Raw genomic sequence first — 42,659 nt, forward strand, 5'->3', positions numbered from 1 at the left:
GGAACGAATCTTCATTTCACGGCCTCCTGAACGCTGTCGTTGCCTTCGCCGTCGAGCCAGTCGATTCTCTTCATCTTGCGTATCAGGACGAATTCATCGCGGTTGGAGCCAACGGTTCCGTAGTAGTTGAAGCTGTAAGAGAGCTGCGCGTAGCCGCCGATCATGTGGGTCGGCTTGGGGCAGACCCGGGTCACGGAGTTGTGCATGCCGCCGCGGGTCTTGGTGACCTCGGAGCCCGGCACGTTCACGTTGCGCTCCTGGGCGTGGTACATCATGACCATGCCATCCTTGACCCGCTGACTGACGATGGCGCGAGCAGTGATGGCGCCGTTGGCGTTGTACAGCTCGATCCAGTCGTTGTCCTCGATGCCGATATCCTGGGCATCGTTCTCCGACATCCACACCACCGGGCCACCGCGGTTCAGCGTCAGCATCAGCAGGTTGTCGCTGTAGGTGGAGTGGATACCCCACTTCTGGTGCGGCGTGATCCAGTTCAGCGCCTTGGTCGGATAGCCGTTATCCTCGGGCAGGTCGAACCCGGTGATCGTCTTGGTGTTGATCGGCGGACGGTAGACCAGCAGGCTCTCGCCGAAAGCGCGCATCCAGGGGTGGTCCTGATAGAACTGCTGGCGGCCGCTCACGGTGCGCCACGGAATCATCTCGTGGACGTTGGTGTAGCCGGCGTTGTAGGAGACGTGCTCGTCCTCCAGGCCGGACCAGGTCGGGCTCGAGATGATCTTGCGCGGCTGGGCGACCACGTCGCGGAAGCGGATCTTCTCCTCCTCCTTGGGCCGTGCCAGGTGGGTGTGGTCGCGCCCGGTGATCTTGGACAGCGCATCCCAGGCCTTCACTGCCACGTGGCCGTTGGTCTCCGGCGCCAGGGTCAGGATCATCTCGGCGGCATCAATGGCCGTCTCGATCAACGGACGCCCCTTGTGCGGGCCGTCGAGCTTGCGATGATTGAGCTTGCCCAGCAGCTCGACCTCGGTGTCGGTATTCCAGGCGATACCCTTGCCGCCGTTGCCGATGCTCTCCAGCAGCGGCCCCACGGAGGTGAAGCGCTCGTAGGTCTCGGGGTAGTTGCGCTTGACCTCGATGAGCGCCGGCATGGTCTTGCCGGGGATCATCTCGCACTCGCCCTTCTTCCAGTCCTTGACCTCGACCTGGGCCAGCTCGGCGGGTGAGTCGTGCTGGTGAGGCAGGGTGACCAGGTCGGTCTCCTCGCCCAGGTGCCCCACGCAGACCTTGGAGAAGGCCTTGGCGATGCCCTTGTAGATGTCCCAGTCGCTGCGGGATTCCCACGCCGGGTCGGTGGCCGCGGTCAGCGGGTGGATGAACGGGTGCATGTCCGAGGTGTTGAGGTCGTCCTTCTCGTACCAGGTCGCCGTGGGCAGCACGATATCCGAGTAGAGGCAGGTGGAGGACATGCGGAAGTCCAGCGTGACCACCAGGTCGAGCTTGCCTTCCGGCGCCTCGTCGTGCCACTTCACTTCCTGGGGCTTCTGGCCGCCGAAGTCACCCAGGTCCTTGCCCTGGATGCCATGGCGGGTACCCAGCAGGTACTTGAGCATGTACTCGTGGCCCTTGCCCGAGCTGCCCAGCAGGTTGGAGCGCCAGATGAACATGTTGCGCGGGAAGTTCTGGGCGTTGTCCGGATCCTCCGCAGCAAACGCCAGATCACCGCTCTTGAGCTGCTGGACGGCGTAATCCTTGGTGGACATGCCGGCAGCCTCGGCGGCCTTGGCCAGGCGCAGCGGGTTGGTGCCGAGCTGCGGCGCGGAAGGCAGCCAGCCCATGCGCTCGGAGCGCACGTTGAAGTCGATCAGGCTGCCGGGGTAGTCCTCGGCCTTGGCCAGCGGCGACAGGATCTCCTTGATCTCGAGCTTCTCGTAGCGCCACTGGGAGGAGTGGTTGTAGAAGAAGGAGGTGGAGTTCATGTGGCGCGGCGGACGCTGCCAGTCGAGGCCGAAGGCCAGCGGTGTCCAGCCGGTCTGCGGACGCAGCTTCTCCTGGCCGACATAGTGGGCCCAGCCGCCACCGCTCTGGCCGATACAGCCGCACATGACCAGCATGTTGATCAGGCCACGGTAGTTCATGTCCATGTGGTACCAGTGGTTCATCGCGGCACCCACGATGATCATGGAACGACCCTGGGTCTTGTTGGCGTTGTCGGCGAACTCGCGGGCGATGCGGGCGACCTGCTCGGCGGGCACGCCGGTGATTTTCTCCTGCCAGGCCGGCGTGTAGGGGCGGACCTGGTCGTAGGAAGTGGCGCCGTCGTCCTCGCCCTCCTTGCCGAAGCCGCGGTCGATGCCGTAGTTGGCGCACATCAGGTCGAATACGGTGACGGCCAGCATGTCGGTGCCGTCGGCCTTCTTCATGCGCTTGGCGGGCAGGCTGTGGAACAGCAGGTCGTCGGCTGCACCGACACCTTGGCCTTTCACATGGTTGAAGTGCTCATGTTCGATGCCGCCGAAATAGGGGAAGGCGACTCGGGCCACTTCGTCATGGTTCTCTGCCAGGGTCAGCAGCGGCTTGATCTCGGCGCCCTCGGCATCCAGGGGCTCCAGGTTCCACTTGCCCACCTCATCGCCGGTCTCGCCCCAGCGGAAACCGATGGAGCCGCGCGGCACGACTAGCTGATCGCGGGTCTCGTCCCAGGCGACGGTCTTCCACTCCGGATTGTTGCCCTGGCCCAGGCTCGCCTCGAAGTCGCTGGCGCGCAGCTGTCGGCCCGGTGCATAGCTGCCGTCCTCACGCGCTTCCAGTTCCACCAGGAAGGGCATGTCGGAGTAGCGGCGCACGTACTCGGTGAAGTAGGCGCTGGGATTGTCGAGGTGGAACTCCTTGAGGATCACGTGGCCCATGGCCATGCCCAGGGCGGCATCGGTACCCTGCTTGACCGACAGCCACTCGTCGGTGAGCTTGGAGACCTCGGCGTAGTCCGGGGTGATGGAGACGGTCTTGGTGCCCTTGTAGCGCACTTCGGTGAAGAAGTGGGCATCCGGGGTACGGGTCTGGGGCACGTTGGAGCCCCAGGCGATGATGTAGCCGGAGTTGTACCAGTCGGCCGATTCCGGCACGTCGGTCTGCTCGCCCCAGGTCTGGGGGCTGGCCGGCGGCAGGTCGCAGTACCAGTCGTAGAAGCTCATGCAGACGCCGCCGATCAGCGACAGGTAGCGGCTGCCCGCGGCGTAGCTGACCATGGACATGGCAGGGATCGGCGAGAAGCCGATGATGCGGTCCGGGCCGTACTGCTTGGCGGTGTAGACGTTGGAGGCGGCGATCAGCTCGTTGAGCTCGTCCCAGTTGGCGCGCACGAAGCCACCCATGCCGCGGGCACGCTTGTACTGCTTGGTCTTGGCCGGATCCTCGACGATGGCGGCCCAGGCGTCGACCGGGTCCTTCTTCTCCTTGAGCGCCTCGCGCCACAGCTTGAGCAGCGGCTTGCGGACCAGCGGGTACTTGAGGCGGTTGGCGCTGTACATGTACCAGGAGTAGCTGGCGCCCCGCGGGCAGCCACGCGGCTCATGGTTGGGCAGGTCCGGGCGGGTGCGCGGGTAGTCGGTCTGCTGGGTCTCCCAGGTGACCAGGCCGTTCTTGACGTAGATCTTCCAGCTGCAGGAGCCGGTGCAGTTCACGCCATGGGTGGAACGCACGACCTTGTCATGCTGCCAACGCTGCCGGTAGCTGTCTTCCCATCCACGGGACTCGTCGCGGGTCTCGCCATGGTCGTTGGCGAAGGGCTCGCGCGCCTTGCGGAAGAAATTCAGCCGATCTAAGAAGTGACTCATGGTCGATCTCCAGGCTTCTTGAAATGATGCGTGGCACCCGGGCCACCCCGCCTGCCGTGTCGTGCGCCGTGTTCCACACGACCGCCGGGGCAGGTTCATGGAAGGGATTCTGGAGGATCGAAAAGCGGATTACTGCCCGGTTACCTCCATATACACCCCAACTACCCACAAGGTGATAGGCACCCCGTGCGAAAGGGGATAAGCCCCGTCAGGAAGGGTTTCCGGTACCTGCCGTGGAGTCCCAGAGCATGACCAGCATGCACACCGCGAGCGCGGCGTAGAGGAACATGAAGCCGGCGGTGCGTAGGCCGATCCACTCGTTGCCGAGCACGAACATCAGCGGCAGGACGGCGGCGAAGAGCCCGCCCAGGGCCAACGCCAGCCCGCCCGAGCGAGCCATGTCGTCGCCATGGTCCCGGTGCAGCAGGCACATCAGGCTGCCCTTGCCGATGCCCATGGCCAGCCCCATCACCGCCATCAGGCTGACAAAGCCCCACAGGGGCATGGAAAAGCGCAGGGCCAGGTCACCGTGCACGCCATGGACCTGCATGGTGAAGTCGGGGTAGGAGAGCAGGAACAGGCAGACCATCACGCAGGCACTGACCCACCAGCGCAGGTCACGGAAGTCGCGCCGATCGGCCAGGGCGCCACCCAGGATCTGTCCCAGGCCGCCCGGCAGCGTGAACAGCAGCGCCCAGAGTGCCGCACTCTTCAGCGGCAGCTGGTACTGGGCCGCCAGGTAGGCGGGCAGCCAGAGCGCCAGCGCCACGAAGGCGCCGTAGAAGAAGCTGTAGTAAAGGGCCAGGCGCCAGACGGCCGGCGCAGGCAACCCACCAAGCCACCTCTCGTCAGGCGGAGGCGGGACCTCGTCCAGGACATCCGGCTCGGGCGCCTCGGGGTGTGGTTCATCCTCGGCGAACAGCCACAGCAGCCCTGCCACCAGCAGTATCGGCAGCAGGAAGAGTTTCGGTGCCATCGGCCAGCCATAGGCCTGGCTGATCAGCGGCAGCAGGAAGTAGGTAAGCCCCGCCCCCAGCATGCCGGCGCCGTAGAGACCCAGCGCCAGGCCAACATGGCGGCGCGGGCAGAGGGCGGAAACGTAGACCAGCCCGGCGGCCAGTGAACCGGCCCCCAGCCCCAGCCCGGCCCCTGCCAGCAGGAAGTCGCCGTACTCCCGGGAGTGGGCAATGGCCCAGAGGAAAGGGCAGATCAGCAGCAGGCAGCCGATCATGACCCGCCGGCCACCGATGCGATTCGCCAGGATGGCCAGGGGCAGGGCCGACAGCGCGCCGGTGAGCATCGGCATGGCCAGCAGCATGGCAAACTGCACCTCACCGAAGCCCAAGGCACTCTTCAACTCGACGCCCAGCACGGCGAAGATGGTCCAGCTGGCGAATACCAGCGCAAAGGCAAGGGGCGACAGCAGCACGACCACCAGCGAACGATAGTCGCCCTGCAGGCCCGCCACGGGGGCTTTTCCGGCAGACTTCATGAACGGTGAGTCCGGGGGAGTGGTCCAACGGATTCTCGGCACCCTGGCCCGTAGCGTCAAAAGGGCAAGCGAGGTACCCCTTTATAGGGAGCTGACGCTACCTAATAGGGTAAGGTGCAGCGGCTACCCACTGGGGTATAGTGGCTATCCATTCCCCGCAACACACCGGAGTCCCCATCTGGCGATGAAACTGCTGCAACGCTCCCTGGTGGCCCGCATCGTGGCCTCACTGCTGGCGATCAGTGCCATGGCCCTGATCAGTATCGTGGTGACCATGGCCGTGGCCGGGGGCAGCCGGGGCGATGCCGCCGCCATCAACGTGGCCGGCTCGCTGCGCATGAATACCTATCAGATCGTCGCCGCCCTGCAGCGCTTCGAGCGCATTTCCTCGCTGGACAACCAGGCCGAGGTGCATGTGCTCAAGCGGCGCTTCGAGGAGCGTCTGGCCAGCGACGAACTCACCGGGGCGATTCCCGTCTCCGAGGCCCACGAGCTGCGCCGCCAGTATCGGCTGGTGCTCTCTCGCTGGCACAACGAGCTCGCCCCCGCAGTGAGTGAGGCCGTAGCCAGCCAGTACGTGCGCATCGATACGCTCAATCGCGCCCTCGATGGCCTGGTCGGCGATATCGATGCCATGGTCAACCAGCTCGAGCAGAACACCGAAGCAAGATTCGCCTGCTCAGCGCACTGCAGATCCTGTTTCTGGGCCTGACCGCCGTGGTGCTGATCATTGCCCTCTACGACATTCGCCACAACCTGGTGGCGCCGCTGCGCCAGCTGATGGTGCTGGCCCGGGAAGCCGCCCGGCGCAACTTCTCCCAGCGCACCCGGCTCAGTGGCAGCGACGAACTGGCAATGCTGGGCCGCACCTTCGACAACATGGCCGAACAGCTGGCCTCCAGCTATGCCGAGCTGGAAGCGAGGGTTGACCACAAGACCCGGGAGCTGGAGCGCAGCAGCCAGGTGATGCAGGTGCTCCACGATGGCAGCCGCTGGCTCTATGGAGGCGGCAACGATCTCTGCACCAGCGCCGCCCCCATGCTGCGCCAGGTCGAGCAGCTGCTGGAGATCGGCCCCATCCGTCTGTCGCTCAACGATCCCCATGACAACAGCCAGATTCCGATTCTCGCCACCCGTTCCGCCCGGCGCCCGGAATACTGCCGCGACCATGACTGTCACGCCTGCCTGATCGACCCGAATCCCATGCGACTGGCAAATACCGAAGAGGGGGAGTGCCTGTTGCTGCCGGTGAGTGTGGGCGAGGAGATGCTGGGTACCCTCGAGATCTGGTACCCCAAGGGCCAGCGCCTTTCCCATAGCGTGCGCCGCCTGCTCAATGCCCTGGCCGACCAGCTGGCCACGGCGGTCTATTTGCAGCGCCGCATCGAGGAGGAGCAGCAGGTCTCGTTGATGAACGAACGCACCATCATCGCCCGTGAGCTGCACGATTCGCTGGCCCAGTCCCTCTCCTACCTCAAGATGCAGGTGGCCCGGCTGGAGCGCATGCAGAGCAAGAACGCCCCCCGGGAGACCCAGGCGGCGGTATTCGACGAGTTGCGTACCGGCCTCAACAGCGCCTATCGTCAACTGCGCGAGCTGCTTACCACCTTCCGCCTCAAGCTGGAGGGCCCCGGCCTGCAGTCGGCCCTGCACCAGACGACGGTGGAATTCTCCGATCGCATGGGGGCCATGGTGGAGCTGCACTACGACGTGCCGCCCCATCTGCTCAATCCCAACGAGGAGATTCATGTCCTGCAGATCGCCAGGGAGGCCTTGAGCAATATCCACAAGCATGCCCAGGCGCACTGGGCCGCCGTCTCAGTGCGCTTCCAGGAGGCCCGCATCGTGCTGCGCATCGAGGACGACGGCGTGGGCCTGGAGAACGATGAATCGCCGCCCATGCACTATGGCCTCGTTATCATGCGCGACCGGGCCCACACCCTGGGGGGCGAACTCGCGCTGACCAATCGCGCCGAGGGGGGAACTCGGGTCGAACTCACCTTCACCCCGCAGACCGCGCGCCTGATCACCCGGCAGCCAGCCACCATCACTCAAGAGAACGGAAACTGAATCGCTATGGGCCAGCCAATCAACGAGACCCCCGCCAGTATCCTGATCATCGACGACCACCCGCTGTTGCGCCGCGGCGTGGCACAGCTGCTGGAACTGGAGGATGACCTGCTGCTGATCGGCGATACCGGCGTGCCCCAGGAGGGCGTGCGCCTGGCCATCGAGCTGGACCCGGACATGGTGCTGCTCGACCTGAACATGCCGGAGATGGACGGCATCCAGACCCTCAAGCGGCTGCGCGACGAGGGTTTCACCGGGCGTGTGGTGATGTTCACCGTCTCCGACCACGAGGAGGACCTGGTGGCAGCCCTGCGCGGCGGCGCCGACGGCTACCTGCTCAAGGACATGGAGCCCGATGAGATGGTACGCCAACTGCGCCAGGTGGCCCTGGGCCGCATGGTGGTGAGCGAAAGCCTCACCGCTCTCCTCGCCGAGGCGTTGCGCAACCAGCGCTCCCAGCCCGCCACCCCGGATATCCACAGCCTGACCCAGCGCGAGCGCGAGATCCTGCGCGAGCTGGCCGCCGGCCTCTCCAACAAGCTGATCGCGCGCAAGCTCGATATCACCGAAGGCACCGTCAAGGTCCATGTCAAGCACCTGTTGAAGAAGCTCAACCTGCGTTCGCGGGTCGAGGCAGCAGTGTGGGCGGTGCAGGAAGGCATCGAAAGATAAAGGGGTTATAACACCGGTTCTGTGTGGATACCTCCAAAGACTTCAAGGCGCCAAAATGGCGCTTTTTTCTTTTCTCGTCAATTTGAAAAGTATTTAAAAACAGTTACTTGAAGAGATACCCCCGCTACCCCTCAAGTGGTATTCCACTGTTTTTTCGCCTTTTTCGCGCAGTTTCGCCGCCCACATGCGCGGCGTATCTTTGCGCCATACGAACCTGAATTGATCCCGGTCAGGCCAGAGGTCGCAAGCCGGGATCAGCGGAACCACCAAGGGGAAATCACATGGCCAAGACAGATGCCGATACCGGGGGTCCTGTCGTGAAGTCCGGCAAGACGAATGGCGATATCGAACACTGGGATATCGAGAACGACGACTTCTGGCAACGCAGCGGCAAGAAGATCGCCAACCGCAACCTGTGGATCTCCATTCCCAGCCTGCTGATGGGCTTCGCCGTCTGGCTGATGTGGGGCATGATCACCACTCAGATGCAGAACCTGGGCTTTCCGTTCACGGTAAGCGAACTCTTCACTCTGACAGCCCTGGCGGGGCTCTCGGGCGCGACGCTGCGCATTCCCGCCTCGTTCATGATTCGCATCGCCGGCGGACGCAATACCGTCTTCCTCACCACGTCACTGTTGATGATCCCCGCCTTCGGTACCGGGGTTGCGCTGATGAATCCCGACACGCCGCTATGGGTCTTCCAGGCCCTGGCGCTACTCTCGGGCATCGGCGGCGGTAACTTCGCCGCCTCCATGAGCAATATCTCGACCTTCTTCCCCAAGAAGCAGCAGGGCTATGCGCTGGGCATGAACGCCGGCCTTGGCAATTTCGGCGTCACCACCATGCAGGTCCTGATCCCGCTGGTGATGACGGTGGGCATCTTTGGCGCCATCGCCGGCGGCTCCATGGAACTGCAAAGTTCCAGCGGCACCCTGATCGGCCGCATCGAGGCGGGTACCGAGACCTGGATCCAGAATGCCGGCTTCGTCTGGCTGGTGTTCCTGATTCCGCTGGCCTTCCTCAGCTGGTTCGGCATGAATAACCTGCGCCCCATCACGCCCAACCCGGGCACGCCGATGCAGGCCTTCGGCAAGATCCTCGGCCTCTACGGCGTGGGCGCCGTCGCCGCCATCGTCGGCATGTTCGCGCTCAACCTGCTGGGCATGTGGCTCGCCCTGCCGCTGACCATCGCGCTGACCCTGGTGCTGATGCGCCTGCTCCCCGGGGAGATCAAGCCCAACATCCAGAAGCAGTTCGCCATCTTCTCCAACAAGCACACCTGGTCGATGACGGTCCTCTACATCCTGACCTTCGGCTCCTTCATCGGCTTCTCCGCGGCGCTGCCGCTCTCCATCAACGTCATCTTCGGCAACATGATGGAAGTGGCCGCCGACGGCAGCGTGACTCGTGTCGCCAACCCCGATGGCCCCAGCGCCCTGACCTGGGCCTGGATCGGGCCCTTCGTCGGCGCCCTGATCCGCCCCATCGGTGGCTGGGTCTCTGACAAGGTGGGCGGCTCCATCGTCACCCAGGTCATCTCCGTCGTGATGGTCGTGGCCTCCGCCGTCACCGGCTACGTGATGATGCTGGCCTACAACGCCACCGACCCGAACAGCTACTTCGCACTCTTCATGATCCTGTTCGTGATCCTGTTTGCCGCCAGCGGCATCGGCAACGGCTCCACCTTCCGCACCATCGGCGTGATCTTCGACCAGCACCAGAAGGGCCCGGTACTGGGCTGGACCTCCGCCGTCGCCGCCTACGGCGCCTTCATCGCCCCGCGGGTGATGGGCGAGCAGATCCAGGCCGGCACCCCCGAACTCGCCATGTATGGCTTCGCGATCTTCTATGCCCTCTGCCTGGTGATCAACTGGTGGTTCTACCTGCGCCCCAACGCCTACGTCAAGAACCCCTGACGCGGTCATCCGTGCTCCGGAACGGGTTCCGGGGCACACCCCTTACTTAGCTCAACTTGCCTTCTCCGGAGGGATGTCATGAAAGTCATGATCGCCTATGACGGTTCGCGAAACGCCAAGCTGGCCCTGGCACAGACCGTGAGCCTGTTTCGCTGCAACGCCCCCACCCTGGTGCTCATCGGCGTGGCGGAAAATCCCCGCGACGCCACCGACGCCAACGAGGACCTGTTCCAGGAGGAGTATGAGGAGCTGAAGGCGGCCCTGCAGGAAGGCGCCGATTTCGCCACCCGGGAGGAGTTCGATGTGGACTGGATCCTGGCCGAGGGCGATCCGCGCAAGATGATCCTGCGAGCCACCCAGAAACATCAGCCCGACGTGCTGGTCATCGCCCGTCACAGCAACAAACCCGACGGCGGCATCATCGCCCAGTCGCTGAGCTACTTCGTCGACGAGCTCGACTACATGACTTTCGGCAGCGTCAGCTCCTTCCTGGCCCGCCGCGTCGAGTGCCCGCTGCTGATACTGCCCAGCCCATGAGGCGAGGTATAGATCCCAATTATCCCTCCTTTCGCGAGAACAGGATGATACGACCATGAAAGTCGCCGCCCTATTCAAGTTCCGTACGCCCGAGGTCCGGGCCCTGCACCTGACCTGGATCGCCTTTTTCATCACCTTCTACGTCTGGTTCAACATGGCGCCGCTGGCGTCAAGCATGCTGAAAAGCGTCGACTGGATGACCCAGGACCATATCCGACTCTTTGCCATCACCAACGTGGCGCTGACCATCCCGGCCCGCATTATCGTCGGCATGGCGCTGGATCGTTTCGGCCCGCGCCGGGTGTTCTCGATACTGATGGTGGTCATGGCGATTCCCGCCCTGGCCTTCGCCTTCGGCAACACCATGACCCAGATGCTGATCTCGCGCCTGGTGCTCAGCTCCATCGGTGCCAGCTTCGTGGTCGGCATCCACATGACCGCGCTGTGGTTCAAGCCCAAGGACATCGGCTTCGCCGAGGCTTCTACGCCGGCTGGGGCAACTTCGGCTCGGCCGCCGCCGCCATGACCCTGCCCACCATCGCACTGACCATGCTCGGTGGCGAAGACGGCTGGCGCTGGGCGATCGCCATCAGCGCCATCGTGATGGCCGCCTACGGCGTCTTCTACTGGTTCGCCATCACCGACGGCCCCAGCGCCACCTCTCACCGCAAGACCCGCAAGGCAATGGCCATGGAGGTCAGCACCTGGGGCGACATGATCAAGTTGATCCTGTGGACCATCCCGCTGGTCGGCTGCCTGGCTATCCTGGTATGGCGTATCCAGGACATGGGCTTTTTATCCGTGAACGGTGCGCTGATCGCCTACCTCGCCATTGTCGCCATTGTCATCTACCAGATCGTGCAGATCATTCGTGTCAACGTGCCGATCCTGAAGAAGGGCGTGCCGGAGGATGACAAGTATCACTTCAACAGCGTGGCGGCGCTTAACACCACCTACTTCGCCAACTTCGGCGCCGAGCTGGCGGTCATCTCCATGCTGCCGATGTTCTTCGAACAGACCTGGGGGCTCTCCGCGGCCGCTGCGGGCCTGATCGCCGCCTCCTTCGCCTTCGTCAATCTGGTGGCCCGCCCCATGGGCGGGGCGGTCTCGGATCGCATGGGCAACCGGCGCTTCGTGATGCTCAGCTACATGTTCGGCATCGGCATCGGCTTCATGCTGATGGGGCTGATGAACTCCAACTGGCCGCTGATCGTCGCCATCGCCGTCACCATCTTCACCTCCTTCTTCGTGCAGGGCTCGGAGGGTGCTACCTTCGGCATCATTCCCTCGATCAAGCGCCGCATCACCGGCCAGATCTCGGGCATGGCCGGCGCCTACGGTAACGTGGGAGCGGTGGTCTACCTGACCATCTTCACCTTCGTGACGCCGACCCAGTTCTTCTACATCCTGGCGGGCGGCGCCTTCATCAGTTGGGTGGTCTGCTTCATCTGGCTCAAGGAGCCGGAGGGCGCCTTCGACGAGGAGTACTACGTCTCCTCGGTGGACCGCATGATCGAGGAGCAGGAACTGGCCAAGACACAGGCAAAGCCGCAGCAGGGCTGAATTGGCCTGCTACCGGGCAGTGGTCGCCAAGGCGGCCACTGCCTTTTGGCTTTTCTGCTCACCGACACAGGCAGCGGGACAACCGCCCCTTCACCCGGGAGATTCCATGGCTTCGCCGCGCTTCAAGCAGTATTCGGTACTGACCGCCAATACCTTCGCCTTCACCATGTGCTTCATGGTGTGGACCATGTTCGGCGAGATCGGCGTGCCCATTGCCGAGGAGCTGGGGCTGAGCGACACCCAGTTCGGTATCCTGGCCGCCGTTCCCATCCTGACCGGCTCGCTGGTGCGGCTGCCGCTGGGGGCCATGACCGACCGCATTGGCGGCCGCCCCGTCTTCATGGCGCTGATGCTGGCAACGGTGCCGGCAATCTGGGCGGTGCAGTTCGCCACCCAGTACTGGCAGCTGCTGGTGCTGGGCGCCGTGATCGGCCTGGCCGGCGGCGGGTTCTCGGTGGGTATCACCTACACGGCCAAGTGGTTCGAACGTGACCGCCAGGGCCTGGCCATGGGTATCTTCGGCGCCGGCAACGCCGGCGCTGCCGTGACCAAGTTCGTGGCCCCCACGGTGATCATCGTGCTGGGCTGGCAGGCGGTACCCAACCTGTACGCGGCCATCATGCTGATCACCGCCCTGATCTTCTGGTTCTTCACCTTCTCGGACCCGAGCCACCGCAATGCCAACCGCCCCACCCTGCGCGAGCAGGTCGCCGTGCTCAACGACCCCAAGGTGTGGAAGTACTGCCAGTACTACTCGGTGGTCTTCGGCGGCTATGTCGGTGTCTCGCTGTGGCTCACCCGCTACTACATGAACGAGTACGGCATGGGCATACAGCTCGCCGCCCTGATCGCCACCATCTTCGTGCTGCCGTCCGGGGTCATCCGGGCCTTCGGCGGCTGGCTCTCCGACCGTTTCGGTGCCCACTCCGTGACCTGGTCCTGCATGTGGGCCAGCCTGGTCGCCCTGTTCATCATGTCCTACCCCCATACCCAATACGCCGTGCAGCAAGTCGACGGCTCGCGACTGGAGTTCAGCTTCGGCATCCCCCTCTGGCTGTTCACTCTCGCCCTGTTCGTGGTGGGGATCGCCTGGGGCATCGGCAAGGCGTCGGTGTTCAAGTACCTGTCGGACGAGTACGACCGCAACCTGGGCCTCGTTTCCGGGATCGTCGGGCTGGCCGGCGGCCTGGGTGGCTTCCTGCTGCCGATCATGTTCGGTGCCCTGGTGGACGCCACCGGCGTGGCCACCTCGGTGTGGATGCTCTGCTTCGGCGTGACCCTGGTCTCGATCATCTGGATGTGGTGGACCGAACGGCGGTCACCGGTCTTCACCCGTGATGAGCACCATCAGGCCACGGTGATCGGCAAGCGGGCAGCAGAGACTGATTGACTCGCTCGATACCGTAAGCAAGGCGGGTGGAGTTTGATCCACGACAAGGACGAAACCGACGCCAGAAGGCATAGTGGCATTATGAATACCTCTTCAACACATGACTAAACTGGGAGGTGGCCGATGTCCTCCACGTCGTTCCCCGATACCCGAACAACCGACGAGCCAAAGACTGCAGCCGATACCCGTGGCAAGGGCGTGGCAGCCACCGTCTATGTGCTCTACCTGGCAGCGTCATGACCGTGGTGACGGGGCCGATCGGTATGCTGATCGCGCATCTTTTCCGACGCAATAACGCCGACTGGATCAATAGCCACCTGCTGTTCCAGACCCGAACCTTCTGGCTGGGCGCCCTGGGCGGTGCCGCGGCGCTGGCGGCCTGGAACCTGCTCGGGCTGATCGGCGCCCCCTCCTGGGTCTCCTGGACCCTGGGCTACGGTTTCTTTACCGCCTGCCTGGGCTGGACCATGGGCCGTTGCGGGGTCGGCATCAATCGGCTGATGAACAACCGCGCCATCGATGCGCCCCGCAGCCTGCTGTTCGGCGGCGCCACCGTCTCATTGGACGATTGATTCGTCATGGAGCTGCAAATGCACACGGCCACGTATCATTCTCGCTCGGCACCCCCGCGTTCCCTCGCCGTTACCGGTATTGCCCTGGGCTTCATCGCCTTCTCGCTGCTGATACTGGCCCTGATGACCCTGCCCCTGCTGCCCGGTGATGCCATCGTGGCTTCTCTGGCGTCGAGGCCGGCAGCGGCGGGTTGACCGGCGGCGTGGCCTGGCTGGTGGAGCGCAGCGGTGGGCTGGCCGTGCTGATGATGATCGGCTCCCTGGCCACCCTCGCGCTGGCCGTGGCTCTGCTGCTACGCCGCCCCTGGGCCCGCCCCGCCTTCGTCGGCCTGATGGCGGCCGGCTTCGTCGGCGTGTTCGGTGCCGCCGCCCTGACGCCGATGACCTTCGGCTTCCTGCCGGACGCCGCCATCAGCGAGGCGGTGAACCCCGGCAATCCGGTGGCAGGGCTGGTCGGTGCGCTCAGCCTGCTGATCATGGCAGCGACCGTTCTGGTGGCGCTGTTCGCCTGGGCAGGCTGGAAACTGACCACCCCCGCCGTGCGCGCCGAGTTCGACCGAACGCCATCGCCCCGAGCTGAGTGGCACAGCAGCAAGAAACGACCCAGCAGCGGCCGCTGCCCAACCCGGGCTGGGGGCCGCTTTCCGCCCTGCCGGGCAACCCGCTGATGTGGGTGCTGATCCTGAGCGAGATGGTGGTCTTCGCCGCCTTCTTCGGGCTCTTCGCCTGGCTGAGGATCGGCGAACGTGAGGTATTCGACGCCTCCCAGCAGCTGCTCGACCCGGTGGCAGGCGGCATCAACACCCTGGTACTGCTGACCAGCGGGCTATTCGCCGCCCTGGCCGTCCAGGCCATTGGCCGGGGTGACAAGCGCCGCTGCCGCCAGTGGCTGGCCGGGGCCTTCGCCCTGGGGGTGGTGTTCTGCGTGGTCAAGGTGATGGAGTACGCCGACAAGCTCGGCCAGGGCCTGATGCCCGAGACCAATACCTTCTTCACCTTCTACTACCTGCTGACCGGCTTCCACTTCGCCCATGTGCTGTTCGGCCTGGGGCTGATCGCCCTGGTGGCCTGGCGTATCTCCCACGACAACGTGGAGACCGCGGCCGCCTTCTGGCACATGGTCGATCTGATCTGGATCCTGCTCTATCCCATCATCTACCTGCTGAGGTGATCATGCGGACGCCGCTCGCCACCCTGCCTTCCCCCACCCGCCGGCTGCTGATCACCTGGGCCGTGCTCATGGGCCTGACGCTGGTCACCATGCTCTCGGCCCAGCTCGGCGGCGACGCCCGCCTGCAGGCGCTGCCGCTATGGTCGGCGGGCCTGCTGCTGCTCAGCACCGCCTTCAAGGCGCACCAGGTGCTGATGACCTATCTCGGCCTGCGCGACGCCAGTGCCGCCTGGCGGGGCGCCTTTATCGGCCTGGTGCTGTTCACGCTGATGCTGGTGTCCTCCGGCTATCTATTGGCACAGTTGGGCGGCTGAGGCTGGGTAGTCAGTGACTAGTCAGACCGGAGAGTTAGTGCATTAGGCGTGGCGCTCAAGCTCATGCAGCGCAGCCCGGGCCAGGAAACCGGAACGACTCTTGTAGTCGCTGTGCTTCGCCACGGTGCTGTCGATGCGCTTGATCAACAGGTCGGGCAGGGTGACGTTGATCTTGTGGCTCTTGCCCAGATAAGGGGTCATGTCGATCTCGACCGCCGCCCAGATCCAACCAGCGAAGTCAGGGTTGTCCAGATGCTGCTGGATAGCGGTGGCGGTGGGAATCGAATCGCCATGCTCTGACAGGCTTTCGAGGTGCCCCTCAATGGCCTCTCGTGCATTGGCGATTGCCTCATCGAAGGTGTCGCCAGCGGAGAAACAGCCCGGCAGATCGGGCACGACCACACCATAAGCGTGCTGCTCGTCGCCAACCTCGATCGCAATGGGGTAGTGCATGGGGTGTCGCTCCTGTGTGGTGGCCAGGTGCTACCGACCTCATTTGAGACCGGCTTGTTTTCTGATTCCCTGTATCAAGCCCTTTTTCAGGTCTTTCTTCGGATGAGGCACGGTAATGGTGCCGGGCCTGTGTGGATGCCGAAAGTGATGGTGGCTTCCCTTGATCCGGTCCAACGCCCAGCCATCCGCTTCCAGCTCCTTGATCAGGTCTGCGCTTTTCACACCCCGGCTCCTTGCCGCGCCTTTGGGGTTATAGTAACCCTATGGTTAGCAGTTGCGCAAGACCTCATAACCCTGATAACTCCGTCAGGCGGAACTCAGGGGCAACCACAGGCTATGTAGGCGACTTCGTTCTGCTCCTTGCTGATGGCCTGGCGCTGTTCACGCTGCTGCTGGTGTCCTCCGGCTATCTGTTGGCACAGCTGGGCGGCTGAGGCACCAACACAACGACGCCGGCCCCTGGGGGCCGGCGTCGGACTCATGCTGTCATGAACGACACTGTGAGGAGCGACGATTCACTCATCGTCGGGCGGTGGCGGCGGCGGGTCGGCCCACTCCGCCAGTCGGCGGCCGGCGTGGATCAGACCGTAGATCACGAAGGGCGCCAACAGCATCAGGAAGATGCCCCAGTCCCGGGTATTGATCAGCCAGATCAGCGGCATCAGCACGACGAAAGCCGCGATCACGCCGAACAGCGTTGCCATGACGGGACGGCTCATTGTCGGTGTCATGGGAATACCTCCCTCAGTTGCCGATGATCTGGCGATAGATGCCCGGCAGCGCCTGGGTCAGATGCTCGGGTCGGTTGACGATGGCGTAGCTGCCGCGGCCGAAAAGGCGCGAGACATACTGGTGGGCCTCGCTATCGACGGTCACGCCGAAGACCCGCACCTCCTGCTGGCGCGCCTCGAGCACCGCCTTGCGGGTGTCCTCGATGCCGTAGCGACCCTCATAGTAATCGGTGTCGTTGGGCTTGCCGTCGGTGATCAACAACAGCAGCCGATGCCGATTGGGGCGCTTGGCGAGCTCCTGGGTCACGTGGCGGATCGCCGGGCCCATGCGCGTGTAGTGCCCCGGCTTGAGCGCCGAGATGCGCCGCGCCACCCGCTCGCTCATGGTCTCCTCGAAGGTCTTGAGGGTGTTGACCCAGACCTTCTGCCGGCGGTGCGAGGTGAAGCAGTGGATGGAGTAGTCGTCGCCGCAGCCGGCCAGGCCGTGGCCCAGCACCAGCAGCGCCTCCTTCTCCACGTCGAGCACCCGGCGATCCTCCAGCCAGGCATCGGTGGAGAGCGAGACGTCAACCAGGATCGAGACTGCCAGGTCCCGGGCCTGCTGCCGGGTCGCCTGGTAGAGGCGGTCACTGGACTCGCCGGTGGCGGCCAGGTCGCAGCGCGAACGGATCACCGCGTCCATATCCAGTTCGCTGCCATCGAGCTGGCCGCGCAGCATCTCGCGGCGCGGACGCAGCGCCTCGAACTCGCGACGCACCCGGCGAATGCGCCGGTGGGTGGCGGCATCGGGCTCCCACTGCTCGCCCTCTTCGCTCTGCAGCTCGGTATGCACCAGGCAGTGGTCGGGCAGGTAGATCTGCTTGCGGTAATTCCATTCGGCGTAGGGGTGCTTGCCGCTCAGCCGCTCGCCCAGCACTTCGTCCGGGGGCAGGTCTAGGTCGACCTTGATGCGGGTCGCCGCACGCTGCTTGTGCGGACTCAGGATGATCTCCTCCATCTGCTCGGCGGCACGCTTGGCTTCTTCGTCCTCGTTGTCCTCGACCAGGCGATTGAGGTTGACCATCTCGGTCCAGGAGAGCATTTTCTCGAAGCGGTTGGCGACCAGCGGGTCGTCGCGCTCGGTCTGGTCCTGGGTCTTGCGCTCGGCCTTGCGCTTGCCGTCGCTCACCGTCTGGGGGCTGTTGGTCTCGCCCTCGTGGGGATCATCGGCGCTCTCCTCGCGGCCAGAGCCGGTGCCCAGCTCCACCACCTGGCCCCACAGGGGCACCGGCAGCGGCGGGCGGTAGCCCCGCGGCGCGCGGAAGTCGGTCAGCGGTGCCTCGCCGTCACACACCGCCCGGTGCATGGCAGCGGCCCAACCTTCCAGCGCCAGTTCCTCGCCCAGCAGCACGCGCAGGGTCTCCTCCAGCGCCTGCTCCATGGGGGGCAGCCGGCTGCGCGAGGGGCGCACGATCAGCAGCGCCATGCAGAGGCGACGATAGCGCTCCACAAGCCCCGGAAAACGAGCCAGCGCTGCATCGCGGGCACGCACGGACTCCCTCAGCCGGGAGAGATCGTCACGCAGCGGGTCACGCTTGGCCACCGGGCGCTGCGCCACGGCTAGATAGGCAACCAGCCAGAAGTAGAGGTCCCGGTTGAGGGCTGGATCGGGGAAGACGTCCAGCGTGGGGGGCAGCAGCAGGTTCTCCTCGTCGCGGCGGGCCTGGTCGATGGCCTCGTCGTCGAAGCCCAGGCGCTGGCGCAGCGACAGGCGATGCTGGGAGCTGCGCGCAACGATAGCGGCGACCTCGACCCCTGCCTCGCCCCCGCTGGCCCGGAAGAACACACCCAGCACATGGCGCAGGTCTTCCAGGTTCACGGCCGCATCGGGGTAGCGCTGATAGCTGGCGGCACTGGACGCCCAGCGGTGCCAGTGGCGACCGACGAACTCCTCGACTTCGAGAAAGTGCAGCATGGTGTTTCTCCAATTAAGGAAGCGCTGAGACATGTCACGAGCGAAGATAGGCTGGTCGCCGCCGGAGCGCAGAACCGAGTGCAGCGACAAACATCCGAAGGATGGCCCCGAAGGGGCGAGGAACCGAAGGTTCCGAGTCAACCGGAGTGTAGCCTGCTACATGAGGATTCCGAGCACCGCCGGCGGGCAGGATATCGAGCGCAGTAATGTGTCAGGGTTTCCTCAGCCGAAAGTGGCGTTTATCGCTTCCATCAACCCTTCCTGGACATCCAGGTCGTCGGAAAGTGGCTCGACCAGGGTGGCGCGGGTCGCCTCCAGGATCGGCATGCCGGCATTGATCAGGGTGGCACAGTAGACCAGCAGGCGGGTGGAAACGCCCTCTTCCAGGTCCTGGCCCTTCAGCTCGCGCAGCCGGGCCGCCAGATTCACCAGGGCGGCACAACGCTCATGCGACAGGCCGCTTTCGCGGGAAACGATGTCGCACTCTACCGGGGGGGCGGGAAGTCGAAGGACATCGCCACGAAGCGCTGGCGAGTACTCGGCTTGAGCGACTTGAGAATGTGCTGATATCCCGGATTGTAGGAGACCACCAGCATGAAATCCTTGGGAGCCTCGAGCAGCTCGCCGGTACGCTCCAGCGGTAGCATGCGTCGATCATCGGTCAAGGGGTGGAGCACCACGGTGACGTCCTTGCGCGCCTCCACCACCTCGTCGAGGTAGCAGATACCGCCTTCGCGCACGGCCCGTGTCAGGGGGCCGTCGACCCAGCGGGTCTCGCCTCCCTGCAGCAGGTAGCGGCCGGTAAGGTCGGCGGCGGTGAGGTCATCGTGACAGGAAACGGTGAACAGCGGGCGGCCCATCTTCGCCGCCATGTGGCTGACGAAACGGGTCTTGCCACAGCCGGTTGGTCCCTTGAGCAGCAGCGGTAGCCGCTGTTGATACGCCTGCTCGAACAGCGCGCATTCGTTGCCGACCGGTTCGTAGTAGGGCAGGTCCCGCTCACGGTCATGAACGGCTGCCGGGGCGGTAGCAGTGTGAGACATGGCGTTACTCCAGGGGAAGACTCGGTGGGGCGCGAGGCGCACCCCACCGAGGATCTATCACTCGTTGGCGGTCAGCGGGCGGCTGGTGGCAGGCACCTGCTCACGCGCGGGGGCGAACACAGCGTAGATGAACATCAGGGCGGCGATACCCACGAAGATGCCGGTACCGAAGCGCATGATGTAGAACAGCTCGAGCTGCTCCTGGATCTGCATGAAGTTCATGCCCAGGACCCGCTGCAGGTGCGTCTGGACGACCCCTGCGAAGGTCAGGGTGAAGGTCATGAACCACATGGCCGAAGTCATGATCCAGAACGCCCACATGTTCAGCACCTGGTTATAGGGCTGTACGCGACGAAGCTGCGGCATGGCGTAGGTGATGACACCCAGTACCAGCATCACGTAGGCGCCGTAGAAGGCCAGGTGGCCGTGGGCTGCGGTGATCTGGGTGCCGTGGGTGTAGTAGTTGATCCACGACAGGGTGTGCATGAAACCCCACACGCCGGCGCCGAAGAAGGCCACGGCGGCACTGCCCAGGGTCCAGAGCATGGCGGCCTTGTTGGGGTGGTTGCGGCTGCCCTTCCAGAACATGTAGAAGGCGAACACCACCATGGCGAAGAACGGAATCACCTCGAGCGTGGAGAAGATGCTGCCGATCGGCTGCCAGTAGGCAGGTGTGCCGATCCAGTAGTAGTGGTGGCCGGTGCCCAGCAGGCCGGAGAACAGCGCCAGGCCGACGATCACATAGAGCCACTTCTCGATCACTTCGCGGTCGACGCCGGTCATCTTGATCAGCAGATAGCCGAGCAGGGAGGCCATGATCAGCTCCCACACGCCTTCCACCCAGATATGGACGATCCACCACCACCACAGCTTGTCCAGCGCCAGGTTGTCGGGATTGTAGAAGGCAAACAGCCAGAATATCGCCGCCAGCCACAGGCCGAGCATCAGCACCATGTTGATGGCGGTCCTGCGTCCCTTGAGCATGGTCAGGCTGGTGTTGAACAGGAATATCAGGAAGGAGACCGTTATCACCACCTTCGCCCACAGCGGCTGCTCGAGATAGTGACGCCCTTCATGAATGCCGAACTGGTAGCTGATCAGCGCGCCGGCACCGGCGATGGCGAACAGCGCCAGCTGGAAATAGGCCAGGTTGGGGCTGTAGATCTCGTTCTCGGCCTCTTCCGGCATCAAATAGTAGGTACAACCCATGAAGCCGATCAGCAACCAGACGATCAGCAGGTTGGTATGGCTGGTACGGGTGATGTTGAACGGCATGGCTTCGGACATGAAGTGCGGCCACACGTACGCCGCTGCGGCCAGCAGCCCGAAGACGATCTGTAGCGCGAATAGCGCCATGGCCACCATGAAGAAGGGTAAGGCCACCTTCTGCGTTTCGTATTTCATCGGTTCGACTCTCCTTGGTTCCTGGAATCCGGATCAGCCGGCCGGATGCGGCGGCCAGCCTGGGTGTCGATGGAATCGGTCCACTCCAGGAAGTCGATCAGGGCCTGCATTTCTTCATCGTTGATGTCGAAGGCGGGCATCTGGCGACGGCCGGGCGCGCCGGTGGGCTGGGCGTTCATCCAGCCTCAAGGGCCATGCGCGCCCCTTCGGGGTTGTCGCGACCGCCGAAACGCGTCCAGACATTGCCCACTTCAGGCGCGAAGTAAGAGCCTTCCCCAAGAATGGTGTGACAGTTGATGCAGTTATGCTCTTCCCAGACATGCTTCCCCATCCTGACGGAGTCCGACATGGGTTGGGTCGACGTATTGACGATGTAGAAGTGACTGTGAGCCGTCAGCGCGGCAAACAGCAGGAAGAAGAATAGCGAGCCGCCGTAAAATATATTACGGGCCGCCGCCTTGGTGAGGCCTTCGGTCATGGGCCTTTCCCCCCTCGCTCGTGTGGCTTTTCAAGGGACCTGCGATCATGATCGATCAGTCCCACCCTTTAAACATGCATTTGTGGTGCATCTTTAGAGTACCGTCCTGTGTCGAGCCCGGCATTGACCTTCGTCAAATGCGGAGCAAAGAGCCGCGGAAGAGGCGGTATAACGGGAGGGAAAGGCTTGCGGTCAGATGTCGCACGGCGGGCACCGTCGATGCCCGCCATGGGAAAACGGGCAGGAATCAGGCCTCGGTGATGTCCTCGATCCAGGTCAATGCCGCCACACCGGATGGCAGCCCCAGGGTCGGAATCGCCAGCATCGCGACCTGCTTGAGCGCCTCGGGCTCGATGCCCTCATCCCTGGCCCGCCGCATGTGGGAATGCACGGCCCCTTCGGAACCGCTTCCTACCGCCAGCGCCAGCTTCACCAGGCGTCGGGTGCGGGCATCCAGCGGGCCGGCTTCGGCACACGCCTTACCCAGCGAGGCAAAGGCCTGCCACACCTCGGGATAATCATCCGCCACCTTGCCGGCACCGGAGGGAAGATCATGATTGGCCATGCGGTTTTTCCTCGTCTTGTCGTGTGTGTCAGGCTCACAGTATAGAAGCCTGGCGGGCTCGTGGAAGAGCGCATTCCTACACAAACCAGAGGGGATCCTTGAAGATAGCCGTACCCAGCATGTAAAGAAAGGTCATGACCGCCGCCAGGGCCGCCATGCCTCGGACCAGGGGCGTACGTCCGCGCTTGATCGCCACCGTTCCCAGCAGGATATAGCCCAGCAGCGCGAGGATCTTGGCAGCAAGCCAGGGGTGATGCTGCGGCCACATCGACAACATCACCATCAGCAGGATGCCCAGCGTGAGCAGCAGCGTGTCGTTGACGTGTGGCACGATCTTGACCCAGCGCCGCTGCAGGATCGGTGCTTCCCGCACCGACCACCAGGCCCGCAGCATGAACAAGGCGATGCTCAGCACTGCCGTGGTCATGTGCCAGTGCTTGATCAGAAGATAGTGTTCGATCACGGCACTGCTCCCTTAGCCATCCTTTCCATCCACTCTGGTGCTCAAGAGTGGCAGGGTGTAATGGAACAGGAAAATCAGATAGGCGATACACCAGAACAGGATGCTGAGGTTATAGGTCCAGTGGGTGATCTGCGGGAACATCGCCAGCACCGGCGAGCGCAGCAGGGCGCCGACGAACATCAGGCCGAGGCCCACGCCGATGCCCGGCAGGGTGCGAATGGTGCGCCCGGTGTGACCCAGAGCGACCCGCGACATCATCGCCAGCATCATCGTGGCAATACCGCCGATGGCCAGGGCATGCAGGGCCAGTTCGACGCGAAAGGCCCCCATCAGCGCCAGCGCCCACATCAACAGCCCCACGGACACGAAGGCATAGCTGATGTGCAGGCCCCAGAGCAGCGGCTCATGCAGGGTGCGATACCCCTCCCACCGCGCCAGACGCACCAAATTGGACGCCGCGGCCACCAGCATGACCAGCGCCAGCAGCCCCGCCGGCACGGGCACGCCGAACAGCACCAGCAACTGCAACAGCACCACGCCGATTGCCGATCCCAGGGCGAGCGCCTCCAGCCAGGCGATGGGTGCCACCTTGGGACGGCCCAGCTTGAGCGAGGTGAAAAAGGGGATGACGCGACCACCGAGCAGAACCATCAGCATGGCGATCAGCAGCACGCCCAGGTAGCCGCCCTCACGAATCAGCGACAGCTTGCCCTGGGTGACACCAAGGTGCATGGCCAGGTTGGCAAGGGCCAGGAGCAGCAAGACCGGCACAAACATCAGGTTGCGCCACAGCTTGGCACGGATCACCAGTCGCCCCATCACCAGGGCTGCCAGCGGCAGGAAGGAAACGTCGAGCAGCACCAGCAGCCAGGCCGGCAGACCCATGGGGTAGCAAGCAGCACCCGTGCCGCCAGCCAGAGGACCACCAGCCCCAGCAGCGGGGCACCGCTCACGCTGCGCTGCCCGGTCCAGTTCTGCACCGCCGTCAGCAGGAACCCCACCACCACAGCGGCCCCAAAGCCGAAGATCATCTCGTGCTGATGCCACCACATGAGCCCGCCATGAGGCCGCAGCAGGATGTCACCATGCCAGAAGGCGAACCAGACGATCAGGGAGAGCACGCTGAACAGAGCGGCCAGCAGAAAGAAGGGGCGAAAGGCGAGGCGCGCCACGGGAAGACGCGCCAGGCCGGATGCTGCGTGCAGTGCAGAAGTGGCAGATTTCATGGTGGCATACCCGACTCAAACGCTTGGATAAGGCCATTGTGTGCGCATGGGCCGGGCAGCACCATGACTGGTATCAAGAATACTTCTTTCTTCTGGGAGCGCTGAGTGCTGTCGCGAGCGATGATAGGCTGGCCGCTGCCGGAGCACAGCATCCGGAGTTGACTGGCTGCTCAATGAGGAATGCGAGCACCGCCAGCGGCCAGGATATCGAGCGCAGCAAGCAGGCAGTGCTTCCTAGTGGCTGGTGCCTTCCTCGTACTGCGTCTTGTTCCAGACGTTGTACTTGCCGGAGGGCCGCTTCATCGGCATGCGCCCCAGCTCTTCCAGGGTGTTGCCGTCGAGCCACAGCAGGTAGCCGTCGTCGTCCCAGATACTCAGCAGCAGGGTTTCGCCGCGGCGGTCGAATTCCACGTGGGCAGCAGTCTTGCCCGGCTCGGGGATCAGCGTCTCGACGATCTCCAGGGTCTGCTTGTCGATCACATGGATCCGGTCGTGGTTGGGTCCGAAGAAGACGTCCACCCAGGCGTAGGGTGAGTTCTCGTGGCTGCGCATGAAGAAGCCGGGGCCATCGGTCTCGATATGGGTGATCAGCGACCAGTCGGTCATGTCGAATACCGATACCTGCCCCTTGTCGATGTGCGGAATCGCCATGACGCGGCGCCCGTCCAGCTCCCAGGTGATGCCCGCGCCCAGGTGCGGCATGCCTTCCAGCGGCAGGTCGGCGACCTTGACCTCCTCGTCCATGTCGAACACCTGCCCGCCCTTGCCGCCACGTGCGGCGCCCACCAGGTAGCGGTACTCCATGTCGAAGAAGAAGTCGTCGAGGTAGTCCGGCGCCTCCATGCGGTGCAGGGCGAAGTCGCCGACGATGGTCTCGTCGCCGTCGGCCCGCTCTTCGGGCCAGCGGATCTCCCACACCTCGGGAATGTCGCGCAGGGCGGCGACGAAGCTGTTTCTCGGCGGCGCGGTATAGACGGCACTGACCCGCGAGGTTTCGCCATTCAGCCCCTCAACCGGGATGGTGGCGATCAGGTCCAGGTCACGGGCATCCAGCAGCACCAGGGTGTGCGGCAGGTAATTGCCCGCCAGCACATAGCGCCCATCGGCGGAGACGGCGATATTGCGCATGTTGATGCCGGCACGCACCTCGGCGGTGACCTCGAGATTGTAGATATCGTACTTGGTCACCCAGCCATCCCGGGAACCGAAGTAGACATAGCGGCCGTCCGGGGTGTACTTGGGCCCGCCGTGCAGTGCGTAGCGGCTGGGGAAGCGAGCAATGCGCTCGAACTTGTCGCCGTCGAGCAGGCTGACGTGGTGATCGCCGATTTCCACCACGATAAACAGGTTCTTGAGATCCTCGACCTCGAACACCGGCTCGTCGGGCAGGGTGCCATGGGCGTGGCGGACGTCCTGGCTGGCCAGAATATCCTCCTCGGTCCAGCTCGGCTCCACCTCCGGCGCCTCGAAGATCCATTCGGCGAGGGCAGCGATCTCGGCCTCGTCCAGCAGTTCGCCGTAAGCAGGCATCTGGGTGGCAATGCGCCCATCGTGGATGACCTCGAAGGCCTCGTCCTGCTTGAGCCGCGAGAGGTTGTCCGGCAGCAGTGCCGGGCCGATGCCGCCCAACCGGCTTACGCCATGACAGATCGCGCAGTGGTGGTTGTAGAGCACGTGGGCATCCGGCTCGTCGGCCACGGCCGGAAGGACCGGCATGGTGAGGCCCAGCAGGGCGCCGAGCAGTAGCGAGGGTCGGGTCACAGCGCCACCCTCCCCATTTCCACCGGTGTATCGGCGCTACCGTTGTCCGTGTCGGTATCGCGTCGCGTCATCCGGGTCATGGCCGGTGCCAGGCTATCGGCCAGGCGCACCACCTCACCCACCACGATCAGGGTCGGCGGCTGGAAGTTTTCCCGCTCGATCACCTCGACCACGTCACCCAGGGTGGCCAGTACATGGCGCTGCTGAGGCGTGGTCCCACGCTCGACCAGGGCCACGGGATGCGAGGCCGGCAAGCCGTGGCGCTGCAGCTCACGGCTGATCAGCTCGGCATTGGCCAGCCCCATGTAGAAGACAGCGGTATGGTTGGGCACCGCCAGAGCCGCCCAGTTGAGATCCAGCGCACTGTCCGCCTTGCAGTGGCCGGTGACGAAGGTCACGCTCTGGGCAAAGTCCCGGTGTGTCAGCGGAAAGCCGGAGTAGGTGGAGCAGCCCGAGGCCGAGGTGATTCCCGGCACCACGCGAAACCCGACGCCATGCTCGATCAGGTATTCGGCTTCCTCACCACCACGGCCGAAGATGTAGGGGTCGCCGCCCTTGAGGCGCAGGACACGCTTACCCTCACCCGCCAGGCGTACCAGCAGTGCGTTGGTCTCGTCCTGGGTCAGGGCGTGGCAGCGCGAGGCCTTGCCCACATAGAAGCGGCGAGCCGTGGCCGGCGCCATGGCCAGCACTTCCTGGGATACCAGCCGGTCGAAGACCAGGCAGTCGGCCTGCTGAAGCAGCGACAGGGCGCGCAGGGTCAACAGGCCGGGGTCGCCGGGTCCGGCACCCACGATGGCGACCTCGCCGGGCGCCAATGGCGCCTCGTCGAGATCGAAGCTCAGGTTTCGCGAATGGCGATGTGTGATCATGGTCGGCCTCTCCCCGAAGCGTCTAACGGTCGTCTTTCTGATTCTGTGTAGGCCTACAGCTCGATGCTCTGAATGGCGTCGTAGGGTGCTGCTACCCGGCGCTGGCGGTTTTCTTCGACGCCGATTTCCTCATTGCTGAGGTAGCAGCCGGGATCCTCTTCCCAGGGGTCGCCGGTGACTTTCCAAGCCCGCACCCGGGTATTGCCGTTGCAGATCGGAAGAAAGCGGCATTCTCCGCAGCGCCCCTTGAGTGGACGCGGCCGCTGGCGGAAGCCCTGCATCAGCGGATCCGGTGAGTCGCGCCATATCTCGGAGAACGGCTTTTCCCGCACGTTGCCGAGGGTGTGATCCCACCAGAAGGTATCCGGGTGCACATTGCCGAGATTGTCGATGTTGGCGATGTTCTCACCGGAGGCGTTGCCTCCCCAGTTGGTCAGTCGCCGCTCCAGGGTCTCGGCCTGCTCCGGGAAGTGCTCACGGGCCCACATCAGCAGGAAAGGGCCATCGGCGTCGTTGTTGCCGGTGACGTACTCGCGCTCGACGCCGCGGGCCAGTTCCGCCCGGCAGTGGTCGAACAGCTGGGTCATGGCGTCCCGGGTCATCTGGTGCCAGGCATCATGCTTGCCGTGGCGGTGGCCACGGCCGCCGTAATTGAGGTGCGAGAGGTAGAACTTGTCGACGTCGTGCTCGTCGATCAGCGCCAGGATGTCACCGAGCTGTTCGTAATTCTGCTGGGTCAGGGTGAAGCGCAGCCCCACCTTGATGCCACGCTCCTTGCACAGCTTGACCGCGTGCATGGACTCACGAAACGCGCCCTTGCGCTGGCGGATCACGTCGTGGGTCTCCTCCAGGCCATCGATGCTGATGCCGACGTAGTCGTAGCCGATGTCGGCGATCTCGTCGATGTTGGTCTCATCGATCAGGGTGCCGTTGGTGGACAGCCCGGTATAGATGCCCAGCTCCCGCGCCCGCCGCGACAGTTCGAAGATATCGGGTCGCATCAGCGGCTCGCCCCCGGAAAGGATCAGCGCCGGCACCTGGAATCCCTGCAGGTCATCGAGCACCGCATGGGCCTCGGCGTTGGAGAGCTCGCCGGCGAAGTCGATGTCCGCCGAGGTGGTGTAGCAGTGCTTGCAGGTCAGGTTGCAGCGACGGATCAGGTTCCAGATCACCACCGGGCCAGGCGGCTTGCGCGCCGGCGGCACAGGAGTGGGCTCGACCAGGGACTTGATGTAGCGGGTGACTCTGAACATGGGAAACTCCTCTATCGGCGCGCCTTGGCTCTGCCTAGGCCTGCCTGTCGGACCGGCCGGCCAGTCGCAGGCCGGTCTTCTTGAGAATGCGTGAGCTGTAGAGAATGCGATGATCCCGGCAGGCGTCACCGAGCAGGGAGCGAAGTTCATCGGCCTGACGCTCCACATCGGCGTGGGTCTGGCCATGCAGCATGGCGAACAGGTTGTAGGGCCATTCCGGCAGGTGGCGCGGCCGACGGTAGCAGTGGCTGACCCCCGGCAATGCCGCCACGGCACGCCCCAGGCGGTCGATATGGGCGTCGTCCACGTCCCAGACGGTCATGCCGTTGGCCAGGTAGCCCAACCGGTAGTGATTGGGCACCGCGGCAATGCGGCGGATGATCCCGGACACCTGCATCTGCTCCATCCGCCGGCGCACCTCTTCCCCGTCGATGCCCAGCGGCTTGCCCACGGCGCTCCAGGGATCGGGTACCAGAGGCAGGCCGGCCTGGGTGGCGAGAATGATGGCGCGGTCGACGGCGTCCAGGCTACCCGGCACAGGAGTGGCGACGTTCGCTTCAGACGGGCAGGTGGAGACGGACATGGAATTCCTCCTGCTTGGGCATGTTGAAGACCGGCAGGCCGGTGGCCGCCTCGATCGCCTCGATCGCCTCGGCGATGCCTTCCGGCGTCTCGGTGGCCAGCACGAACCACATGTTGAGACGGTGCTCGCGGCGGTAGTTATGGGCCACCTCGGGGAAGGCGTTGACCGCCTCAGTAACTCGCTCGAAGTCGGCTTCCGGCACTTCCAGCGCCGCCAGGGTGAGCCCACCGCCCAGCCGCTCAGCGTGGTACATGGGGCCGAAGCGGCTGAGCACGCCGCTGTCGCGAAGTCGCTCGAGCCGATAGAGCAGTTCACCCTCGCTCAGGTCGATTTCCGCCGCCACGGCGGCAAAGGGCGACTCGACCAGCGGCAGGCCATCCTGCAGGCGGTTGATGATGCGCCGGTCGGCGGCGTCCAGCTCCGCCGGCTCAGGCCGACTGAGTCGTTCTGCGATCATGGCTGTCGTCCTCTCGGGTATAGCGGCCCCCGCGCTGCTTGTAGGCCTTGAGGCTGAACAGCACGCGGTGGGGAATGGCCTGCAGCGCCTGGCGCTCGACGATCTCGTCCAGCGCGGCCAGAACCCGGTCGCGACGAGTGCCATGAATCATGCAGAACAGGTTGTAGGGCCAGTCGGGCAACCGCCGCGGGCGGCGGTAGCAAAGCGTCACGGCGGGCTCGGCCGCCAGGCGTCTGCCCAGCTCACCAACCGCCTCGTCGGGCACGTTCCAGACCACCATGGCATTGGCGCAGATACCCAGGGCATGATGCTTGACCACCAGGCCCATGCGCTTGATCAGCCCCTCTTCCTGCCAGCGCTGCACGCAGGCCATGACCTCGCTCTCGCTCATCCCGCACCGCTCGGCAAGGGTGTGCCAGGGCCGGGCGGTCAGCGGCAGCCCGCTCTCCAGCAGCGCACGCAGGCGGTGCTCGGCATGGGTCTCGGATAGGGTACTGGACAGGGATAGACTCATGGCGCCTCCAACTCGGCCCAGGGTATGGGGAAGCTCAGGTCGATATGGAAGCCCTCGAGCATCGGCAAGCGCAGTAGTGGCTGGCCGAGCTCGGCCTCCAGCGCATCGAGCCGCACTTCCAGTTGCCCCTCGTCGGCGGCGGTCATCACGAACCAGAGGTTGTAGCGATGCTCACGCGCGTAGTTGTGGTTGACCCCGGCAGAGCGATTGATCACCTCGGCCACCTCGTCACGCAGCGCTTCCGGCACCGCCACCGCCGCCAGCAGCTGGCGCCGGCCCGGGCGTGATCGAAGACCGGGCCGACCCGGCTCAACACCTTCTCGTCCTGCAGGGCCTGCAGCCGCGCGACCACCTCGGCTTCGCTCACCCCAAGCTGCTCTGCCATGGCGGCATAGGGCCGCTCACAGATCGGCAGGCCGCGCTGGTAGGTGTCGATGAGGCGACGGTCGAGAAGGTCAAGTGCAGCCATGGGCAGGTACCGAGCCGGTCGATGGAAAGCATGATGTTAAGACGCATCTTACATGCCTCATCACGTCTTTAAGCGGTCATCGGCGCTGCGGTTGACACAGGTCAAAAGAGGAATTTTTACTCGCCCGACCTTGATATCCGTCAAAGCAGTGAAACCGCAACGGGGGGACACTTCGCTGACGGCCCACGTCCACTCGCGGCCTTTCCTCTTCCGTCGTCTTGCGAGGTTTTCCATGCACCAGCCGGCTCTCTTCATGCTCATCGGCATATTGCTCTCGGCCACCGCCATGGCGGAGAGCCGCGAGGGTGACCTCGATCCCCAGCGCCAGGCCGAGCTCGAGACCCTGCTCTACCAGGACTGCGGTTCCTGTCACGGCATGACACTGCGCGGCGGACTGGGCCCGGCGCTGCCGCGGGATCGCATGGAGGGGTTCACCGTCGATGCGCTCGCCCACATCATCCTGCACGGCATTCCCGGCAGCGCCATGCCGGGCTGGAAGGCCTTGATCAGCGAGGAAGACGCCCGCTGGATCGCCGACCACCTGCGACACGACAACCCCCTCGAAACACTGAATTCGCCAGACTGACCAGGAGTCGTCCATGCCTCTCTTCACCCCGATCAAGACGCTGCTCGCCGCCGGCGCCGCTGCCCTGCTGCTGACCAGCCCGGCAGTTGCCGAGCCTGACGCCACGGCACATGTCGAGCTGCGCGGCACCGGCGACCTTGGTGTGGTCATCGAGCGCGCCACCGGCAGCGTGGCCCTGGTCAACACCACCCACAAGACCGTGCTCAAGAACATCGAGGGCTTCGGCGATCTTTCCCACGCCTCGGTGAAATTCACCCGCGACGCCCGTCACGCCTTCGTCTTCGGCCGTGACGGCGGCCTGACCCGGCTGGACCTGCTGACCGGCGAGATCGACGGGCGCATCATTCAGGGCGGCAACAGCATCGGCGGCGCCATCTCACAGGACGGCCGTTACGTGGCGGTGGGCAACTACGAACCGGGCGGCGTAAAGGTCTTCGACGTCGAGACCATGGAGCTGGTGATCGACGTGCCGGCCACCTATGAGAAGCCCGACGGCACCACCGACCAGGCCAAGGTGGTGGGCGTGGTGGACGTGCCCGGCAACATCTTCGTCTTCAGTCTTTTCGAGGCCGGCGAGATCTGGACCCTGGACATGTCCACCGAGCCGCCGGCGCTGACGAAGTACCCTGATGTCGGCAGCATGCCCTACGACGCCCTGATCACACCCAACGGCCGCTACTACATTGCCGGCCTGTTCGGCGAGGACGGCATGGCCCTGCTCGACCTGTGGCACCCGGAGAATGGTGTACAGCGCATCCTGCCCGACTACGGCCGCGGCGAGGAGCGCCTGCCGGTCTACAAGATGCCGCACCTGGAGGGCTGGGCCATGGCCGGCGACCAGGCCTTCTTCCCCGCCGTGGGCCGCAACGAGGTGCTGGTGGCCAATACCCGCGACTGGTCGCTGACCGAGCGCATCGAGGTGCACGGCCAGCCCATTTTCGTCATGAGCCGCCCCGACGAGCAGCAGGTATGGGTCACCTTCGCCCATCCCCTCAACGACAAGGTGCAGGTGATCGACACCCGCACCCTGGAGGTGATAGAGACTCTGTCGCCCGGCGAGTCGATCCTGCACAAGGAATTCACGCCTCGTGGCGAACATATCTGGATCTCGGCCCGGGACAGCAACCAGATCACCGTCTACGACACCCGTACCTTCGAGGTCCTGGCGACCCTGCCGGCCGAGTCGCCCAGCGGCATCTTCTTTACCCACCGGGCCCATCGCATCGGGCTGTAGGCCCAGAAGTCCAAGGTCACACCGAGAAAGCGAAAAGCCGGGGATTCCCCCGGCTTTTCCGATCCTGGCTGCGACATTGGGTCTCACGTCATCGCCTTCTTAAAGAAGTATTCTACATACTTCTTTATAAAGTCATCCCTGACGAAGGAGACGCCCCATGCTCACCCACGAGCAGGAACAGCTGATCGAGGCCACCGCCCCGGTCGTGGCGGAACACCTCGATGCCATCACCCAGCGCTTCTACCCGCTGATGTTCACCCGCTACCCCGAGGTGAAGCCGCTATTCAACGACGCCCACCAGGCCGACGGAGGCCAGCCCAGGGCGCTGGCCGGCGCCGTGCTGGCCTATGTGCAACTTCGCCAAGACCGCGAGAAGGTGCGCGAGACCTTGGCTACGGTGGTCAGCAAGCACGTTTCCCTGGACATTCGCCCCGAGCACTACCCCATTGTCGGCGAGTGCCTGATGGCCGCCATCGGTGAGGTGCTGGGCGACGCCGTGACACCGGAGATCGCCGACGCCTGGAGCACGCTTTATGAAGAGCTCGCCGGACTGCTGATCGAGCTGGAGGATCACCGCTACCTGGAGTTCGAGCGGCGCCCCGGCGGCTGGCGCGGTCCCCGCGAGTTTCGCATCGCCAACATTCATCAGGAAAGCACGGTGATTCGCTCCTTCGTGCTGGCGCCCGTCGACGGCGGTCCGGTTGCCGAGCATGCCCCCGGGCAGTACATCGGCGTCAGGCTCACCATCGACGGCGAGCCGCTCTATCGCCACTACAGCCTGTCGGATGTACCCAACGGCAAGCACTATCGCATCTCGGTCAAGCGTGAACCCCAGGGCCGAGCCAGCTGCCACCTGCACGACGCCATGGCGGTGGGCGATACCCTGGAACTACTGCCCCCCGCCGGCGACCTGACCCTGCAGGACGGTGACGGGCCGTTGCTGCTGGCCTCGGGTGGTGTCGGCCAGACGCCGATGCTGCCTCTGGCTCGCCAGGCGCTCGCCCAGGGGCGCCAAGTGGTCTACCTGCACGCCGCCCTGGATGCTCAGCACCACGCCTTCCGGGACGAGATCACGGCCCTGGCCGAAGCGCATCCGGAACAGCTGCAGACGGTGATGGTTCATGAGCGAGGCGACCAGGCCGACCATATCGGCCGGATTGACCGTGAGCTGTTGCGGCGCCATCTCCCGGAAGGCCAGCCACGCTGCTTCTTCGTCGGCCCCCAGGGCTTCATGACTGCGGTGGACCGTGCACTGGCGGAACTCGGCGTCGACGAGAGCCGCCGCCATTTCGAGCACTTTGGCCCCTCGCGCCCCCTCGACGCGGCCTGAGCACTAGCGGCACCGTTGACACGACGACAGCGCCCCGGCCTGGCCGGGGCGCTTTTATTCACGGGACCGCCCCCAAGAACTCAGTACATGTCGAGACGCGCGATATCGCGGGTCTGAAGGCGCGCCTCCGCGTCCTGCTGCTCGGCGAGCCTCTCGAAAAGCTCTGTCTCTTCGGGAATGGAGGACAGTTCGGCCCGCAGACGATACATGTCCTTGAGGGTCTGATGGGCCGTCATTACGTTCGCCAGGATGTCATGAATATCTTGACAGCCAAGGCACTCGGGAATCCGTTCCAGCACCCGGGGATGAACAAACTCCTGGCTGTCGATCAGCCAAGTGGTCAAGAGCCCCTCATCGGCGTCCTCCAGATAAGCCGCCATACCCTCCTGCATCCGCCGCTCACGGTCGGCCAGAAACACCAACGCCATTTTCATGCGCTCATCCTGCTGCAGTTCAGCGAGTCGAGTATATTGCTCGCTAAGCTTTTGATGGAACTCATGAATCCATGCCAGCAGATCCTTCACCTGTTGAAATGCCATCGTGTAGCTCCTTCTTATTCGAATGCGGGCTCTGGTCAGCTGCCCCTCGCCAGGAGCATCACCTTGATATGACCGATGGCACGCATCGGGTTGAGCCCCTTGGGGCATACCCAGGTGCAGTTGGCAATCTGTCGGCAACGAAACACGCTGAAGGGGTCGTCGAGGTCGGCCAGCCGCTCGTCGGTGGCGGTATCGCGGCTATCGATGAGGAAGCGATAAGCCTGCAGCAGCCCGGCCGGGCCAATGTACTTGTCGGGATTCCACCACCAGGAGGGGCAGGCCGAGCTGCAGCAGGCACACAGGATGCATTCGTAGAGGCCGTCGAGCTTCTCGCGATCCTCCGGGCTCTGCCGCCGCTCGCTGGTAGAAGGCGGCTTGTCGTTGATCAGCCAGGGGCGAATCTTCTCGAACTGGCGAAAGAAAAGGCTGTAATCCACAGCCAGGTCTCGAATCACCGGCATCCCGGGTAGCGGCCTGATCGTCAAGGTATCCGTCCCGCTCAGCGCCTCAGCGACCGGCGTCACACAGGCCAGGCCATTCTTGCCGTTGATGTTCATGCCATCGGAGCCGCACACCCCTTCACGACAGGAGCGCCGGTAGACCAGAGTGGTATCCTGCTGTTTCAAGTGCTCGAGGACATCCAGCACCATTGCTTTTCGGAAGCGCTCCTCGACCTCCAACGTTTCCATCCGTGGAAGATCGTCCTGCTCGGGGTGGTAGCGGTAGAGCTGTACCTTGATCATCAAGGTCTCCTGTTATGGCGCCTCCCTCAATAGGCCAGGTGCAGGCGCTGACGGGCATTGAGACGTATCACATACCCGATCTTGATAAGCGTTGGACCAGCGATGACAAGCAGATGGGCCACCACCTGAATGAAAAGTGACAGGTAGTTATCGAGTATGTACCCCCCCAAAATTCCCATTAATAGCAGTAGTAAACCAGCTACCATCAGGGCATTACCCAGCGAATGCGTTTGATTAGCATCCTGAAAATAAACGAACATGCCACCTCCTCCTAGTGTGTTTCTAAACCTGGCCAGAAGCGCTACTCGCGCCAGTAGTCATTGGCTGCAGCAACTGTGCGGAAATGCGTGGCAATCACCTGCGATGCCGCGATCAGACTGTCGGGGTCATCGTCATACTCGGAGCGCTGTGCCATGCGAACCTCGGCATCAGGCTGGGTGGCGACAACGCCTCTTTGGGAAAGCGTGACGGCCATGGCAAAGCCTTCTTGGGGCGTCTCTGTAATGAGGCTGGGCAGCCATGAGTCGGCCTCCTCCTGCTCACCGTTACTGTCCGCAGATGCGACGATCGCACCCATCAGGAGACACACGACCAAGATGGCAAAGCTAGTGCCCCAGGCTAGAGAAATTCTGCGTTGAGAAAATTGCATATTTGGCTCCTAAAGCTGGATATCGTGCGAACCTCATTGAAGAGCTTCGTATCACACCATAAAGAAGCATCTATTTTACTTCTTTAAAGTTAGGCACTTTTACTGTTTCGTCAAGGGAGATTGGGGGATATGCCACCTCTAGCCGGTCGGTCAGACGGAACCACGCTAAGCCGCCTCGATCACCCCAGAGGCGTGGGTGATCGGCGCAGCGGGCATCAGAATGACATCCTTTTCACCTGTGTCCCGAGTGCTGTGATCCGCGCGTCCATTGCATGTCCCCGCACCTCGGTAGCCGGTATGCGCATAAAGTCGCAGAGCGTGCGGCTCGTCGTGAACCGGCAACCAGGTACCCAGTCAATACCGTTACCTGGTGAGCGCTCCCACAGTGAACACGCATCAGAGCTGGGTGGAAGTTCGATCCACATGGAAGATCCTCCCGCAGGAGGGTACAGGCGGGTAGCCGGGGGGAAATATGCACTCACAGCTTGCGCCAAGACCTCTGTGCGCAACTCCAATGCCCTTCGCAGTGCCCGGAGGTGCCGTTCGAATCCGCTACCCTGGAGGTAATCTGCCACAGCGCACTGGATAAGCGGAGGAGGCGATACGCTGGAAGCCGCCTTCAGCTCCAACACCCGAGCAAGGTATTTACCCGGCGCCAGCCAACCCAGCCGCAAGCCGGCTCCCAGGGTGTAGGTAAACGACGAGCAGACTTGTGTATTATCTTGTACGGCAAAGGCCGCTGCAGGGCTGGGGCGTTCGCCATAGGCCAGATCCCCAAGAATGTCGTTTTCTATCAGTGGAACGCCATGGCGCGCGAGGATACGCATGAGATCACGCTTGCTGGCATCGGACATCACATAGCTCAGTGGATCCGAGCAGTTCGTTGCGAACAGACAGGCACGGATATCCCGGGTGGTAAGCATTTCATCCAATCGGCCGAGATGAATGCCGTGTTCTCTCGTCGCGTCCACTTCCATGGGCACAAGCCCAAGACTTCGAAGCACGCTGAGTGTGGCTGCACTGCAGGGGGATTCCACTGCAATCGCATCACCCCGCTCCGATACAGCTCGCAGGGCAAGAGTTATCGCCTCAAGTCCACCTGAAGTGACTACGATGTCCTCGGGGTGACAGTCAAGGCCCAGACTGGTGGCTCGGCGTGCAATCTGGCTTCGAAGATCGTGGTCCCCGGCCGGACCAGTCTCATAGTTGATCATTGATGGGTGGCGCCGCACCATCGCGCCGATGAGCCGACTGAGCCGGTGCTCCGGCAGAAGGCCCGATGCCGGCCGGGGAGGCAGCCAAAGCTCTGAAGCTGTGTCGTAAGGGCGTGAATCGGCTGAAAGCATTACTGCGCCGGCTTCACCTTGCATGGCCGTGCCATGCTCACCGTAAGTGACAAAGAACCCGGATCCGGGCCGCGCAAAAATGAGGTCGCGCTCCTCGAGCCATCGATAGGCTTGAATTGCCGTCGCCAGGCTTACGTGATTCTGACGGCTAACTTGCCTGAGCGATGGAAGTCGGTCTCCCGATCGCAGCATACCTGATCGGATCAGATCGGCCGTCCGCTTGGCGATGCCTTCATAGATGAGGGGAGAACGATCCTCACGCATGTTGGGACTCTCCTCTTTCACGCTACGTTTCCCAATATCCCCAGCTCCGCGGGCAGGGCGTCGACTGTCAACGGGGCGACATTGGACTCAGTTGGGACTGCGCAAGAGCTCATGACCAACACTGGGGCTCGCCACCAGATCTTCGATGCTGTACTTGTCCAGGATGCTGAGGAACCCATGTATCGCCTCGCGCAGGATCGAGCGCAGCACGCATTTGGTAGAAGGGGGCAGGACGACTGTACAGGCCCCAGGCACTCCACCACGTGAAAGTCCGGCTCGCACTCGCGGATGACCTCGCCCAGATTGATCAGTGAAGGATGGCGGGAGAGGCGAATTCCCCCGCCCTTGCCACGGGACGTATGCACGAACCCCTTAGCTGCCAGATGGCTGACAACTTTCATCAGATAGCTCCTGGAGATGTCGTAGGCGCTCGATATCTCGGAAATGGTGACCTGATCCTCGTTGCGAAAGCCCAGGTACATGAGTACCCGGAGAGCATTGTCAGTGAACTGGGTAAGCTGCATGCATTTCTCCGATTGCGCCCTTCAGACAAAAGATTCCTTCAGAAAGAATCTTACAAGAAAAATAATAAGATGCAATGGGGATGTGCCCAGCACCTGATGGCTTGCGCATCCGTCAGCCGGAAATATCTGAAAATCGGGGTTTTGGCACCTAGACACCTGGCATGCAAACCAGGCGGAGAGCTGGCGCGCCTCTAACTGTTACGGTGAAAACAGTGTGCAACTGTGCTTGATGTTTAAGCGACGTCTGCCAAAGATGCTCTTCATCAGAATCTTTCTGGATGACTCTTCCAGGTCACAGATTCTCTGTCGCTGACGTCAACCAAAATGGGGATCATCATGTTGAGACGCACACTACCCGCTGCACTGCTCGCGGTGGCCGGATTCACCGCTTACCCCCTGCACGCCGAGACCGTGGACATCGAGATGACGGCCAAGGAAGTCGATATTGCTGTGGACAACGCCGGCAGCACCCAGCGCATGTGGACCTACGATGGCACCATTCCTGGTCCGCTGGTCCGGGTCCGGCAGGGGGACACCGTCAATTTCACCCTGCACAACCATCCGGATAGCGGCAACAGTCATTCCATGGATTTCCATGCCGCACGTGTCGACGTGCTCGATGAGTTCAGCGATGTCCGTCCGGGGGAAAGCAAGCAGTTTTCCTTCACGGCCGATTACCCTGGCGTGTTCCTCTATCATTGCGGCAGCGATTCGATGTCGGAACACATCGCACGCGGGATGTACGGGGTGATTATCGTGGATCCAGAGGAGGGCTACACGGACGCCTATCCGGAACCGGATCGTGAGTATGTGCTGGTTCAAGGTGACCTATTTGAGCAGGGAGCATCGCCGGAAGATATCACCATGGGCCAACGCTGGCAGGCCGCCCTGATCAATGGCAAGTCCTTTCACTACGACCCGGTACATGATCCCAATGCGGCGCTAACACTTGAGGCGGAGCCCGGAGAGCGGGTCCGCATGTACTTCGTGAACGCCATGATCAACGAGTCCGCCGCACTCCATCCGATTGCCGGAATCTGGGATCGTGTCTGGGATAACGGCAATCCTTTGAATCTACGCCACGGCTTGCAGACAGTCGAAGTGGCACCTTCGCACGGCATGGTGATGGATATCGTGCCGCCTGCAGACCGACCGACCAACAATGCGATTGTTGATCATCGCATGCGCCATGCCATGAAAGGCGCGATCACGGTGCTGATGAACCATTCCGACGCCGACCCGGAGCTGGGACGCGGCGACAACCTGATTCCGCGCTGATCCATTTCCATGCGACTGATAGGGGGTGATCTTATGCCGATTACCAGATGGTTGCCTTTCTGTGTGCTGGCTGCCCTCGCAGCCCAAGCGGGGGCCGATGACACGCCCCGCTACTTCGAGAGCGGGGCCGGCACCGACGTGGCAACTTTCGTCACAGAGAATTGCGTGGCCTGTCATGCAGCCGAGCCGTTGGGTCGTGAACCTGGTCCTTCGGCCGATAACTGGGCGCAGAACGGACCGCCGCTCTACTACGCAGGCGACAAGTATCGGCAGGAGTGGCTCCGCGATTGGCTTCAGGCACCCGAACGAATCCGGCCTGCCGGCCACTACCCGCCGGCTCACATCCAGACAACTCCGGACGGTGACGTAATCGATGAAGCGAGTCTAGTCACCCATCCAGCTCTCGACGCCGAACTTGCCGAGGAGGTCGCCGGGTTCCTGATGACCCTGACTCCATACGCGGAACGGCTCGCAGAGGAAGACTATGAGCCGGGCTCGGTGTCCTTGCGAATGGGGCAGATGGACTTCAGGCGCTTCAAAGGTTGTGTCGCATGCCATGAGGACGTGCAAGGCGAAGGCGGAAAATCTGGGCCTGAGCTACATAGCGCCTGGGATCGCCTCCAGCCGGAATTCATCGTGTCCTTTGTGAGATCTCCGGTGCATTGGAATCCGGACACCATGATGCCGGTGCTCGAGATGAACGATGCCGCCATCCACAAGCTGGTGGACTATCTCAAGACCATTGCCGAGGAGTAATTATGCGAATCCTTGTAATGATTGTGCTGCTGACGACCGTTGCGGGCTCCGCAGTAGCCGAGGAAGGCCGCCTACTCTATGAACGCTATTGTTCTCAATGTCACGGAGTAGAGGGGACAGGAAAGGGTATCAATGCGCCGCACATGTCAGTGTTCCCCAGGGATCACACCGACCGTCGCGAGATGATGGGGCGCACGGACGAGGAATTGTTTCGTGTCGTAAGGGATGGCGGTGCATCGATCAGCCAGTCGGTATTGATGCCAGCATGGAATCACAACCTTGACGACGATCAGATCCACGACCTGGTTCGCTACATGCGCGAGTTGTGTTGCGAGGAATAGTGATAGCGAGCCCATGTCCGTATGCACCTGATTTTAAAAACGGAGATAATGCAATGTTGATGGCTATGCGTTTGACCCTGCTGATTGCGCTGCTGACCGCCATGCCCACTGCAATGGCTGAGGTGCGTCAGTTTGAGATGACTATCGAAGAAGTCGAAATCGACGTGGCGCCGAACTTTAAGGCGCAGGTATGGGGTTTCAATGGCCAAGTACCCGGGCCCTTGATCAGGGTGCAGGAAGGTGACGAAGTAGAGGTAACAGTACACAACTTCACGGGACTTAACCACACCGTACATTGGCATGGCATTTTCCAGACAGGGACCTGGCAATCTGACGGGGTTCCGCATGTGACCCAGCATGGCATCGAACCGGGGGAGAGCTTTACGTATCGATTCGTGGCCGATAAGGCGGGTAGCCTCTGGTATCACTGCCATGTGAATGTCAACGAACACGTCGGCATCCGGGGCATGTGGGGCCCCTTATCGTGGAGCCTAAGGAGCCGTCGGCACTGGAGCAGGAGGTGACGCATGACGCGATTCTCATGTTCTCCGGATGGTCATCCAAGTATGCCGACAGGTTTGGAGATGGGCCGGGCCCCGGAGACGTGTTGAATTATTACTCCATCAACGGCAAGTCATTTCCCATGACCCAGCCATCCGGGTGCAGGAAGGAGACGTGCTCCGCATGAGGCTTTTTGCGGCGACCATTCCCGTGGCTTTCCATCTACATGGACATGACATGCTCGTCACCCATAAGGACGGCACACCGTTGCCGGAGCCTTATGAAGCCGATGTAGTGGGTATGCAGCCAGGTGAGCGCTATGATGTGATTGTTCACATGGACAACCCAGGCCTTTGGATGACCCATGACCACATCGACCATCACACGACAAACGACGGTCGAGAGCACGGCGGCTCCATGCTGGTGGTCGAGTATGAAGAGATCGAAAAACCTGAATGGTATGAGTGGAAGGAAATCGAGCATCAACCGGACTTCTACATGATTGAATCCATGCGCAAGCCCTTCGGTTTGCACGACATACCGGTACATCGCGGCAGGGATCTCATGTGAGCCCGCGGCTTTTTCCCTAGCTTGAAAACTTCAATATGCACCACGCCGGCTGCCTAGAGCACCAGAGGTCGGCCAAACCCGATGAAGAGAAAAGCAGCGATGATAATGCATCACCAATAGGATTGGCACCAATAGAGCGCAACCAGGTTCGTGCCAATAGGGCGAAGCCGCTTTCAAAGGCATTCTCGAAGGAGCAGGTAATGATAGCAATATCCAGTAGGCAAGTTCTTATGGTGGCACTGGTACTCGCACTTAGCCTGCTAAGCCAAACGCTCTGGGCCCACGCTCATATTACCGATACGCATCCACCCGATGGTGCGCTGCTGGAACAAGCGCCTGACACGCTGGTTCTCCAGTTCGATTCGCCGATTCGTATCACGCAGTTCGATGTCAGCGGCCCCCAGGGTGCCGTCGAGCTGAGCGAGGACCCGACCGGCCCGTTGGCGGAGGAGCATACCGCCATGCCCGCCGCCGCCCTGAAGGCAGGTGACTATCAGGTCGTCTGGCGCGGTATCGCCGAGGATGGCCATACCATGTCGGGCGATTACCGCTTCACGATTCAAGAGTAAATCATGAACGACCTTGCCTTGGCCGGCCTGGATCCCTGGTCTATCGGCCGGGTCCTGTCCCTGGCTGGGTTCTATGGGTGTGCACTGCTGGCGATGGGCGGCGTGTTGTTTCGCTTCGCCTTCCCCTCCCTGCCTTCGCAGGAAGCGACCATGCTCCAGCGCAGTATCCTGTTCGCCACCTGGACCGCTATCGGCATGCTGCTACTGCTCTGGCTGCTCCAAGCCGCTTATCTGGGCGGAGGCAACTGGGCAGCGGCCCGTAACCCGGTGCTGCTGGGCATCGTGGTGAAGGTGCACAGGGTGATCGTTTGCGGCTGGCGTTGGTCGGGCTGCTTCTGCTGCAAGCCAACCTGTTGGAAGGCCAGTTCCAGCGGCTTCGCCACGGACTGAGCTTAGCGGGCATCGGGCTGGTGCTCCTGGCTTTTGCCAGGTGGGCCATACCCGCGGCGCGCCTTGGCAGAGTGCGTTGTTGATGCTGCACCTGAGCCTAGCTGCCTTCTGGGCCGCGGCGCTGATGCCACTATATCGGCTGGCCAGAAGCGGCTCGTCTACCGAGTCAGCACGGCTGCTGATGCGCTTCGGCTCACTCGCCCTGTTATTGGTGCCTATTCTGCTCATCGCCGGTAGCAGCCTTGCCATCTGGCTGCTGGGGGGGCGGCCCAGCGCGCTACGGGACACACCTTACGGTCAACTGCTCTCGGTAAAGCTGGCTCTGGTGGCACTGCTGTTGGTACTGGGTGCCATCAACCGTTGCTGGCTGATCCCCGCCATGGCACGAGAAGAGCCGAAGGCAGCCAGTCGGCTGAGCCACAGCATCGCTCTCGAAGCCGGGCTGATGGTAATGATCGTGCTGGTCGCAGCCCTGCTTCTGACTGCTTCCTCTCCGTCAATGTAGCCATGAGCGGCTGTTGCCGCCTCAACCAGGATTCAGGCAAAGCAGTGTGATCCGGGAGGTGAAGCAGACAAAGAAGGACAGTCAATAGCCTTGGTGGCGGGGACGATGGGCTGCCGAATCCATCTTTCCTTCAAGTTTAGGAGAAGTGGTACTGCGACCGCGCCTTAAACAGTCGCCACCATGATATTAGAGCATCCATCAGCGCCAGGCATCTCACTCGGAGGGGCCTATTTCTTGCTCTGGTGTTTAGCCGGGACGCACGATTTCTGCTAGAATATATAGGTTAGAAAATGCCTGCCATACAAAACAGCGACAACTCCCCCATTCAGATTACCAAGCTTTCTCAGCTGCGCCATTTTGTGCGCTGCGTGCCTTGGCTTAGTCCGCTCACTGACGAGGACATCAATCATTTATTAATTAATTCTGAAGTTAGTATATTCGATAATGGCGCCTGGCTATATCGACAGAACTTTCCATCGAAGACATTTTTCCTTATTATCGACGGTGTTGTCAGGCTTGAGCGTAACACTCAGGATGGCCAAACTGCGACAATACGCTTCGCTGGGCGTGGCGAGGTACTTGGTGAGCTTAGCTTGGTTTCGATGGGTGGTTTATATCGATGCTCGGCCGAAACGCTTCGCCGGACTCATGTTCTCTCCATCTCTACAGAGGCTGGCCGTGTTATCTTGAATCGACAGCCAGCCTGTCGAGCTGAATTCCTCAACTATTTGACCACTGAACTCACTAATCGCCTCGAAGATATTGTGCTTCGTACCCAGACGACCCCCATGGCACGCCTCATTAGCTATATCTTTCG

General features: G+C 62.8%; 54 protein-coding genes. 25 read left to right on the forward strand and 29 right to left on the reverse strand.

Translation table 11 applies throughout. The annotated features are described in order from the left end of the window. Window positions 1–11: 11 nt before the first annotated feature. A complete protein-coding gene (locus Q427_RS24260) occupies window positions 12–3,794 on the reverse strand; it encodes a nitrate reductase subunit alpha (protein ID WP_043517882.1) in 3,783 nt (1,260 codons plus the stop codon). Between the two features lie 208 nt (window positions 3,795–4,002). Next, the gene (locus Q427_RS24265) at window positions 4,003–5,286 is read right to left on the reverse strand and encodes an MFS transporter (RefSeq protein ID WP_081786193.1); all 1,284 of its coding nucleotides are present in this window, start codon (window positions 5,284–5,286) and stop codon (window positions 4,003–4,005) included. A 184-nt stretch (window positions 5,287–5,470) separates the two neighbouring features. Between Q427_RS24265 and Q427_RS34775 the strand changes: the two genes are divergently transcribed. The 13 genes from Q427_RS34775 to Q427_RS24315 all read left to right on the forward strand — a co-directional run bounded on the left by Q427_RS34775 (window position 5,471) and on the right by Q427_RS24315 (window position 15,491). Beyond that, complete coding sequence (locus tag Q427_RS34775; RefSeq protein WP_231613895.1) at window positions 5,471–5,998, forward strand: type IV pili methyl-accepting chemotaxis transducer N-terminal domain-containing protein; 528 nt, start codon at window positions 5,471–5,473, stop codon at window positions 5,996–5,998. A gap of 5 nt (window positions 5,999–6,003) precedes the next feature. Continuing rightward, a complete protein-coding gene (locus Q427_RS24270; RefSeq protein WP_231613896.1) occupies window positions 6,004–7,356 on the forward strand; it encodes a histidine kinase in 1,353 nt (450 codons plus the stop codon). 6 nt (window positions 7,357–7,362) lie between these two features. Further along, window positions 7,363–8,028 carry a two-component system response regulator NarL gene (gene narL, locus Q427_RS24275; RefSeq protein ID WP_043517884.1) on the forward strand — a complete coding sequence of 222 codons (666 nt, stop codon included), beginning with the start codon at window positions 7,363–7,365 and terminating at the stop codon, window positions 8,026–8,028. Window positions 8,029–8,309: 281 nt separating this feature from the next. After that, the gene (locus Q427_RS24280; RefSeq protein ID WP_051496662.1) at window positions 8,310–9,944 is read left to right on the forward strand and encodes an antiporter; all 1,635 of its coding nucleotides are present in this window, start codon (window positions 8,310–8,312) and stop codon (window positions 9,942–9,944) included. A 78-nt stretch (window positions 9,945–10,022) separates the two neighbouring features. Continuing rightward, window positions 10,023–10,481, forward strand: a complete 459-nt coding sequence (locus Q427_RS24285; RefSeq protein WP_043517887.1) for a universal stress protein — start codon at window positions 10,023–10,025, stop codon at window positions 10,479–10,481. Between the two features lie 55 nt (window positions 10,482–10,536). Next, the gene (locus Q427_RS34780; protein ID WP_231613897.1) at window positions 10,537–11,007 is read left to right on the forward strand and encodes an MFS transporter; all 471 of its coding nucleotides are present in this window, start codon (window positions 10,537–10,539) and stop codon (window positions 11,005–11,007) included. After that, window positions 10,926–12,044, forward strand: coding sequence for an MFS transporter (locus tag Q427_RS24290; RefSeq protein ID WP_231613898.1), 1,119 nt, complete (start codon window positions 10,926–10,928; stop codon window positions 12,042–12,044). The genes Q427_RS34780 and Q427_RS24290 overlap by 82 nt, the downstream gene beginning before the upstream one ends. A gap of 106 nt (window positions 12,045–12,150) precedes the next feature. Continuing rightward, a complete protein-coding gene (locus Q427_RS24295; RefSeq protein ID WP_043517889.1) occupies window positions 12,151–13,434 on the forward strand; it encodes an MFS transporter in 1,284 nt (427 codons plus the stop codon). Between the two features lie 236 nt (window positions 13,435–13,670). Beyond that, window positions 13,671–14,006, forward strand: coding sequence for a hypothetical protein (locus Q427_RS24300; RefSeq protein ID WP_197030810.1), 336 nt, complete (start codon window positions 13,671–13,673; stop codon window positions 14,004–14,006). 18 nt (window positions 14,007–14,024) lie between these two features. After that, window positions 14,025–14,201 carry a hypothetical protein gene (locus Q427_RS31640; protein ID WP_155833681.1) on the forward strand — a complete coding sequence of 59 codons (177 nt, stop codon included), beginning with the start codon at window positions 14,025–14,027 and terminating at the stop codon, window positions 14,199–14,201. Continuing rightward, on the forward strand, window positions 14,198–14,674 hold the full coding sequence (locus tag Q427_RS31645; RefSeq protein ID WP_043517892.1) for a hypothetical protein: 477 nt from the start codon (window positions 14,198–14,200) through the stop codon (window positions 14,672–14,674). The genes Q427_RS31640 and Q427_RS31645 overlap by 4 nt, the downstream gene beginning before the upstream one ends. After that, window positions 14,587–15,177 (forward strand): cytochrome c oxidase subunit 3 family protein, encoded by a 591-nt coding sequence (locus Q427_RS24310; protein WP_043517893.1) that lies wholly within the window; start codon window positions 14,587–14,589, stop codon window positions 15,175–15,177. Before Q427_RS31645 ends, Q427_RS24310 begins: the two co-directional genes overlap by 88 nt. 2 nt (window positions 15,178–15,179) lie before the next feature. Then, window positions 15,180–15,491 carry a cytochrome C oxidase subunit IV family protein gene (locus Q427_RS24315; protein WP_043517895.1) on the forward strand — a complete coding sequence of 104 codons (312 nt, stop codon included), beginning with the start codon at window positions 15,180–15,182 and terminating at the stop codon, window positions 15,489–15,491. A gap of 42 nt (window positions 15,492–15,533) precedes the next feature. Here Q427_RS24315 and Q427_RS24320 read toward each other — a convergent pair whose 3' ends face one another. The 21 genes from Q427_RS24320 to Q427_RS32775 form a co-directional block, all read right to left on the reverse strand. Continuing rightward, entirely contained in the window at window positions 15,534–15,944 is a 411-nt protein-coding gene (locus Q427_RS24320) for a type II toxin-antitoxin system HicB family antitoxin (RefSeq protein WP_043517897.1), read from the reverse strand. A 39-nt stretch (window positions 15,945–15,983) separates the two neighbouring features. Further along, window positions 15,984–16,166: a type II toxin-antitoxin system HicA family toxin gene (locus Q427_RS24325; RefSeq protein ID WP_043517898.1), complete on the reverse strand. Its 183-nt coding sequence runs from the start codon at window positions 16,164–16,166 to the stop codon at window positions 15,984–15,986. A 293-nt stretch (window positions 16,167–16,459) separates the two neighbouring features. Further along, a complete protein-coding gene (locus tag Q427_RS24330; protein WP_043517899.1) occupies window positions 16,460–16,675 on the reverse strand; it encodes a hypothetical protein in 216 nt (71 codons plus the stop codon). A 13-nt stretch (window positions 16,676–16,688) separates the two neighbouring features. Then, entirely contained in the window at window positions 16,689–18,629 is a 1,941-nt protein-coding gene (locus tag Q427_RS24335) for a nitric oxide reductase activation protein NorD (protein ID WP_043517900.1), read from the reverse strand. 222 nt (window positions 18,630–18,851) lie between these two features. Further along, on the reverse strand, window positions 18,852–19,058 hold the full coding sequence (locus Q427_RS36540) for a CbbQ/NirQ/NorQ domain-containing protein (protein ID WP_331280699.1): 207 nt from the start codon (window positions 19,056–19,058) through the stop codon (window positions 18,852–18,854). Between the two features lie 56 nt (window positions 19,059–19,114). Next, window positions 19,115–19,672, reverse strand: a complete 558-nt coding sequence (locus Q427_RS24340; RefSeq protein ID WP_331280700.1) for an ATP-binding protein — start codon at window positions 19,670–19,672, stop codon at window positions 19,115–19,117. 57 nt (window positions 19,673–19,729) lie between these two features. After that, on the reverse strand, window positions 19,730–21,076 hold the full coding sequence (locus Q427_RS24345; RefSeq protein WP_043517901.1) for a cbb3-type cytochrome c oxidase subunit I: 1,347 nt from the start codon (window positions 21,074–21,076) through the stop codon (window positions 19,730–19,732). After that, complete coding sequence (locus Q427_RS34785; protein ID WP_231613899.1) at window positions 21,073–21,255, reverse strand: hypothetical protein; 183 nt, start codon at window positions 21,253–21,255, stop codon at window positions 21,073–21,075. Before Q427_RS34785 ends, Q427_RS24345 begins: the two co-directional genes overlap by 4 nt. Next, on the reverse strand, window positions 21,252–21,554 hold the full coding sequence (locus Q427_RS24350) for a hypothetical protein (protein ID WP_231613900.1): 303 nt from the start codon (window positions 21,552–21,554) through the stop codon (window positions 21,252–21,254). Before Q427_RS24350 ends, Q427_RS34785 begins: the two co-directional genes overlap by 4 nt. Before the next feature lie 247 nt (window positions 21,555–21,801). Then, the gene (locus tag Q427_RS24355) at window positions 21,802–22,119 is read right to left on the reverse strand and encodes a carboxymuconolactone decarboxylase family protein (RefSeq protein ID WP_043517902.1); all 318 of its coding nucleotides are present in this window, start codon (window positions 22,117–22,119) and stop codon (window positions 21,802–21,804) included. A 76-nt stretch (window positions 22,120–22,195) separates the two neighbouring features. Then, window positions 22,196–22,582: a SirB2 family protein gene (locus Q427_RS24360; RefSeq protein WP_442905566.1), complete on the reverse strand. Its 387-nt coding sequence runs from the start codon at window positions 22,580–22,582 to the stop codon at window positions 22,196–22,198. A gap of 12 nt (window positions 22,583–22,594) precedes the next feature. Beyond that, window positions 22,595–23,467: an NnrS family protein gene (locus tag Q427_RS24365; protein WP_231613901.1), complete on the reverse strand. Its 873-nt coding sequence runs from the start codon at window positions 23,465–23,467 to the stop codon at window positions 22,595–22,597. Beyond that, window positions 23,401–23,808: an NnrS family protein gene (locus Q427_RS34790; RefSeq protein WP_231613902.1), complete on the reverse strand. Its 408-nt coding sequence runs from the start codon at window positions 23,806–23,808 to the stop codon at window positions 23,401–23,403. The genes Q427_RS24365 and Q427_RS34790 overlap by 67 nt, the downstream gene beginning before the upstream one ends. 234 nt (window positions 23,809–24,042) lie before the next feature. After that, a complete protein-coding gene (locus Q427_RS24370) occupies window positions 24,043–25,569 on the reverse strand; it encodes a nitrite reductase (RefSeq protein ID WP_043517903.1) in 1,527 nt (508 codons plus the stop codon). Beyond that, a complete protein-coding gene (gene cobA, locus Q427_RS24375; RefSeq protein WP_043517904.1) occupies window positions 25,566–26,441 on the reverse strand; it encodes a uroporphyrinogen-III C-methyltransferase in 876 nt (291 codons plus the stop codon). The genes Q427_RS24370 and cobA overlap by 4 nt, the downstream gene beginning before the upstream one ends. A gap of 53 nt (window positions 26,442–26,494) precedes the next feature. Continuing rightward, the gene (gene nirJ, locus Q427_RS24380; protein ID WP_043517905.1) at window positions 26,495–27,694 is read right to left on the reverse strand and encodes a heme d1 biosynthesis radical SAM protein NirJ; all 1,200 of its coding nucleotides are present in this window, start codon (window positions 27,692–27,694) and stop codon (window positions 26,495–26,497) included. Between the two features lie 34 nt (window positions 27,695–27,728). Beyond that, entirely contained in the window at window positions 27,729–28,277 is a 549-nt protein-coding gene (gene ahbB, locus Q427_RS24385; RefSeq protein ID WP_051496663.1) for a siroheme decarboxylase subunit beta, read from the reverse strand. After that, window positions 28,252–28,734 (reverse strand): Lrp/AsnC family transcriptional regulator, encoded by a 483-nt coding sequence (locus Q427_RS24390; RefSeq protein WP_051496664.1) that lies wholly within the window; start codon window positions 28,732–28,734, stop codon window positions 28,252–28,254. The genes ahbB (Q427_RS24385) and Q427_RS24390 overlap by 26 nt, the downstream gene beginning before the upstream one ends. Beyond that, a complete protein-coding gene (ahbB, locus tag Q427_RS24395) occupies window positions 28,706–29,248 on the reverse strand; it encodes a siroheme decarboxylase subunit beta (protein ID WP_155833682.1) in 543 nt (180 codons plus the stop codon). The genes Q427_RS24390 and ahbB (Q427_RS24395) overlap by 29 nt, the downstream gene beginning before the upstream one ends. After that, the gene (locus tag Q427_RS32770; protein WP_231613903.1) at window positions 29,245–29,463 is read right to left on the reverse strand and encodes a hypothetical protein; all 219 of its coding nucleotides are present in this window, start codon (window positions 29,461–29,463) and stop codon (window positions 29,245–29,247) included. Before Q427_RS32770 ends, ahbB (Q427_RS24395) begins: the two co-directional genes overlap by 4 nt. Further along, complete coding sequence (locus Q427_RS32775) at window positions 29,460–29,717, reverse strand: Lrp/AsnC family transcriptional regulator (protein ID WP_197030812.1); 258 nt, start codon at window positions 29,715–29,717, stop codon at window positions 29,460–29,462. Before Q427_RS32775 ends, Q427_RS32770 begins: the two co-directional genes overlap by 4 nt. 232 nt (window positions 29,718–29,949) lie before the next feature. Here Q427_RS32775 and Q427_RS24405 point away from each other — a divergent pair, with 232 nt between their 5' ends. The 3 genes from Q427_RS24405 (at window position 29,950) to hmpA (ending at window position 32,867) form a co-directional block, all read left to right on the forward strand. Then, entirely contained in the window at window positions 29,950–30,303 is a 354-nt protein-coding gene (locus tag Q427_RS24405; protein ID WP_043517907.1) for a c-type cytochrome, read from the forward strand. Window positions 30,304–30,316: 13 nt separating this feature from the next. After that, window positions 30,317–31,537 carry a cytochrome D1 domain-containing protein gene (locus Q427_RS24410; protein ID WP_043517908.1) on the forward strand — a complete coding sequence of 407 codons (1,221 nt, stop codon included), beginning with the start codon at window positions 30,317–30,319 and terminating at the stop codon, window positions 31,535–31,537. Window positions 31,538–31,694: 157 nt separating this feature from the next. Continuing rightward, entirely contained in the window at window positions 31,695–32,867 is a 1,173-nt protein-coding gene (gene hmpA, locus Q427_RS24415) for an NO-inducible flavohemoprotein (RefSeq protein ID WP_043517909.1), read from the forward strand. Between the two features lie 80 nt (window positions 32,868–32,947). Here the strand turns inward: hmpA and Q427_RS24420 are convergent, their stop codons facing one another. From Q427_RS24420 to Q427_RS37120, 6 genes are all read right to left on the reverse strand, one after another. Beyond that, window positions 32,948–33,391 (reverse strand): 2-hydroxyacyl-CoA dehydratase, encoded by a 444-nt coding sequence (locus Q427_RS24420; RefSeq protein ID WP_155833683.1) that lies wholly within the window; start codon window positions 33,389–33,391, stop codon window positions 32,948–32,950. Window positions 33,392–33,441: 50 nt separating this feature from the next. Continuing rightward, window positions 33,442–34,146 carry a succinate dehydrogenase iron-sulfur subunit gene (locus Q427_RS24425; protein WP_043517928.1) on the reverse strand — a complete coding sequence of 235 codons (705 nt, stop codon included), beginning with the start codon at window positions 34,144–34,146 and terminating at the stop codon, window positions 33,442–33,444. 29 nt (window positions 34,147–34,175) lie between these two features. After that, window positions 34,176–34,409, reverse strand: coding sequence for a hypothetical protein (locus tag Q427_RS24430; RefSeq protein ID WP_051496666.1), 234 nt, complete (start codon window positions 34,407–34,409; stop codon window positions 34,176–34,178). Window positions 34,410–34,450: 41 nt separating this feature from the next. Then, on the reverse strand, window positions 34,451–34,798 hold the full coding sequence (locus Q427_RS24435; RefSeq protein WP_197030814.1) for a hexameric tyrosine-coordinated heme protein: 348 nt from the start codon (window positions 34,796–34,798) through the stop codon (window positions 34,451–34,453). Window positions 34,799–35,013: 215 nt separating this feature from the next. Continuing rightward, the gene (locus Q427_RS24440; protein ID WP_043517910.1) at window positions 35,014–36,408 is read right to left on the reverse strand and encodes an aminotransferase-like domain-containing protein; all 1,395 of its coding nucleotides are present in this window, start codon (window positions 36,406–36,408) and stop codon (window positions 35,014–35,016) included. Window positions 36,409–36,425: 17 nt separating this feature from the next. Then, the gene (locus tag Q427_RS37120; RefSeq protein ID WP_051496667.1) at window positions 36,426–36,932 is read right to left on the reverse strand and encodes an RrF2 family transcriptional regulator; all 507 of its coding nucleotides are present in this window, start codon (window positions 36,930–36,932) and stop codon (window positions 36,426–36,428) included. Window positions 36,933–37,268: 336 nt separating this feature from the next. On the opposite strand from Q427_RS37120, the gene Q427_RS24450 reads away from it, so the two are divergent. The 9 genes from Q427_RS24450 to Q427_RS30650 form a co-directional block, all read left to right on the forward strand. Next, window positions 37,269–38,210 carry a multicopper oxidase domain-containing protein gene (locus Q427_RS24450; protein ID WP_043517912.1) on the forward strand — a complete coding sequence of 314 codons (942 nt, stop codon included), beginning with the start codon at window positions 37,269–37,271 and terminating at the stop codon, window positions 38,208–38,210. 63 nt (window positions 38,211–38,273) lie between these two features. Next, window positions 38,274–38,966 (forward strand): c-type cytochrome, encoded by a 693-nt coding sequence (locus tag Q427_RS24455; protein WP_197030815.1) that lies wholly within the window; start codon window positions 38,274–38,276, stop codon window positions 38,964–38,966. A 2-nt stretch (window positions 38,967–38,968) separates the two neighbouring features. Then, entirely contained in the window at window positions 38,969–39,307 is a 339-nt protein-coding gene (locus Q427_RS24460; protein ID WP_043517914.1) for a c-type cytochrome, read from the forward strand. Between the two features lie 53 nt (window positions 39,308–39,360). Beyond that, the gene (locus Q427_RS32780) at window positions 39,361–39,831 is read left to right on the forward strand and encodes a multicopper oxidase domain-containing protein (protein WP_197030816.1); all 471 of its coding nucleotides are present in this window, start codon (window positions 39,361–39,363) and stop codon (window positions 39,829–39,831) included. Between the two features lie 28 nt (window positions 39,832–39,859). Beyond that, window positions 39,860–40,378, forward strand: coding sequence for a multicopper oxidase domain-containing protein (locus Q427_RS32785; RefSeq protein WP_269321312.1), 519 nt, complete (start codon window positions 39,860–39,862; stop codon window positions 40,376–40,378). Window positions 40,379–40,608: 230 nt separating this feature from the next. Then, window positions 40,609–40,947 carry a copper resistance CopC family protein gene (locus Q427_RS32790; RefSeq protein WP_051496669.1) on the forward strand — a complete coding sequence of 113 codons (339 nt, stop codon included), beginning with the start codon at window positions 40,609–40,611 and terminating at the stop codon, window positions 40,945–40,947. A 3-nt stretch (window positions 40,948–40,950) separates the two neighbouring features. Then, the gene (locus Q427_RS32795; RefSeq protein ID WP_197030818.1) at window positions 40,951–41,337 is read left to right on the forward strand and encodes a hypothetical protein; all 387 of its coding nucleotides are present in this window, start codon (window positions 40,951–40,953) and stop codon (window positions 41,335–41,337) included. A gap of 40 nt (window positions 41,338–41,377) precedes the next feature. Beyond that, window positions 41,378–41,842 carry a CopD family protein gene (locus Q427_RS32800; RefSeq protein ID WP_197030819.1) on the forward strand — a complete coding sequence of 155 codons (465 nt, stop codon included), beginning with the start codon at window positions 41,378–41,380 and terminating at the stop codon, window positions 41,840–41,842. A gap of 290 nt (window positions 41,843–42,132) precedes the next feature. Beyond that, a partial coding sequence (locus tag Q427_RS30650; protein WP_081786196.1) for a Crp/Fnr family transcriptional regulator occupies window positions 42,133–42,659 on the forward strand: 527 nt, incomplete at its 3' end.

This window comes from Halomonas sp. BC04 (assembly GCF_000568385.1).

Bases quoted from the DNA above. Each gene is read 5' to 3' on its own strand.
- Q427_RS24260 (WP_043517882.1), bottom strand. From the start codon at position 3,794: ATGAGTCACTTCTTAGATCGGCTGAATTTCTTCCGCAAGGCGCGCGAG.
- Q427_RS24265 (WP_081786193.1), bottom strand. From the start codon at position 5,286: ATGAAGTCTGCCGGAAAAGCCCCCGTGGCGGGCCTGCAGGGCGACTAT.
- Q427_RS34775 (WP_231613895.1), top strand. From the start codon at position 5,471: ATGAAACTGCTGCAACGCTCCCTGGTGGCCCGCATCGTGGCCTCACTG.
- narL (WP_043517884.1), top strand. From the start codon at position 7,363: ATGGGCCAGCCAATCAACGAGACCCCCGCCAGTATCCTGATCATCGAC.
- Q427_RS24280 (WP_051496662.1), top strand. From the start codon at position 8,310: ATGGCCAAGACAGATGCCGATACCGGGGGTCCTGTCGTGAAGTCCGGC.
- Q427_RS24285 (WP_043517887.1), top strand. From the start codon at position 10,023: ATGAAAGTCATGATCGCCTATGACGGTTCGCGAAACGCCAAGCTGGCC.
- Q427_RS34780 (WP_231613897.1), top strand. From the start codon at position 10,537: ATGAAAGTCGCCGCCCTATTCAAGTTCCGTACGCCCGAGGTCCGGGCC.
- Q427_RS24295 (WP_043517889.1), top strand. From the start codon at position 12,151: ATGGCTTCGCCGCGCTTCAAGCAGTATTCGGTACTGACCGCCAATACC.
- Q427_RS24300 (WP_197030810.1), top strand. From the start codon at position 13,671: ATGACCGTGGTGACGGGGCCGATCGGTATGCTGATCGCGCATCTTTTC.
- Q427_RS31640 (WP_155833681.1), top strand. From the start codon at position 14,025: ATGCACACGGCCACGTATCATTCTCGCTCGGCACCCCCGCGTTCCCTC.
- Q427_RS24315 (WP_043517895.1), top strand. From the start codon at position 15,180: ATGCGGACGCCGCTCGCCACCCTGCCTTCCCCCACCCGCCGGCTGCTG.
- Q427_RS24320 (WP_043517897.1), bottom strand. From the start codon at position 15,944: ATGCACTACCCCATTGCGATCGAGGTTGGCGACGAGCAGCACGCTTAT.
- Q427_RS24330 (WP_043517899.1), bottom strand. From the start codon at position 16,675: ATGACACCGACAATGAGCCGTCCCGTCATGGCAACGCTGTTCGGCGTG.
- Q427_RS24335 (WP_043517900.1), bottom strand. From the start codon at position 18,629: ATGCTGCACTTTCTCGAAGTCGAGGAGTTCGTCGGTCGCCACTGGCAC.
- Q427_RS24340 (WP_331280700.1), bottom strand. From the start codon at position 19,672: ATGTCTCACACTGCTACCGCCCCGGCAGCCGTTCATGACCGTGAGCGG.
- Q427_RS24345 (WP_043517901.1), bottom strand. From the start codon at position 21,076: ATGAAATACGAAACGCAGAAGGTGGCCTTACCCTTCTTCATGGTGGCC.
- Q427_RS34785 (WP_231613899.1), bottom strand. From the start codon at position 21,255: ATGAACGCCCAGCCCACCGGCGCGCCCGGCCGTCGCCAGATGCCCGCC.
- Q427_RS24350 (WP_231613900.1), bottom strand. From the start codon at position 21,554: ATGACCGAAGGCCTCACCAAGGCGGCGGCCCGTAATATATTTTACGGC.
- Q427_RS24355 (WP_043517902.1), bottom strand. From the start codon at position 22,119: ATGGCCAATCATGATCTTCCCTCCGGTGCCGGCAAGGTGGCGGATGAT.
- Q427_RS24365 (WP_231613901.1), bottom strand. From the start codon at position 23,467: ATGGGTCTGCCGGCCTGGCTGCTGGTGCTGCTCGACGTTTCCTTCCTG.
- Q427_RS34790 (WP_231613902.1), bottom strand. From the start codon at position 23,808: ATGAAATCTGCCACTTCTGCACTGCACGCAGCATCCGGCCTGGCGCGT.
- cobA (WP_043517904.1), bottom strand. From the start codon at position 26,441: ATGATCACACATCGCCATTCGCGAAACCTGAGCTTCGATCTCGACGAG.
- nirJ (WP_043517905.1), bottom strand. From the start codon at position 27,694: ATGTTCAGAGTCACCCGCTACATCAAGTCCCTGGTCGAGCCCACTCCT.
- ahbB (WP_051496663.1), bottom strand. From the start codon at position 28,277: ATGTCCGTCTCCACCTGCCCGTCTGAAGCGAACGTCGCCACTCCTGTG.
- Q427_RS24390 (WP_051496664.1), bottom strand. From the start codon at position 28,734: ATGATCGCAGAACGACTCAGTCGGCCTGAGCCGGCGGAGCTGGACGCC.
- ahbB (WP_155833682.1), bottom strand. From the start codon at position 29,248: ATGAGTCTATCCCTGTCCAGTACCCTATCCGAGACCCATGCCGAGCAC.
- Q427_RS32775 (WP_197030812.1), bottom strand. From the start codon at position 29,717: ATGGCTGCACTTGACCTTCTCGACCGTCGCCTCATCGACACCTACCAG.
- Q427_RS24405 (WP_043517907.1), top strand. From the start codon at position 29,950: ATGCACCAGCCGGCTCTCTTCATGCTCATCGGCATATTGCTCTCGGCC.
- Q427_RS24410 (WP_043517908.1), top strand. From the start codon at position 30,317: ATGCCTCTCTTCACCCCGATCAAGACGCTGCTCGCCGCCGGCGCCGCT.
- hmpA (WP_043517909.1), top strand. From the start codon at position 31,695: ATGCTCACCCACGAGCAGGAACAGCTGATCGAGGCCACCGCCCCGGTC.
- Q427_RS24430 (WP_051496666.1), bottom strand. From the start codon at position 34,409: ATGTTCGTTTATTTTCAGGATGCTAATCAAACGCATTCGCTGGGTAAT.
- Q427_RS24435 (WP_197030814.1), bottom strand. From the start codon at position 34,798: ATGCAATTTTCTCAACGCAGAATTTCTCTAGCCTGGGGCACTAGCTTT.
- Q427_RS24440 (WP_043517910.1), bottom strand. From the start codon at position 36,408: ATGCGTGAGGATCGTTCTCCCCTCATCTATGAAGGCATCGCCAAGCGG.
- Q427_RS37120 (WP_051496667.1), bottom strand. From the start codon at position 36,932: ATGCAGCTTACCCAGTTCACTGACAATGCTCTCCGGGTACTCATGTAC.
- Q427_RS24450 (WP_043517912.1), top strand. From the start codon at position 37,269: ATGTTGAGACGCACACTACCCGCTGCACTGCTCGCGGTGGCCGGATTC.
- Q427_RS24460 (WP_043517914.1), top strand. From the start codon at position 38,969: ATGCGAATCCTTGTAATGATTGTGCTGCTGACGACCGTTGCGGGCTCC.
- Q427_RS32780 (WP_197030816.1), top strand. From the start codon at position 39,361: ATGTTGATGGCTATGCGTTTGACCCTGCTGATTGCGCTGCTGACCGCC.
- Q427_RS32785 (WP_269321312.1), top strand. From the start codon at position 39,860: ATGGTCATCCAAGTATGCCGACAGGTTTGGAGATGGGCCGGGCCCCGG.
- Q427_RS32790 (WP_051496669.1), top strand. From the start codon at position 40,609: ATGGTGGCACTGGTACTCGCACTTAGCCTGCTAAGCCAAACGCTCTGG.
- Q427_RS32795 (WP_197030818.1), top strand. From the start codon at position 40,951: ATGAACGACCTTGCCTTGGCCGGCCTGGATCCCTGGTCTATCGGCCGG.